Source organism: Microbacterium flavum (assembly GCF_018717645.1).
Classification (GTDB): Bacteria; Actinomycetota; Actinomycetes; order Actinomycetales; family Microbacteriaceae; genus Microbacterium; species Microbacterium flavum.
This window is the reverse complement of the sequence record NZ_JAFLHG010000006.1, coordinates 1-56190: the sequence shown is the minus strand read 5'-3', so window position 1 is coordinate 56190 and position 56190 is coordinate 1. Positions and strand designations below refer to the sequence as shown.

Below are 56190 nucleotides of genomic sequence, written 5' to 3'. Positions count from 1 at the left end.
GCGGCCCCGCGCGCACAGCGGGCCTGATCAGTCGGATGCCGAGGTCAGCACGCCCCCGTTGGCCGCGCGCGGCACCAGGCGCTCGAGCTGCGTGACGTGGCGCGGCTCCAGCTCGTCGAGCGACGAGACGCCCAGGAGCTTCATCGTGCGCTCGATCTCGGTGCGGAGGATCTCGATCGTGCGGTCCACACCCTGACGCCCCCCGGCCATGAGGCCGTAGAGGTAGGCGCGGCCGATGAGGGTGAACTTCGCGCCCAGCGCGACCGCGGCGACGATGTCCGCGCCGTTCATGATCCCGGTGTCGACCATGACCGTGGCATCCTTGCCGACCTCGCGGACGACCTCCGGCAGGAGGTGGAACGGGATCGGAGCCCGATCGAGCTGGCGGCCGCCGTGGTTCGAGAGGATGATCCCGTCGACGCCACGATCGATGAGGCGCTTGGAGTCTTCGACGTTCTGCACGCCCTTGACGACGAGCTTGCCCGGCCACATACCGCGGATGACGTCCAGGTCGTCGTAGCTGATCGTCGGGTCCATCGCGGAGTTCAGGAGCTCGCCGACCGTGCCCCCGGTCGTCGACAGCGACGCGAACTCGAGCTTGGGGGTCGTCAGGAAGTCGATCCACCACCAGGGCCGCGGGATCGCGTTGATGATCGTCCCGATCGTCAGCTGCGGCGGGATCGAGAAGCCGTTGCGCTTGTCGCGCAGGCGCGCGCCGGCGACCGGGGTGTCGACGGTGAACTGCAGGGTGTCGAACCCGGCGGCCGCGGCGCGCTTCACGAGCCCGTACGAGATCTCGCGATCGCGCATGACGTACAGCTGGAACCAGTTGCGCCCGTGCGGGTTCGCGGCCTTGACGTCCTCGATCGAGGTCGTGCCGAGCGTCGACAGCGTGAAGGGGATGCCGGCGGCGGCCGCCGCCCCCGCGCCCGCCGTCTCGCCTTCGGTCTGCATGAGACGGGTGAAGCCGGTCGGCGCGATGCCGAAGGGCAGGGCCGAGGGGCCGCCGAGGATCTCGGTGGACATGTCGACCTCGGCGGCGGGACGCAGGATGTCGGGGTGGAACTCGACATCCTGGAACGCCTGGCGGGCGCGGGCGAGCGAGAGCTCGCCCTCGGCGGCGCCGTCGGTGTAGTCGAAGGCGGCCTTCGGTGTGCGGCGCTTGGCGATGGTGCGGAGGTCGGAGATCGTGAGCGCGCCGTCCAGGCGCCGCTTGCGACCGTCGAGCTCGGGCTTCTTGAACTGCATGAGCTCGAGGAGCTCCGCAGGCTGGGGCAGCTGACGCTTCAGGGGAGACATGAGGGGCCTTTCGGGGTGGTCGGAAGGATGGTCGCGGTCGCCGGCCGGTTCAGGGAAGCATCCACGAGAGGACGGAGGACTGCAACCCGTCGCGTGGTCGAGAGGTCAGACCACTAGCGCAACCTATTCGCCGGACCCTTGGGCTGTCAATGCATCCATTGACGGCGCGGCCCCGCCGGTAGCCTCGAGCGGTGACGACCGTGACGGAGGCCTACGCGAAGCGGGCAGCTGAGTACACCGACCTCATCGGGTCCGTGGACGCCGCACACCCGAGCGACCGATCCCTCATCGAGGCGTGGGCGCGGGCACTCAGCGGCCCGGCCGTCGATGCGGGGTGCGGTCCGGGCCACTGGACGGACCATCTGACCGGCCTCGGACTCGACGCGCGCGGCATCGACCTCGTCGCTCCGTTCATCGTCGGCGCTCGGGCGCGCTATCCCGGTCGGCGCTTCGATGTCGAGAGCATCGAGGCCATCGCTGAGGAGGACGGATCCCTCGGCGGCATCCTCTCGTGGTTCTCCACGATCCATTACACGCCGTCACGGATCGCCGCTCCGCTCGCCGAGTTCGCGAGAGTCATCCGGCCGGGCGGGGGTCTCCTGCTGGGCTACTTCGACGCCGAGAGCACGGAGCCCTTCACCCACGCCGTCGCCACCGCCCAGCGGTGGGCGGCGCGTGACCTGCGAGCCGCGCTCGAGCGCGCCGGCTTCGATGTCGTCGAGGTCCATCGCCGTTCGGTGGCGGGTGCCCGCGACGTCGGGGCGATCGTGTGCGAACGGCGCCTCGCCGCCACCGACTGACCCGCCCTTCGCCGCCGCGCCGGCACCAGGCGTCGCGGACGACCGGGTCAGGCGCCGCCGCCGCCGATGAGGGCCGCCCGGTCCTTCCGCGTCTTCGCGAGGCTGGCCACGGTGGCCACCGTGATCGTCGCGGCGATGAACAGCAGCGACAGCCAGATCGGGATCTCGGGGATGAACGTCACGTGCTCGCCGCCGTTGATGAAGGGCAGCTCGTTCTTGTGCAGCGCATGGATGAGCAGCTTCACGCCGATGAACGCGAGGATGACGGCGAGACCCTGCGCGAGATAGACGAGCCGCTCGAGCAGACCGCCGATGAGGAAGTAGAGCTGGCGCAGCCCCATCAGCGCGAACGCGTTGGCGGTGAAGACGATGTAGGCCTCTTCGGTCAGACCGTAGATCGCGGGGATCGAGTCGATGGCGAAGACGAGGTCGATCATGCCGATCGCGACGATCACGAGCAGCATCGGGGTGACGAAGCGGCGGCCGCCCTTCACCACCGTCAGCCGGTCGCCGTTGTACTCGTCGCTCACGGGCAGGATGCGACGCACGAAGCGCATGAACCGACCGTTGGCGGGGTCGGACTCGCCGTGTGCGAACGCCTGTCGGTAGGCGAGGAAAAGCAGCAGCGCGCCGAACACGTAGAACACCCAGGAGAAGTTCTCGATGAGCGCGGCGCCGACCGCGATGAAGCCGCCGCGCATGATCAGCGCGATGACGATGCCGATCATCAGCACCTTCTGCTGGTAGATCTTGGGCACCGCGAAACCGGTCATCAGGATGAGGAAGACGAAGAGGTTGTCGATCGACAGCGCCTTCTCCGTCAGGTAGCCGGCGAAGTACTCACCGCCGTAGTTCCACCCGGAGACCAGGCCGATCCCGACGCCGAACAGCAGCGCGAGGCCGATGTAGAACGCCGACCAGCGGGCGGACTCGCCCACCGTCGGCTCGTGGGGCTTTCGCACGTGGACGAAGAACTCCCACACGAAGAAGAGGATCGTGACGGCGATCGTGATGATCCAGACGAGTGGCGTGATGTTCACAGGGGGCTCCAGAAGACGGGCGTGACGAGGTCGACGCCAGAGTCTCCCCCATCCCGTCTCGGGACCGGTCGGCCCGGGTCGCGATGCGACCGTACTGACGAGCCGTCCGTGTCGGAGTACTCCCCCTGGACTGCTGACACAGTAGGGCACCCCGGCGGCGCGAACCTGGGAACTCGTCGGGACGCCTCGGATCCCGACGAGCTCCGCACCGGCGTGGCGCGCGCCTCAGCCCCGACGTGCGTCGGCGTAGCTCCCCGAGCGGATGTCCTCGATGAGCGACGGACGCGTCGGCGCCCACCCGAGCGACCGCGCCTTCGCGCCGCTTCCCTGCTGGTCCAGCATGAGCGCATCGGCATATGCCGCGCCGAGGCGCGCGCGTGAGGCATCCGCACCCTCGGGAACGACGGAGCCGCCGGCGAAAGCGGCGCCGATCTCGGCGACCATCGGGTTGTCGCCGCCGAGGCCGAGGACGCGGCCCGCGGGCGAGCGCGCTTCGATCACGCGGGCGTACAGCTCCGCGAGATCGTCGACGTGCACCGTCGGCCAGTGCTGCGTTCCGTCGCCGACGACGGTGAGGCGCCCATCGGCGTCCGTCGGCGCATCGGTGAGCGAGGCGGGGATGCCGGCGCCGTGGCCGTACACGATGCCCGGCTCCACGATCGACAGGACGAGACCCGCGTCTTCGAGCCGCGACTCCACATCCGCGCGCCAGGCGACGAGCGCCGGCGGGTCGAACGGAGTCTCCTCGGTGAGGTCATCGGAAGGCCCGTGGATCCACAGCCCACCGGTGTGGATGTAGGGCTTCTCCGTCCCCGCGAACGTCGCGATCACGGCATCCGCCACGGCCCCATCGAATGCCGCGGCCGTCCCGTCGCCGGGCGCCGCGGTGTGGATCGCGGCATCCGCACTCTGCAGCAGCGGCGCGAACCACGCGGGGTCTGTGATGTCGCCGACGACGGCGCTGGCGCCTGACGCCTCCGCAGCCCGCGCCGAGTCGGCGCTGCGGACCGGGGCGATGACCTCGTGGCCGTGCGCGCGGAGGACACGGAGGACGGAGGAGCCGATGTACCCGGTGGCGCCGGTGAGAAGGATCTTCATCTCCTCATCGTAAGCAGGCTCGCGGACACGGGCGCGGGCCGGGGCCCTGGTCCGTGTCCCTGCCCCGCAGTACTCTCGTCGCCATGACACCGGACGAGCTGTTCCTCCAGGCCGACGCCGCGCTGCGCGAGGTGGTCGACCGCATCGATCCCGCCGATCTCTCCACACCTGTGCCGCCGGAGTGGAGTCAGACGGAGTCGCCCACCCTGCGCGACATCCTGTCCCGCCACGCGTACGACGAAGCGTGGATCCCGGGGGTCCTGGCCGGGCGCCCCGCCGCCGACGGCGACCCGTTCGCCGAGGCCGACCTGCTGGGGGACGACCCGATCGCCTCGTACGACGCGCTCAACGATGCCGCCACCGCGGCGGTGCGCGCGGGCGGTGCGGTTCCGACGTTCCGCTTCACCTACGGCGACTATCCCTCCGATGAAGGATTCGCGCACCTCGCGACCTACCGCGCGTTCCAGGCGTGGTCCATCGCGAAGCACCTCGGCATCCCGTTCCACCTCTCCGCCGAGCTCATCGCCGGGCTGAACGAGCACGTGACCCCGCATGCGGACGAGTGGCGGCAGTGGGGGGTGTTCCCCCCGGCCATCGATCCGCCCGAGGATGCCGATGAAGAGACGCGCCTGCTCTGCGCGGTCGGCTTCTGGGTTCCCTGAGCGTCGGGTCCGGTCTGCCCGTGCAACCTCTTCCCACCGTCATCGTCGGACATCTCGTCCGCACGACCAACGCCGCCGAGGCCGATGCGGGGAGCGCACAGCTGGGCAGTCTCTGGGGACGAGTCCTCGCCGATCAGACGCTCCTGAGCCTGCCCGCGCGCGCCGACACCCGTCTGTACGCCGCACTCTTCGACTACGACTCCGATGAAACGGGGGCCTACGCGCAGATCGTCGGCGTCGGAGTCGACGTCGAGGATGCGGTCTTCCCGCCGTACGCCTCCATCCGCCTCACCGACGGCGCGCGCACGGCCTACCCCGCCCACGGTGAGATGCCCGAGGCCCTCATCGCCGCGTGGGGTCGAGTGTGGAACGACACCGCTGAGGGCTCGCTCCGGCGCGCCTTCTCCTGCGATGTCGAGGTGCACGAGCCGGACGGCTCGGCGACGATCCTCGTCGCGGTACGCCCCTAGATCCCCCCGCCGAGGATGACGAGCTGCTGGGTTGCGCGCGTCATCGCGACGTAACGGTCGACGGCCCCGGCGAGCCCCGGCTCGAACCGGTCCGGATCGACGAGGACGACGAGGTCGAATTCGAGCCCCTTCACCCGCCACGGATCGAGCGACATCACTCGCGGGCGGGAGCCGAACTCCGGCGCCCCGACGACGACGGCCGTGCCCTCGTCGGCCGCCGCCTCCCACGCATCGACGACGGCGGAAAGGTCCGCCCGGGGGCCGTACCGGACCGGGATGCCGGTGCGTCGGATCGAGGTCGGCACGTTCGCGTCGGGGAGGGCGGCGCGGATGACGGGACCGGCGGCATCCATCACCTCCTCCGGGGTGCGGTAGTTCACGGTCAGTGTCGCCACGGCGACGCGACCCGCGCCGATGCGCGCAAGGCGCTCCTCCCACGACTCCGCGAACCCCTGTCGCGCCTGGGCGCGATCGCCGACGATCGTGAGGCTCCGCGACGGGCACCGCCGCAGGAGCATCCGCCACTGCGCATCGCTGAGCTCCTGGGCCTCGTCCACGACGAGGTGGTCGAACGGTCCCGCGTACGGGTCGCCGACATCGGTGGCCTCGTCGACGAGGGTGCGACGCAGATCCTGACCGCGCAGCATGGACATGAGGCGCAGGTCGGAATCATCCGCCGCGATGAGGTCGGAGACGACGTCCGACATGACACGACGCGCGTCCGCGGATTCGCGGCGGGCGGCACGCGCGCGGGCCTCGGCTCCCGGGTCCCCGACGAGCAGCCGCGCCGCGTCGAGCAGTGGCAGGTCGACATCCGTCCAGGGCGCCGGGGCAGGACGATCGGCGGATGCCGACCCGGATGCCGCCGCAGCCGCCGTCTCGCGTTCGGTCGTGAGAAGGTCGAGGTCGGCCGACTCGAGCCACGGGGCGCATCGCGCGAGCATCGCGCGCGAGGCGAAGAGCCCGCGCACCAGCCGGTCGGGGTCGAGCAGCGGCCACGCCCGGTCGAAGAGCGACCGCAGCTCGTCGTCGTTCTCGAGTCCGTCGCGGACCGACTCATCATCGTCCCACCCTGACCCGTAGGCGTCGAAGCCGCCTTCCTCCCACGGATCACCGGACGCGAACTCGGTCCGGTCCTCCGCCTCAGCCGACTCGATCCGCTCCTCGAGCAGGTCGAGCAGCCGGTCCCAGCCGCGGGCGTGCACCGCGTTGTGGCTCGCCGTATCGGCATCCGCGAAGATCTCCGTCCACTCCGCGGGGGTCACAGGAACCACCCCCACCGCGGTGTCGATCCCCTGCGTCCGGGTCGGCGGCCGCTGCCAGAGCCGCACGGCGGCCTCGACCGCGTCGACCATGCGGCCATCGCCCTTGAGGCGGCGGACGACGGCGTCCTGCTCCGTCCGCGGCGGCATTCCGACCGGAACGAGGTCGCCGACCGCGCAGACGAGCGCGCCATCCTCGCCGAGGCTCGGCAGGACGTCATCGACGTAGTCGACGTACGGGCGATGCGGCCCGACGAACAGCAGGCCGCCGCGGCCGTGCCGCACCCGCGCGTCGTCGTAGAGGAGGAACGCGGCGCGGTGCAGGGCGACGACCGTCTTGCCGGTCCCGGGCCCGCCGTCCACGACGAGCGCCCCGGACGACCCGGCGCGGATGATCGCGTCCTGATCGGACTGGATCGTGGCGAGCACGTCGCGCATCTGCGGCGAGCGGCTCGCGCCCAGACTCGCGATGAACGCGGACTGGTCATCGAGCGCCGCAGAATGGTCGATCCCATCCGGGGCGAACACCTCGTCCCAGTAGTCGACGACGCGGCCACCGTGCCAGCGGTAGCGGCGGCGGCTCGTCAGCCCCATCGGCCGCGCGGCGCTCGCGGCGAAGAAGGGGGCGGATGCCGGGGCCCGCCAATCCATGAGCAGACGGTCGTCCGCGGCATCCGCGAGGCCGAAGCGGCCGATGTAGGTGATCGTGCCGGCCTCGTCGACCATCCGGCCGATGCATGCGTCGAGGCCGAACCGGCCGAGCATGCGCAGCCGGGCGGTGAGGTCGCGCACCTCCGCGTCCCGCTCGACGGCGCGCTGGCCCGGTGAGACGGCCTCGCGCAGCAACGCGTCGCGCCGGGCGGTGAGGCGGCGTTCCTGCGCCGCAAGGGCCTGCTCGATCTCGGTGAACCGCGCACGATCGGCATCGACGAGCGCCGGGTCGAGCTTGCGCGTCAGCCGCGCGGGCAGCGCGAACACGTCGTCATCGGGTGCGTCGGGAGTGGTGGATTCGGGCATGACTCTCCTCACCGGCGCGTCGATTCGGCGCGCGACCTGCGATTCTGCCTCACCGAGGGGGTCTTGCCGCAAGCCCCCCTCGGCGCGCGATAATGGAGAGGGAAGAGATGCTCGCTGTTCAGCGCACCATCCGGGCATCGGTGATCGACGGAGCCTGGGGATCGGTCTGCTCCACGCCGTCGAAACGGAACCCGTTCCGCCGGTAGAAGGCCGTCGCCCTCGGATTCTCCTTCGCCACCCAGAGCATCGCCGGCTCGCCGTCGAGCGCGGCGTCGAGGAGCGCCTGCCCGACGCCGGTGCCGTAGCGATCGGCCAGCACGTAGAGCGCGTAGAGCGCCCGGACGCGGGGCGGCGCGGCATCCGCACTCGGCAGGACGTCGGCCGGGCCGGCCCATGCGAGGCCGACGATCTCACCGGCATCATCGGCGATGCGCACCGCCATGTCCGCCCGCGCCTCGCCGAGGACGTGCGCCCACATCCGGTGCCGGCGGGCGACGTAGTCCGCGGAGAAGTAGGCCTCCGGGAGCAGATGCGCGTACGCCTCGCGCCAGGTGGCGACGTGGACGTCGGCGATCGCATCGGCATCCGCGGGCACCGGCTCGCGGACCGCGATGCTCACGGCCCGACCTCCTCCGCCGCCTCGGCCTCCGCCACCTCGGGCGCGGGGCGTCCGGCGACGCGCTGCAGGCGGAGCGCACCGACGAAGCCCAGCAGGAGGAAGGCCGTCGCCACCAGCAGCGACCACCGTGTGCCGTCGGCGAAGCCGCGAGCGAGCGCATCCACCGCGGTCGCGGTCTGGTCGCCGAACGGGCCGGCTGCCCCCTGGCCGCGCAGCTGCGTGATCATCGTGCCCGCGGACTGACGGGTCGCGTCGGCCAGCTCGTCGGCGGCGGAGCCCGTGATCCCCGCCCCCGCGAGGGCGGCGGGGAGGGTGAGCGCGAGCGACACGGACAGCGCGGCGCCCGCGAACGCGGTGCCGAGCGCGGAGCCGATCTGGCGCACCGTGCTCTGGGTCGCCGACCCCTGTCCGGAGACGTCGACGGGGACGTCGCGCAGCACCGTGCCGGTCAGCTGGGCGGATGCCAGGCCGAGACCGAGTCCGTAGAGCACGAGCGGGAGGGCGACCAGCCACCCCGGGGTCGTACCGGTGACCACGAGAGCCAGGATCAGAGTGCCCACGACCTCCAGAGCGAGGCCGATGAGCACGGTGCCCGGCGACCCGAAACGCGCCGCCAGGTGCCGCGCAGCCGCGCCCGACACGAATGCGCCGACGGCCATCGCCGCGATGACGAGACCGGCGGACATGACGCTCAGGCCGAGCGCGTTGATGAGGTACAGCGGCAGGACGAAGATGATCGCGAACTCGCCGACCGCGACCATCGCCGCGGTGAGGTTGCCCCACGAGAACGTCGGGAGGAAGAACAACCGCAGGTCGAGGAGGGCGGAGCGGCGGACCTTCTCGCGATGACGCTCCCACACGACGAAGAGGAGCAGTGCCACGGCCGCGATCGCGAAGGCGACCGGCACGGCGGAGACGGCGGCATCCGTCGGCCACACCCAGCCGAAGAGCTCGAGATCCGCCGTCGGGGCCCACCACCCGAGATCCGGGCCCTCGATGACCGCGAAGACAAGGGCTCCGAACCCGATCGCCGCCAGCAGGGCTCCGTCGACGTCCGCGCCGGGTCGGTGGTGCGCGCCCCGGGTGGCGGGGACGGTGAGGATGCCGGCGACGAAGATGAGGATGCCGAGGGGGATGTTCACGAGGAAGATCCAGTGCCACGAGGCCCATTCGGTGAGGGCGCCGCCCGCGAGCGGACCGATCGCCGCGGCGCCCGAGATCACCGCGCCCCAGACGCCGAAGGCGGCCGCCCGGTAGCGGCCGCGGAAGACCGCGTTGACCGTCGAGAGCGTCGACGGCATGATCAGGGCGGCGCCGACGGCCTGCACGGCGCGCGCGGCGATGAGCGGGCCGGCCGCGTCTGCCATCGCCGCAAGGATGCTGCCGCCGACGAAGACCACGATGCCGGCGAGGAAGAGGTTCTTGCGCCCCCAGCGATCGGCGAGCTTTCCGGTGGAGAGCAGGAGCGCGGCGAGGACGACCGCGTACAGGCTGTTGACCCACTGCGCGTCGGTGAGGTCGAGGTGCAGGTCGGCGATGATGTCGGGAAGCGCGACACCGACGATCGTGCCGTCGAGGACGATGAGGCCGAGCCCGATCGACAGCACCGCCAGGGCGATCCAATCGCGGCGGGTCGGGGGTGCGTCGGTGGCGGGCGTTGTCGTCGTCATGGTGGGGCGCTCCGTGGTCGCGGGTGGTGACCCCACCCGCGCGGGATCAGAGTAGCCCGCCGGTGCGACCCATCGCCACCGGGATGGCCGGAAGAAGTCGGCCGCCCATCACGCTCAGCCGACCCCGGAATCTCCCGCCCCGCGCAGCGTGCGTGCGACGTGCCTGCGCACCCACCCCCGGTCGAAGGTCCCGTTGCGCAACAGCCAGCGGTGAAGGATGGCGCCGACGAACAGCTCGGCGACGTCATCGGGGTCATCGACCCCACCGCGGCGGAGCCGGTCGGCGATCCCCGCGAGTTGGGGGCGCAGCAGCAGGTCCCGATACTGCGCAGCGAGCGCCCGGTCCGCCTGCAGCGCCGCCGTCACCCCACGCAGGAGCGGCTCCTGCAGGGGGTCGGTCAGCTCGGCGACGGTCGCCTCGGCGAGCGCTGCGAGATCGCCGGCGAGATCACCGGTGTCGGGCACGGTGACCGCCCCGTGCTCGTCGACGCTGCGCGCGAGGAGCGCGTCGAAGAGGATCGCGCCGACCGAGGGCCACGTGCGGTAAAGGGTCTGCTTGCTCACCCCCGCGCGCGCGGCGATCCCCTCCATCGACATCGATCCGATGGGGGTGTCCCGCGCAAGTGCCAGCACGGCCTCATGAACCCTGCTGCGAGTGCGTGGACGTGCCATGCGCTCGATCCTAGACCTTGAAACGAGACGGCGCGTCCAGTTATGGCTAGGGTGGAGGGATGACGACACCGCTGATCTGGCTGATCACAGGCGCAAGCCGGGGCCTCGGGCGCGCGCTCACCCTGGCTGCGCTGCAGGCCGGTCACACGGTCGTCGCGACGGTGCGCGGCACGCACGCCCTCCCTGCGCACGAGCACCTCACCGTCCGGACTCTCGACATCCGGGACCGTGCCGCGGTTCGCGCGACCGTGGACGCGGCGGCGGCGCAGCTCGGACGGATCGATGTGGTCGTGAACAACGCGGGCTACGGCGTGATCGGCGCGATAGAGGAGGCATCCGAGGACGACGCCCGGCGGATCGTGGACACGAATCTGCTGGGCCCGCTGTGGGTGAGCCAGGCGGTCATCCCGATCATGCGCGCGCAGTCGCGCGGCCACATCGTGCAGATCTCGACCGTCGGGGCCGTGGGGACGATGCCGCTGCTCGGCCTCTACAACGCGACGAAGTGGGGGCTCGAAGGCTTCAGCGAGGCGATGGCCGCGGAGGTCCACCGCTTCGGCATCCGCGTCTCGCTCATCGAACCGGGCGCCCTCGACACCGATTGGTCCGGCGCCAGCATGCGGTTCAGCTCGCCCCTGAGCGCGTACGACGCTCTGCGGACGGAGCTGTTCGGCACCGCCGAGGTGCCTTGGCCCGAGGGCGAGCCCGCCGGCGGCATGGCGCCGCAGGATGCCGCGACCGCGATCCTCGCGCACATCGCCGACAGCGCGGACCATCGCCTCCGCGTGCTGATCGGCGATGATGCGCCCGCTCAGGTCCGCGCGGCCGGGGATGCCCGGCTCGAGGACTACGGCCGCGACCCTCGGTTCCCCGCGGGTTGACCGAAGGCGGAGGGCGCCCGCGCGACGGAACTCCACGGCCGACCGGCCGAGCAACTGCGCGGCGCCCCGGCACGGGATGCCGAGGCGATGGCCGTGTTTCCGCGGGAGGGGCGCACCGTGACATCGTTTCCGCGTCAGGGATCGGCGCGGGGTGTCACGAGCTGATCCAACCTCTTCTTCATGGCGAGATAGCCGGTGGTCGACGCCAGGACCACAGCGACGGAGCCGGAACTCGCGGCGACCATGCCCGCGCCCGACCCGTTCGCGGCTGCGACGATCGACCAGGCGATGAGAGCGACCAGCACCGCCCCCGAAGCACACACGAACCACCTCATGAGTGCGCGGAGACGCGCTTGCTCACCCTGTGCGGCTTCGGCCCCGCCCACCTCATCGCTCATGGACCGAACGTATCGCCGTCGCGCCTCGCGGAGATCCCCCGCGAGGGGGATATCGACGCTCGCCGGTGCTGGCGATCACCATTCGCCTCGGCGTCGCCGGCACGGCAGCCGGGACCGCCCGGTCACCAGGTGGGTGGGGGCCTCAGGAGTGGAGTGTCATCCGGATCCGGCAGAGGCAGCGTCACTCCTCGACCGCCCAGGGCATCGGCTTCTCCGGGTTGCGCGAGCTGTCATCCGGCAGGTCGGGCAACTGCTCTCCGCCGGCGCGGATGCAGAGCCACCGCAGCTGACCGGTGCTGTCGGGCCGCGCCCGCCACGTGCGCCAGACACCGGGCCCCACCCGGACGACGCTGCCCCCGGACACCTGGATGAGGTCGTCGTCCAGCCCCATCTCGCCGAACCCCTCGAGGAACACGTAGAGCTCCTCGATGCGCGCGTGACTGTGCCAGTACCCGGCCTCCTCCCCCGGCTCGAGAGCGTTCGCGGTGAGCCCGATGTACGTCATCGTCAGCTCGTGATCGACCACTCGTCTGCCATCGCGCGACCGGGCCGCGTCGAATCCGCCGTAGTGTTCCCGCCACGCGTCGAGACTCCCGATGGATGTGACTTCGTAGTCGCTCACTGCTCATCTCCGTTTCGGCTGTCGGCATTCTCGCGCTGACCGTCACCCCGGTCGATAGACCATCCGATGTTTGTCCGGGTGTACACCACGCGGCGGTGGCTGCGATCCAGCGCACCCTGCCAGAACTCCGCACGGACCGGGTGGATGCGCCACAGGACCCACTCATCCGGATCGATTCCGACGCGGGCTGTCGCCGAACGGGCAGCGAGATCAGCCTCACTGTCGGCGCGAGACGCCTCCGCAACGAGCCCGCGTACGCGCACGGCGCGCATGATCGGCTGCCACCAGAAGTTGAGCGCAGCAGCAGGCTGGACCGCCAGCTGTTCTCCCTTGCGCGAAGACCGCGACCCCGCCACGGCCCAACCCCGCTCGTCCAGGCCCTTCAGGATCAGCGTCCTGGCGTCCGGCATTCCGTCTCGGTCGACGGTCGCCAGTGTGGCCGCATGCGGCTCGGCAACCCCGGCCTCGATGGCGTCCTCGAGCCACCCGACGAAGAGAGCCGCGGGGTCGATGGGGAGATCGTCGAGCGCGAGGCTCCGCGGTTCTCCCGTCAACGAGGGGATCCCGCGCAGCCGCGCGGCGGTGAGGTGCTCAGTCATATCAAGATGATGCCGCCACTGCCCGCTCCGGCGCGCCCCCCGCGCGTCGCGACACGTGGGTGCGAGCAGATCGCTCACCCGGCGAACACCGTCCGCAGCTCGAATTCGACCCCGACGGGGTCGGCCATCACGGCGAAGCCGCCCGGTGGCACGTGGCCGTTGCCCTGCAGCCGCCCCCCCCGGCATCCACACAGGTCGCGATGGTTCGCCGCTGATCGCGTCGGGTTTGGCTCAGGTGGAGGTGGAGGCGATTCGGCATGTCGCCATGCGTGCCGCCATACCCGAAGCGGAGCCCGATCTGGCCGACGGCCGCGACGATATGCCACTCCCCGCCGTCCTCGGCCGCGGTCCGACCGAACACGTAGGCCCAGAACGCTGCCGCGCGCTCCGGATCCGGCGACCGGAACAGCACAGAGTCGAACTCGACGCGCATTTTGCGAGCGTACATCCGCCCCGCCCGCCCGCTCCCGCATCGGGCTCGCGGGCTCAGCGCGCGCCAGCGGCCCGAGCCTGCAACACCCTGATGGTCGAGCCGAGGAAGCCGCGATCCAGCAGCCCGCCCGCGACGAAGGGTCCCGCGGAGTCTTCGCCGACAGGAGGCAGAAGCCGCAACGCCGCGCGCACCTCCGGTGTCATCCGGCCCACCTGCCAGTCGAGCTCGGCGTCCACGGCGTCGGGCCGTGCGATGCTGACAGCCTTCGCCGCATAGGCCGCCGCACCCAGAGCGTGCGCACCCATGTGCGCGACACCGGCCGCCTGAGCGGCGGACCGAGCGGCGGCGATCGCCGCCGGCGCGAGTACCGCACCGGCGGCACGACCCGCGACGAAGCGACGACGGATCTCACCCGCAGAATCGAGGTCGCCCCGGGCGTACGCGCGGGCTCGGGCGATCGCGTCGCGGGGGCGGTCGTCGTCCGGCGCCTCCCGCTCGAAGTACGGAAGGACCCGCTCCGCGCACTCCGCCGCCCACCCGGCGACAAGACGCCGGTCTGCCTCAGCGAGCGATTGTGGTGACAGCACGCCCCATGCTCTCACCGCTCGGATGCGCTCGACAGGCGCCCCGATGGTGTTCTCGTGGTTCGGCGAGTCATGTCCCGTGGCCGGCGTCGACCGCAGCCGGCTCAGGGTTGGCGCGTATCCAATCGAGCACCTGCTGAGCATGGGTGTCCGGCGGGAAGATGGGATAGAAGACATGCTCGATCGCTCCGTCTCGGACGACGAGGGTGAGCCGTGCGTAGAGCCGGTCGTGGCCGGGAGCCGCGAAGGTCGGAAGGTCGAGCGCCTGTTGCAGCCGGAAATCCGGATCCGACATCATCGTGAACGGCAAACGCAGCCGGTCGACGACCTCAGCTTGGTATTCGGGGATCTGACTCGAGAGTCCGTAGACACGCTTCACTCCGAGACTGCGGAGGTCGTCGAAGTGGTCGCGGAAGTCGCACGCCTCGGTGGAGCATCCGCGCGCGCCGGGAATGGCATCCCACCCGTCTGGCAGATCCGTACCCGGTCTTCCGGTCAGCGGGTAGAGGTAGATCACGGTTCGACCCGAGCCGAGACCTGCGAGGTTGACGGTGCCCGCGTCGCTGGTAGCCAGCGGGATCTCCGGCATCGAAAGGCCAGGCAGGTGGTCGGCTCGCCCGTCGTCGGCGGGTTCGGGCAAGCCTTCGGGCAGCACGCTGTGGTCGATCATGATGTTCTCCTCCGGGAAAGTGCGACGCGCGCTGTCGTGCAGCCGAGTTGACAGACGGTCGCGTCGCTCGGAAAGCAACGCGATCATGCGATCGAGTTCGCTGATGGTGTCTCGGTACGTCGCGAGCGATGACACACAGTCATCGCTGTGCGCGTGGCCCGCTTCGAGGCAGTCGATGAACGGGTGCGCTCTGCTCGCGGGGATTCCCGCATCCGCGAGCTCCCGGATCTCCTGCACCACCCGCAGGTGCTCCGTGCTGTACTCCCGGTATCCGTTCGACGCGCGAGGCGACGCGATCAGGCCCAGTCGCTCGTAGTACCGGACGGCTTTGGTCGTCACACCTGCGCGCCCTGCGAGCTCACTTATGCGCACGGCTCACCTCCTACGACGACGGTAAACCTTGACCCTCGGGGCAAGGTCAAGCGCGGCCCGGGCGAGGAATGTCCGGATGGACGCAGCGTGGACACGTGGTCTGCGATGTGCACGACTCCGCGTGGAACCGGTCATCGCGCACGACACGCTGAATCCCGTCGACCTGGTACCCCGTGCGCAGCGAGACTGCGTTCGATGCGACGTTGTCCGTGAAGGCAGTTGACACCACACTGTCCGCCTTCAACGCCTCGAAGCAGAAAGTCAGCATCAACGCACGCATCCGTCGGCCGATGCCCCGCCCCTGATGAGCGTGACCCAGCCAGGACCCCGTTTCGACCTCACGAAGTACCGCCCAGTCGTCGCCCGATGCACTCTGGATGCCGACTGGCGCCACGCGAGAGCAGGAGTAGACGCATGACCACATCGTAGAACGACAACTACGTCGCGCAACCAACGCCCGCCGTCCGAGCATCGGCATCCGGATCCCGCAGGAGAGTCAGACCCGGGTGATCGTCCGATGGAGGGCTTCACCCCCGATACTGATCCCGTCTGCGGAACACGTCGAACAGCACGCGGAGGGTCAGCACGCCGGAAGCGACGACGAGGAGGTAGCCGAAGAGCTGGAACAGGCTGATCGTGTCGGTGATCGCCGGGCCGACCGTCGTCGTGAGCAGCATCGACGCCATGATCCCGAAGACACCCGCGAGGAAGGTGAGCGCGGCGAGGCTGGTGACCTCGCGCAGCAGCGAACGATCCCGACGATCGGCGAAGAGTCGAACGTTGACGCTCAGTCGACCGTCCGCGAGGTCACCCGTGATCCGGTCGACTCGGTACGGCAGGCGGCGGACGAGCGGGAGGAGCCCTGCGAGCTCGTCGGTCACGGCACCCACGATCGCTCGAGGCCGCTGCGCGCTCGCAACGCGCTCTCTCGCGTACCTCGCGGCCTCGGCAACGAAGTCGAAGTCGGGGCTCAGGACCCGCAGGGTTCCTTCGAGCGTCGCGACCGCACGGAACGCGACGGTGAGCTCGGCGGGCACGGTGAGCCGATTCTCACTGAGGACGAAGATGATCCGCGTGAACGCTGAGACGTCGATGGCGGCTCCCGGCCCGAGGTGCCGCGACATGAAATCACCGATCTGACGCCGCAGCGCAACCTCGTCGAGGTCGTCGGGCAACTCGACGAACGCCATCAGGGAATCCGCGAACGCTCGAGAGTCACTGCGAGCGAAGGCAAGCAGCACATCGGTGATGTGGGCGCGCACCTCGGAATCCAGTCGCCCGACCGATCCGAAGTCGATCAGCGCGAGCTCGTGCTCGGGCGTCAACATGACGTTGCCGGGATGAAGGTCGGAGTGGAAGACGCCGTCATCCATGATCTGGGTGAGCGACGAGCGGAACAGCCCAGAGGCGAGTGCGGTGCGCGTCGCGTCGTCGAGCGTCGAGACGGAAGCCGGGTCGCTGAGCGTCCTGCCCGGCATGAATTCCATGACGAGGACGCGCTCCGTGCAGAGGCCCGCGAAGCGATGCGGGATCCGCACCCGCTCGGCTGGGGGGTGATGACCCTGGGTGAACTCCATCGCGGCAATGTTTGACGCCTCGATGCGATAGTCGAGCTCGTCGACGAGGTTCAGCGCGAGGCTCTCGGCCAGGTCGCCGAGCCCGAATTGCCGTGCCCACGTCGTCGACTCGACGAGGCGCTTGGCAACCCGGCGCGTGATGTCGATGTCGCGCTCGACCAGCGGCACGATCCCTGGCCGCTGCACCTTGACCGCGACCCGTTCGCCGGTGACGAGCGTCGCAAGATGGAGCTGACCGATGGATGCCGCGGCGAGCGGCGTCTCGTCGATGGTCGTGAACACGGAGGTGAGCGGCCTGCCCAGCTCGGACTCGAGCTCGGCGGCGATCTGGACCCACGGCACGGGCGGGACGTTCTGCTGAAGCAGGCTCAGCTGCGTCGTGAACTCGATCGGAAGCACATCGGTGCGGGTGGACAGGATCTGCCCGAGCTTCACGAGCGCGCCGCCAGCATCTTCCAGTGCCGAACGCAGCGCCGTCGCCTGTCGTGTGCGTTCGGCGCTCCCCGCCGGAGTGGGAGCGGTATCGAGGGTGAACGGGATGAGCTTGTGCCGCATAGCGATGCGGACGAGCTCCGTGTAACGCCGAGACCGCTGCGCGCCGTGTCGCACCCCTGTCGCCCACTGGTCGGGACGTGGGATCGTGCCCTGGGGAACGATGAGTTCTGCGATCACGAGGAACGCGATCGCGACGAGGAGAATGATGCCGATCTGCACCGGGATCAGGGCGGGGCTGTAGTCGGTCACGCCCCAAACGAACCGCGACTCGAAGCCGACACCGGCGCCGAGGCCGATGATGCCGGCGAGCAAGATCCGGCCGACACCCACCCGCATGCCCAGCACGCGTCGCGCAAAGGCACCGATCAGCGCCATCGCAGCGACGGTCGCCGCCACCATGATCAGGATGTCCAGGACGATGAGTCCGATGCTCACGGGGTCTCCCTCAGGGGCGGGTCAACGGTGCTGCCTGCATCCGGCGTCGAGCAGGCAGAGCTCTTTACTCAGTGTTCTGCGGCGCGTGGGCCATACCGCGCGAGCGGCGATACTCGACGGCGGACCGAATCAGTAGCCACTCCATCCACTCATGCGCTCAGCCTACGCCGTCGCCCGCGCCATCGACCGGGGTCCCCGCACTGCGTGGTCACACAAGACTGCGTGACCACATACGGAGGAATGTCCATATGGACATCGCGTGGACGAGTCCCGCGCGAAATGGACATCTCCAGAGATTCCCTCCACCTGTAGGTACCGCCCGGAGATGTCCACGCGATTGAGCCAACGCCTACGGCGTCAGAGGCAGAGTGTCCGCGGAGACCTTCGTGGGGCGCGGGGCATGTTGTCCACGCTATGCCCACCGGCGAGTCAGCCAAGTCACGGCGGCATCCGCCTCAGCTCGCTGAAACGCACGCAGCGTGGGCATGTTGGCTGGCGCGGGTTGTCGGCAGTTGTTGTAGAACGTGCCCGCGAGGGCGGCGAGCACGGCATCCAGCTGCTCGGGCGTGAGGTCTTGGAAGAGTTGATGGCTCAGGTACTCGTCGACGTCGACAAGCTCACCGCGCATCACGACGTCGAGGAGGTAGGTGACGCCGTCAAACCATCGTGCTCCGACCGACGCCCAGGGCCAATCGATGAGCCACGCTGAACCCGACCCGTCGATCAGGATGTTGTCGGCACGGCAGTCGAGGTGAACCAGATGCTCGCCAGTCACAGCTTCCGAGGCTCCGACCGCAGCGTCGATCATCCGATCGCGGATCGTGAGCGCGAGCGGGGGCAGGGTCTCGTGGGCACCGTCCGCGACGAGGCGGGTCCAGGCGTTGAAGTCGTCGGCCAGTTCTTCATGAAGGTTCGGAAGGGCGCCGTGAAGTCCCGCTGCAGCCGGAAGCTGTGCGATCGCGTCGAGCACGGCGTGTATGTCGGCACCACGCTCCCCGCCCGGATGAACGCCTTCGATGTCGTTCAGCATGAGTGCGATCCACTCGTCATCATCGAAGACGCCGAGCAGGGCCGGTGCCCGCACCTCACTTGGGAGCATCCGCATGACTGCGGCCTCTCTTCGGTGAAGCTCCAAGGTCGCGGCGTTGCGACTGCGCGACACGGTCTTCACGAAGGCTCTGCGCCCGTTCTCGGATACCACGCGGTCGGCGGATCCGGATGAGAACCCGTTCTGCTGCGGCTTCGTGGTGACGACTCTCCCGCCGAGTTCCTCTTCGACCCACTCCACGACGGTCCGGGGCAACGAGGTCCAAGGCATGCGGGTGGGCATCCTCGACGATATCTCGGGCTCATCCGCCTCGCGGATTCCCCGCTCATCCGCCTCGCGGATCCCCGCTACTCGTCGTTCGCGCGGACCGTAGTGCCCTGGTGATAGCGCACCACCGGGATGGCGCCGCTGAGGTCCCACAACGATGCATGCCTGCTGCTGCCGGCGTCCCCGGTGATGCGGTACGTCACCAAGATCAGCGACGGCGAGACCTCGTTGAACAGCCACTCATCGGTTTCGGGTTGGATGCGCGATGTCTCTGCCTCGAGGGCGGCGATCGTTGCACTCATCGTCCAACGTCGGCCCGAGCGTCCGATCTCGACGAAATCGGGATGCAGGAGCTCGCGCACTCGATCCGGCTCGCGTCGGACGTCACTGTCGAGGAGTTCCAATTCCGCAGCCTTGACGGCATCGAACCGGTCGCCCGTTTCCCACACGGCTATCGCAGCATCCGCGCGTCGGTAATCGACGGCGCGTGAGGGTCGACGTGTTCGACGCCGTCGAAACGGAACCCGTTGCGGAGATAGAAGGCCGCCGCGCGCGGATTCTCTTTGGCCACCCACAGCATCGCCGGCCCATCCCCCAGCGCCTCGTCCAGCAGCGCCTGGCCGATCCCCGTCCCGTAGTGTGCAGCCAGAACGTAGATCGCGTAGAGGAGACGCTCACGAGGCGCCTCCTCGCCATTGACACCCTCACCCGGACCCACCCAAGCGAATCCGACGATCTCGCCATCGGCCTCAGCTACGCGAACGAGCATGTCGTCACGCGGGTGCGTCAGAACGTGCTGCCACATCCGGTGACGACCGGCGACGTACTCCTCCGAGAAGTAGTCCTCGGGGAGCAGATCGGAGTACGCCTCCCTCCACGTCGCGACATGAACATCGGCGATCGCGGACGCCTCTCCCGAGCGCGGCTGCCTGATCGTGAATGCCATCCGCCAATGCTGTCAGAGCTCGCGGCGCTCGCCCGAAATGTCCAGATGGACACACCGTGGACATTTCGTTTGCGAAATGGACAACTCCGACCGGAACCTCCACCACCTACCTACTACCTGTAGGTTCCCGGTCAAGGTGGCGGAGAACTCGGGGATTCCACGCTAATTGGCAGCAGTTTCGTCAGCAGGATTCCGCGCGAAATGGCAGATCCCTACATAAGAGTAGGAAGTCCACTTAGACTTGACGTCCGCCGCCGCCGTCCGATCGCCCGCGCGATCATCCTCCCGTGCTGGGGATGAACGCGCGGTTCATGACTGGTATCCGAGCACCGTGGTCATGCCGGTCTCGGCGTGGTAGATGTTGTGGCAGTGCGCGACCCACTGGCCGGGGTTGTCGGCGTCGAAGTCGACTGTCAGGGTCTGGCCCGGGAGGATGATGGAGGTGTCCTTCCGGGGGCCGCCGTTCGCGTGCTGGTAGGTGTGGCCGTGCAGGTGGAACGGATGCCACATCTCGGTGTCATTGCGGATCCGCAACTGCACCCGCTCCCCCATACTGACCGCGTGCGCGTCCCGCAACGGGTCGTTCATGTCGAACCGGCGCCCATTGATCCCCCAGTCGTACGCCTCCATCCCCCCGGTCAGCGCGAGGTGCACGACCCGGTCGGGGGATGCCTGGTGCAGGGTGACGGAGGCGGTCGCGCTCAGTCCGGCAGCGGTGCCGACCCTGCCGGTGCCGAGCTCGGCGACGGGGACGTCGCTGGCCGGAGCCGTGCCAGCGGCGGTGCGAACGAGCGCGAACGCGCGATCCTGCTTGCCTTCCGCGTCGGCGACGACAGGGAACACCCCATCGTCCAGGGTGACCTGCAGGTCGTAGCGTTCGCCCATCCCGATCAGGACACTGTCGACCTCGACAGGATCCACCGGGAACCCGTCGGTGTGGGTGATCGTCAGGGTGTGGCCGCCGATCGCGAACCGGAACGCGGTGTCGCTGCCGGCGCTGATGACACGGATCCGCACCCGGGCACCAGGAGTGCCGGTGAATTGGGCGGGGTCGGCTTTGGGTTTGCCGTTGATGAGGTACTGCGGGTAGTAGACGTCGCCGGCGTCGCCGCCGAGCAGCTCGGAGGTGGCGCCCATCAGCAGGTTCCCCATCCGCATGAACATGTCGCCCATCCCGCCCATGTCTCCCATGCCCTTCGAGAGGTCGGTGAGGACCTGGTCCGGGGTGGCGGTGACGCCGTCGAGCCAGTCGTCGAGGATCAGCACCCATTCGTCGTCCCACGTCACCTTCTCGTCCGGGTCGTCGATGATGAGCGCACCGTAGAGGCCGTGGTCCAGTTGCGGGCCGACGTGGGGGTGGAACCAGTAGGTGCCCGGATGCGGGGTGACGAACTCGTATGCGAACTGTCCGCCCGGGGCGATGGGGGCTTGGGTTACCGGAGGGACCCCATCCATGTCGTTGCGGAGGGCGAGTCCGTGCCAGTGCACGGAGGTGTCCGCGTCGAGCTGGTTGCGGACGGTCGCTTTCAGCGTGTCGCCTGCGGTGAGCCGGATTACCGGGGCGGGGATACCTCCGAACGCCCAGGTGGCGGCGGCGGTACCGGCCAGGTCGAGCGTGGTGGGGGCGGCGGTGAGGTCGACGGTGGTGACTCGGCCGGTGCCGCCGCGGTTCTTCTCCGTGCCGGACACCGCTGCGCCGGTGGGTGTCACCCATTGCGGCGCGGGGGTGCAGGAGGCGAGCACGGCTGCCGCGACGGCGCCCAGTCCGAGTCCGAGCACACCTCGTCGGGTCAGCAGCATCGGGGAGGACGGTGTGGGAGAGAGCGGACGGTCAGGCATGTTCGGGCTCCTTCTGCATGGTCGTCGCAGCGGGCGCCTGGGCGGGCAGGCGGAGCCGCTTGAGGAGGAGGGCGTTGACGGCGACGATCACGGAGGAACCGGACATCGACAGGGCGGCGATCTCCGGGGACAGCATGATCCCGAACGCCGGATAGAACACGCCAGCGGCGATGGGGAGGGCGGCGGCGTTGTATCCGATGGCCCAGCCCAGGTTCTGCCGCATCTTTCGCAGTGTGCCCTTGCCGATCTTGAGTGCGATCGCAACGTCGAGCGGGTCCGAGCGCATCAGGACCACGTCGGCGGTCTCGATGGCGACGTCGGTGCCGGCGCCGATCGCGATGCCGAGGTCGGCCTGGGCGAGGGCGGGGGCGTCGTTGACGCCGTCGCCGACCATCGCGACCTTCTTGCCCGCCTTCTGCAGCTCGGCGACCTTCGCGGACTTGTCCTCGGGGAGCACATCCGCGATCACGGTGTCGATGCCGAGGAGAGCGGCGATCCGGTCGGCGGTGGGCTTGTTGTCCCCGGTGAGCATTGCGACCTCGACGCCCTGCTCGTGGAGAGCGTCGATCGCGGTCTTTGCGGTGTCCCGGGGTGCGTCGGCGAGACCGATGATCCCGGCGACTTGCCCGTCCACGGCGAACAGGATCGCGGTGCGGCCGGACCCAGCCAGGTCCTGCTGAGCGGCCTGCACCCCGCTGATGTCGATCCCCTCCCCGGTGAGAAGGCGCGGGTTGCCGAGGACGACCTGTCGACCGTCGACGGTGGCGATCGCGCCCTGCCCGGTGACGTTTCGGAACGCGGTCGCGGTGCGACGGGGGATGTCGCGGGCGTCGGCGTAATTCACGATCGCTTTCGCCAGAGGATGCTCGGATTCCCGCTCCAACGCGACCGCGAGGGAGAGAGTCTCGAGCTCGTCGCCGCCGACGGGGATGTAGTCGGTGACCTCCGGCTCCCCCTTGGTGAGGGTGCCGGTCTTGTCGAACACGACCGTGTCGATGTGGGCGGCGGTTTCGATCCCGGAGGCGTTCTTGAACAACACGCCCCGTTTCGCGCCGAGCCCGGTGCCGACCATGATCGCCGTCGGGGTGGCGAGGCCGAGCGCGTCGGGGCAGGTGATGACGACGACGGTGATAGCGAACAGGATCGCCATCGGGATTGCAGCGCCGGCGAGCAGCCACACCAGGAAGGTGAGGGTGCCGCCGATCAGGGCGACCAGGACGAGCCAGAACGCTGCCCGGTCGGCGAGGCGCTGCCCGGGGGCTTTGGAGTTCTGCGCCTCCTGCACGAGCTTCACGATCTGCGCCAACGCCGTGTCCGAGCCGACTTTGGTGGCTGTGACGCGGAGGGTGCCGACGGTGTTCACGGTCGCTCCGATCACCTCCGACCCGGGCGCTTTGTCCACCGGCATGGACTCGCCGGTGACCATCGACTCGTCCACCTCGGACTCTCCGGATTCCACGACACCGTCGGTGGGGATCTTGGCCCCCGGCCGCACCAGCATCAGATCCCCCGGGACGACCTCGCTGGTGGGGATCTCGACCTCCTGCCCGTCACGGATCACGACCGCCTGCGAGGGTGCGAGCTCCAGGAGGGTGCGGATGGCGTCGTTCGCGCCGCCGCGGGCGCGCATCTCCACCCAATGCCCCAGCAGCACGAAGGTGGCAAGCACCGTGGCGGCTTCGTAGAACACTTCACCGCCGCCGGTGAGGGTGACCGCGAGGGAGTACAGCCAGCCGGCGCCGACACCGACTGCGACGAGCACCATCATGTCGAGGGTCTTCGCGCGCAGCGCCCGGTAGGCGCCGTCGAAGAAGATCCACGCCGAGTAGAAGATCACCGGCAGCGACAGGATCAGCATGAACACGTCATCGCGCAGCCCGAACGGTGCCGGCACCTCGAATCCGATCACCTCCCGCCCGATCGGAGACCACAGGGTGATCGGGATCGACAGGATCAGCGCGACCAGGAACCGGTTGCGCATGTCGCGGATCATCGCGTCCATCGACATCCCGCCGTGATGCCCACCGTGGCCCATCATCTCCTGCGCACTGTGACCCGACGCTGCACCATGATCGTGCCCACCCGCGGCCGCGGTGTGACCGGCGTGCTCGACGTGGTGACCGGCATGCTCACCGTCATCCGCCGTCGCCGACGGGGCGTGCGTGTGGTCGTGGCCAGCGGCGTGGTCGTGGACGGGGTCGTCGTGATAGCCCGCAGGACCCTTATGGCCCGCGTGGCTGGCGTGACCCGTGGCATCCGTGTGGCCCTCGTGCGCGTCGTGACTCGCGTGCGGTTCTTGTGCGCCCTCAGCTGCGGGGCCGTGGTGGGCGCTGTGGTCGTGCGCACCCTCGTCGTGCGGGTCGTGCGCGGGGTCGCAGATATGGTCGGGGACGGACTGGCCGGCGCAGTGATACCCGCAGTCGATGACCCACTGCTGCAGGTGCGCGACCGAGGTGGTCTCGGGGTCGTAGGTGACGGTCGCGGTCTGCGAGACCGGGTTCGCGTCCACGGCGATCACCCCGGGTTGTCGGCTCAGGTGGGCTTCGGTGACGTTCTTGGAGGTCGCGCGGATCATGCCGCTGACCTGCAGGGTCACGGTTCTGGTGTCACTCATTTCGGTTCCTTCCGGATGGTGGGGTCGGTGGTGTCGGGGTGGGGCCAGTGCCAGTCGGCGACGGCGGGGATGTCGGTGCCGTGCTCACGGGTGTGGGCGCGGGCATGCAGGCGGGCGTCCTGCAGCTCCTGCCGCAGCTCCGCGTGGCGGGCGGCGAGGCCCGGGACGTGGTCGAGGACGTCGATCGCCAGCCGGTACCGGTCGAGGTCGTTGAGCATGACCATGTCGAACGGGGTCGTGGTGGTGCCGCGCTCCTGGAAGCCGTGCACGTGCAGGTTCTGGTGTCCGGCGCGGTTGTAGGTGAGTCGGTGGATCAGCCACGGGTAGCCGTGGTAGGCGAAGATCACCGGCTTGTTGGGGGTGAAGATCGCATCGAACTCCCGGTCCGGGAGACCGTGCGGGTGCTGGTCCTCGGATTGCAGCCGGGTCAGGTCGACCACGTTCACCACCCGCACTCTCAGATCGGGGATGTGCTCGCGCAGCAGCGCCGCGGCGGCGAGGGTCTCGAGGGTGGGGACGTCGCCGGCGGCGGCGAGCACCACATCCGGCTCCGTGCCCTCGGTTTCCGTGCCCGCCCACGGCAGGATGCCCAGCCCGCGGGTGCAGTGCTCGATCGCCTCGTCCATCGTCAGCCACTGCGGGGCGGGCTGCTTCCCGGCGACGACGACGTTGATGTACCCGGCCGAGCGCAGGCAGTGGTCGTAGGTGGACAGCAGCGTGTTCGCGTCGAACGGCAGGTAGACGCGGACGATGTCGGGGCTCTTGTTCAGGGCGAGGTCGATGAACCCGGGGTCCTGGTGAGAGAACCCGTTGTGGTCCTGCCGCCAGACATGGCTGGAGAGCAGGTAGTTGAAGCTCGGGATCGGGTCCCGCCACGACACCTCCCGGGCCGCTTCCAGCCATTTGGCGTGCTGGTTGAACATCGAGTCGACGATGTGGGTGAACGCCTCGTAGCAGTTGAACAGCCCATGCCGGCCGGTCAGGACGTAGCCCTCGAGCCAGCCCTGGCACTGGTGCTCGCTGAGCACCTCCATCACCCGCCCAGTCGGGGCCAGGTGCTCGTCGACGGGCTCCACGGCCGCGTTCCACTGCTTGCCCGTCGCCGAGTAGACGGGTGGGGCGAGTCGGTTGGAGGCGGTCTCGTCCGGGCCGAAGATGCGGAAGTTGTCCGGATTGTCCCGGATCACCCCCGCCAGCCAATCCCCCAACGTCCGGGTCGCTTCGCCGGTCGACGCCCCGCGCGCGGCGGGGTCGACCGGGTGGGCGTGCTTGTGGAAGTCCGGGAGCCGCAGCGGGACGGTGAGTTGTCCGCCGTTGCCGGCCGGGTTCGCGCTCATCCGCCGATCCCCGTCCGGGGCGATCGCGACCGTGGCCGGGCGGGGGGCGCCGGTCACGTCGAACAGCTCGTGCGGGCGGTAGGACGCCAGCCAGTCCTCGAGGATCCGCAGGTGCTCGGGATTGTCGCGGACCTCGGCGAGCGGCACCTGGTGTGCCCGCCAGGTGCCCTCCACCGGCAGACCGTCGATGATCTTCGGGCAGGTCCACCCCTTCGGGCTGCGCAGCACGATCGCCGGCCACGCCGGCCGCCCCTCCAGCGTCCCGGCCGCCGCGGCGGCCTTGATGTCCGCGATCTCATCCAGCACCGCATCCAGCACCGCCGCGAACGTCGCGTGGGACTCACGCGGGGTTTCCCCATCGAAGCCGACAGTGACGACGTGGGGGTGATGACCGTAGCCGCGCAGCAGCGCGACAAGCTCCTCCTCGGGGATGCGCGACAGCACGGTCGGGTTGGCGATCTTGTACCCGTTCAGATGCAGGATCGGCAGCACCACCCCGTCATGGGCGGGGTTGAGGAACTTGTTGCCGTGCCACGCGGTCGCCAGCGGCCCGGTCTCCGCCTCCCCGTCACCGATCACGCAGGCGACCAGCAGGTCGGGGTTGTCGAACGCGGCCCCGTAGGCGTGCACGAGGGAGTAGCCGAGCTCGCCGCCCTCGTTGATCGACCCGGGCGTTTCCGGGGACGCGTGCGAGGGGATCCCGCCCGGGAAGGAGAACTGCCGGAACAACGCCCGCAGCCCCTCTTCGGTGCGGTCGATGCCCGGGTAGCGTTCGGTGTAGGTGCCGTCCAGGTAGGCGTTGGCGACCATGCCGGGTCCGCCGTGCCCGGGCCCGGTCACGTACAGGGTGTTCAGGTCGCGGTCGCGGATGGCACGGTTCAGGTGGGCGTAGAGGAAGTTCAGGCCCGGGGTGGTGCCCCAATGGCCCAGCAGCCGCGGCTTGATATCGTCCCGGCTGAGGCGGTGGCGCAGCAGCGGGTTACCCTGCAGGTAGATCTGGCCGATGCTCAGATAGTTCGCCGCCCGCCACCACGCATCCACCGCCGCCAACTGCTCGACGGTGGCATCAGTGGTGCGGTGCGCCCACGCGGGGGGTGCCGGTGTGGGGGTCATGGTCGGTCTCCTTCCAATCCGCGGCCGCTCGGGTCGCGCCAGGTGCGAATGACGGGGGTCATGGTGTTGCCGCCGGGATGAGAACGGTGGCGGTGGTGTCGCGGATCCAGACCACGCCGCGGTCATCGACCAGGACGATCGCACCGTCCCCGGTGACCCCGAGGGCTTGGACGGTTCCCGTGGTGGTGTCGACGTTCTCCCAGCCGGTGCCGACTAGGCGTCGCAACGTCCCGTCGGTGTCCACTCCGACCACCCCACCAGTTGGGTCGGTCTCCACCAGGTACAGCACTGGCGCGTCCGGCGCCGGGGTGAAGGTGGCGCCACCGTCGGTGCTGTGCTGCAGCCCGTCCTGGGTGGCGGCGTACAGGGTGCCGTCGGTCGCGGCGGCCAGGTCGACGGCGGGCAGCTCGGCACCGTCCGCCCAACTCTGCCCGCCGTCGCTGCTGGTGCGCAGCAGCGGGCGGGAGGATCCGATCCCGTACAGGGTGCCGTCGCCGGTGACGGTGAGGACGTGGAAGTCCTCTTCCCCGGTGAACGCGACCGGTTCCCACGAGGCGCCGGCGTCGAGGCTGCGGATGATGCCGAGGTTGGGGGCGCCGAGCTCCGCCGGGGTGGACGGGCCAGGGTGCCCGGACGCGTAGAGGGTGTCACCGGTAGCGGTCAGTCCCATCGCGTCCAGGTCGATGCCACCGACCGGGCCGGTGACGGCACCGTCACCGGCCAGCGTGTACAGGCCGGTGTGGGTGCCCAGCAGCACGGTGCCGTCACCGGCGTCGACGATGCCGTGCACATGCCCGAACCCGGCCGCGGTGCTCGCGGGGGCATCGGGCTCCGCAGGGGTGGTGCTGCAGCCCGTGAGCAGCAGCGCGACGGTGACGGTGGCCGTGATCGCCAGTCTGCGGGTGGTGGGAGAGATCATGAACGGAGAGCCTTTCCGTGCGGGTACGCCGGATACCGGTGACCGCACAGGGGTCGAGGGTGGGGCCTCGGACGGGACCGGCATCGGCGCGCGGGTCCCGTCCGAGGGGTACCGGGTCAGAGGCTGGCGAGGATGTCCTGCATCGCGGTGATCTCGGCGGTCTGCCCGTCGATGATCTGCTGCGCGAGGGCGGCCACGTCCGTGTTCTGCCCGTCGGTGAGCACCGACTGCGCCATCGTCACGGCGCCCTGGTGGTGAGCGATCATGCCGTTCAGGAACAGGCGGGTCGCCTCGACCCCGGTCGCGGCATCCAGAGCGGCCATGTCGTCCTCCGACATCATCCCGCCGCCCATGTCCATGCCGTCCATCCCGGACATGGAGTCGTCGTACGGGACGCCCCACTCCTCCAGCCAGCCCTTCATGGTCTGGATCTCCGGGTCCTGTGCGGCCTTGATCTGCTCGGCGAGGGAGACGACTCGCTCGTCGATGCCGTCTTTCGCGAGGATCTGATCGGCCATCTCGATGGCCTGCTGGTGGTGCGGGATCATCATGGTCACGAACATCTCGTCCGCGGCGTTGAACGCGGCGGCGGACTGGGAGGGGGCGGTGCTGGTCATCCCCCCGGGTCCGTGGTCCATGCCGGGCATGGTGCCGTCGGTGGGGGCGCAACCGGCGAGCACGAGCACGGTGGCCAGCGCGCCGGCGGTCAGCGTGAGAGTACGAAAACGCATCAGGGGTGTCCTTGTCTAGTCAGTCGGTGAGGGTCTGATCAGTGCCCGGGAGGGCAGGGTGCAGCATCCCCGGCAAGGGTCGCCGGGGTTCAGGCGGAATCAGGTGCGACTGATGGACAGGACAAGCAGTGAAGGCGGGCGGGGATGCGGCAATCCGGCCAGCAGAGTCCGGGTATGGGAGCGCGAGCGGTCTACGGCGTATGTGAGAAGGGCACGGAACGTCGGGGCGAGCAGGACGATCACCGCGGCCAGCAGCGCCAGCACGCACACCATCATCAGCATCGAGTGATCCGGCATCCCCGCAGGGCTGCCGCACCCGTCCTGGCAATGCCCTCCAGCGCCCTCCGCCGCAGCTGCGGTCATCGGCGTATCGTCGGCGGCGGCTGGTGCGGAGCCTACCTGGCTGTGCGTGCTCATCGCGCTGGTCTCTGATGCCAGGGCGGGCTGGTGGGAACCGGTCAGGACGTGCATGGACAGCAGCCCGGTGATGATCGCCAGGGCGATCGGAGCGGCCAGCAGGAACCGGCGCACCCCGGGGGTCAGACGCGCGTGCGAGCGAATCACGTTCACGACCGACCTCCTTCCCGTCCAGGGTAGCGGTGCCCTGCCCCCGCGACACGGTCAGAACACCACGCACGGGAGCGGGCCCTACCAGTCAGCATATACCCATCCGGGGTATCCAGGATGCGGATCGCTTCGGGGATGGCTACCCGCCCGGGGTATGCTGGGCGTGATCGAGGAAGGGGCGTCGACGGTGAACCAGGTGGTGGCGCGACGGCGGGCACTCGGGTCCCGGCGTGCCCTGTGGTTCTACCTGTCCGCGGTGACCGCGATCATCGCAGGGCTGCTCGCGATGCACTCGCTGAGTCTGGAAGAGGACCAGGCGGGCACTGTCGTGTCCGCCTCCGCAGTCGTTGCGGCCCCCGATGCCGCCGCTGATGTCCTGGTCAGCGGGGTGGTGACGCCCTCGTGCGATGAGACGGTCTGCGGGACGTCTCATGCTGTCGCTGCCGTGACGTGTCTGCTCGCGTTGCTGACCCTGCTCATCCTGGTGCTCCCGGCCCGGGACGGGTGGATGTCGCTGCTGGCATGGCTGCGATCCCTCCCCGGCAGGTCGGCCACGTTCACGTCCAGGTCGACCCTTCTGCGGCCCTCCCTGATCGTTTTGTCGATCAGCCGCACCTGATCAACACGCCGCACGCGCCCGCCCTCTGAGCCACCGCTGGCGCGTGATGTCGCCGACGGTCCACGATGTGCGGCCCGCAGGCGAGCGCGACCCGTCTGCGGCAGCGCCATGGGTGATCCGATCCCGGATTCTCGCCGTGCACTCCGGGCCGCGGCTCCCGGTTGGACCGTGTGACGGCGACCGTGCGCACCTTCATCGTCCCCCTCATCCAGGAAAGTCTTTGTATGCCCGAACCCGCCCCCTCCACCCCGACTCCCGGTACCGGGACGCGCCGTGCGGCGAGAGCCGCCCTGTCTTCCCCACCCGTCCAGACGCGACGCGATCGACGCCGTCGGCCCACCCGTGCCGCCCGGACACCTCGACACGCGCCGCGCCGCACGCTCACCCGATCCCGGATGCTCGCCGGCGCGGTGATGCTCCCGGTCGCGTCGATCGCCGGACTGCCGTTGCTGATCCCGTTGACGCCGGAGCCGGTGTTCGCCGTCGAGGCGACCCGCACCCCGGTGCGCGCCCAGTCGTTCACCACCCCCGACACCGTCACCGGGACGGTGATGGTGCGCGGGGACTACACGGTGGCGGTGACCGCCCCCGTCGGGACCGAGTCGTACGCGCACACCGCGGACACGTTCACCAACGACCCGGCATCGGCGGTGCAGTGGCCGTTCACCGAGGGAGTGCCGATCAGCAGCACGTTCGGGTACCGCACCCCGCCATGCCCGTCCTGCTCAAATTTCCATGCCGGACTGGACATGACCCCCGGGATCGGCACCCCGATCCAGGCGATCGCCGACGGGGTGGTCACCACCGCGACGGAGCAGGGCGGCGCGTACGGGGTGTACGTGGTGATCCGGCACGAGATCGACGGGCAGGTCGTGGAAAGCGCGTACGCGCACATGCGGGAAGGGTCCCTCGCCCTGACCCCGGGACAGACCGTGCGGGTGGGGCAACTGGTCGGCCGGGTCGGGGACAGTGGACGCAGCTTCGGCGCACACCTGCACTTCGAGATCCGCACCGGAGGCGAAGCGGTGGACCCGCTGGCGTGGCTCCCGGCGAGGGTGAGGCCCTGATGGACGCACTCCTCATTGTGGCTCCGGCGCTGATCCCGAGCCCGGGGATCAGCTTCGTACAGGTCGGGCCGTTCCAGATTCGGTTCTACGCGCTGGCGATCCTGGCCGGGATCGTGCTGGCGGTGCTGATCACCGGCCGTCGGTTGCGGGCGGTCGGGCATCCGGCCGGGGCCGTGGTGGATGTGGCGATGTGGGCGGTGCCGTTCGGGATCCTCGGCGCCCGGATCTACCATGTGCTCACCCATCCGGGCGACTACTTCTTCCCTGGCGCGGACCTGTGGCGGGTGCTCTACATCTGGGAGGGCGGGATCGCGATCTTCGGCGCGATCCTGGGCGGGCTGGTAGGGATCGTGATCACCACCCGTCGCGCCGGGATCCCGGTGCTGCTGTTCCTGGACGCGCTCGCCCCGGGGATGCTGGTCGCCCAGGCGGTGGGGCGGCTGGGGAACTACTTCAACCAGGAACTGTTCGGCCCACCCACCACCTTGCCGTGGGGGCTGCAGATCGACCCCTCAGCTCCCGCGATCCCGCCGGGGACCCCGGCGGGGACCCTGTTTCATCCGCTGTTCCTGTACGAGCTGCTGTGGAACCTGGCCGGTGCCGCCGTGATCGTGCTGCTCGAGCATCACCGCCGCCGGCACGGCCGGATTACGTTGGGCGCCGGGCGGAGTCTGGGCGTGTACCTGCTGTGGTACGGGGCAGGGCGGGCGGCGCTGGAGTCCATCCGGCTGGATCCCACCGAGCTGCTCGCCGGCGGGCTGAAAGCGAACGTGCTCACCGCCCTGGTGGCCGCGGCATTGGGGGTCGGGCTGCTCGCCCACGCCTCCTGGCGCGCCCGCCGCCGCGCACCCGTCCAGGGGAGGGGGGATGCGCGTGTCGATCCGCAGTGAGCAGGCCCCGCAGCTGCCCGCCGATCACGTCGACCGGCCGGTGGACGAGCCCACGAATCCGCGCCTGAGCGTGTCGGGGTGGGCGCGGTGGGCGTGGCGGCAGCTGACCAGCATGCGCACCGCCCTGGTGTTGTTGCTGCTGCTCGCGGTGGCCGCGATCCCCGGGTCGTTGATCCCGCAACGCTCCTCCGACCCGAACGGGGTGATTCAGTTCGACAAGACCAACCCGGGCTGGATGTGGGCGGTGGACCTGCTGCAGCTGCACGACGTGTTCGGGTCGGTGTGGTTCTCCGCGATCTACCTGCTGCTGTTCGCGTCGCTGATCGGCTGCGTCATCCCCCGCATCCGCCACCACCTGACCGCGCTGCTCGCCCCGCCCCCGGCCACCCCCCGCAACCTGTCCCGCCTGCCCGCCCACACCCGCCGCGTCCTCCCCGACACGCCCCCCGGTGCGGTCTTGGACGCGGCCGAGAAGGCGCTGCGCCGGCAGCGGTACCGCACCCGCCGGGTCCGCGGCGACGACGGACGGGACTCGGTCGCAGCCGAGCGCGGCTACCTGCGGGAGACCGGGAACCTGCTGTTCCACGTGGCGCTGCTGGCGGTGCTGGTCGTGGTCGGCGTCGGCGGCGGGTTCCGGTTCACCGGGCAGCGGGTGCTGGTGGAGGGGCAGACGTTCGCGTCCACCCGGATCGCGTACGACTCGTTCACCGCCGGCCGGTTCATCACTGACACGCAGATCCCGACGTTCTCCCTCACCCTGGACCGGTTCCGCGTCGACTACGTCCTGGACAACGTCAACGCGCTCGGCATGCCGAAGACGTTCGACGCGCAGGTCACGACCACCACTGGCGGCACCCGGCAGGCCTCCAGCATCCGGGTCAACGAGCCGCTGTCGGTGGCTGGCACCGACATCTATCTGCTCGGCAACGGGTACGCCCCCACCCTCACCGTCCGAAACCCGGCCGGGAAGATCGTGTTCCGTGACACGGTCCCGTTCCTGCCGCAGGACGCGAATTTGACCAGCCTGGGGATCGTGAAGGTTCCCGACGGGCTGGCCGAGCAGGTCGGCCTGGTCGGGATGCTGTACCCCACCCGCGCGACCACCGCCTCTGGGGCGTTCGCGTCCAGCTACCCGGACCTGCTGGACCCGGTCGTCACCTTCAACGTGTACGTCGGCGACCTGGGCCTGAACACCGGGGTCCCGGTGTCGGTGTACGCACTGGATACCAGCACCCTCACCCAGATCGCCGGGCGCGGCACCCCCACCCCCGCCCTGCAGCTGGTCCCCGGCACCCCGGTTCCGCTGCCGGACGGGCTGGGCACGATCGAGCTCGGCCCGATCCCCCGGTTCGCGTCGCTGGAGATCGCCGCCGACCCCACCCAGACCCCCACCCTGATCGCCGCGGTCGCCGCGATGGCCGGGCTGGCCCTGTCCCTGTTCGTGCCCCGCCGCCGCCTCTGGGTCCGCACAACCACCGGCCGCCGCGGCGGCACGGTGCTGGAGGTCGCCGGGCTCGCCCGCGGCGACGACCCCCGCCTGCAACCCACCGTCGACACCCTCGCCACCCGCCTCACCCCGACCCCCACACCCCCTCGAGGAGGCTCTGATGACCCCGTTCCTTGACGCCCTGTCCCTGCTGCTGGTGTACTCCGCGATCGCGATCTACGCCGCCGCGTTCGTCGCCTACACCCTTCACCTCGCCCGCCGCGCCAGCACCCCTGCCGTCCCGGTCACCGCCCGGGTGCCGGTCACCGCCGGCGCCACCCGCACCACCGACCCGAACCTGGCAGGCACACCCCCCACCCCCGCCCCCGACACCACACCCGCCGCCGCTGTCCCGGGTGGCGGACGGGGTGCGGGGAAGGCGGCGCGGGTCGGGTTCGCGTTGACCGTGCTGGGCTGGGTGTTCCATCTTGCCGGGGTGGTGCTGCGCGGGGTCGCCGCGGACCGGGTGCCGTGGGCGAACATGTTCGAGTTCTCCCTCACCGGCACCGCGCTGATCATCGCCACTTTCCTGGCCGTGTCGCTGCGGGTGCGGTTGGCGTACCTGGGCAGCGCCGTGCTCGGGCTGACCGTGCTGCTGCTCGGCGTCGCGACGGTCAGCTTCTACGTCCCCGTCGTCCCCCTGATGCCCGCCCTGCAATCCGGGTGGCTGGTCATCCACGTGCTGGTCGCGCTGCTGGCGACCGCGTTCTTCGGGCTCGCGTTCCTCGTCTCCCTCACCTACCTGCTCACCACCCGCCGCCGGGGTCGCCCCTCCCGGCTCACCCGGCTGCGTGACAGTCTGCCCGGGCCGGAGGATCTGGACCGGCTCGCATACCGGCTGACGATCGTCGGGTTCATCCTGTGGACCTTCACCCTGATCGCCGGGGCGATCTGGGCCGGCCGCGCCTGGGGCAGGTTCTGGGGGTGGGACGTGAAAGAGGTGTGGACGTTCATCATCTGGGTGCTTTACGCCGGATACCTGCACGCCACCGCCACCCGCGGCTGGGCCGGCACCCGCGCCGCCTGGCTGTGCATCGTCGGCTTCGCCGCCGTGCTGTTCAACTTCGGCGTCGTCAACGTCTTCTTCACCGGCCTGCACTCCTACTCCGGACTGTGACCCGCCCCCTGCGAAAGGACCCCGCTCATGACCCGCACCACCCCCCGACCCGCCCCGGCTGAGGACCCGCAACGCGCCTGGCGGCGACACCGACTGCTCGTCCGGGTCGGCCAGGCCCTGATGGCCGCCGGCGCGATCGTCGCGATCATCCACTGGCTCGCGCACCTGGAAGTGTTCGGCCCCGGCCAGCCCCCCGGCTGGCTCGACCTGGTCGCCGGGTACCCGACCGGGGCGCTGCTGCTGATCACCGGCGCGATCCTCGCCGGCCGCCGCCGCCCCACCAGCAAGAGCACGAACACCTGACCGACCGGAGTGATCCCCGCATGCGCACCCCCACCGCCCTGACACGCCCACCCCGCCGCGCCGTCACCGCCGCCGCGGTCGCCGTGCTCGGCGTGCTCGCCCTGCTCCTGGCCGGGTGCATCGCCCAGACGCCCGGCCTGTTGTCTTCCTCCCCGTCCCCGGGGTATCTGTCCGCGGACGAGACCGTGCGGGAGATCCCCGCCGACCGGCGCGACGACCCGGTCGCCTTCACCGGCACCACCGACACCGGGGAGCAGGCGGATTCCACCGCGTGGGCGGGCTCGGTCGTCGTGGTGAACTTCTGGTACGCCGCCTGCCCGCCCTGCCGTGCCGAAGCGCCCGACCTGGAAGCCCTCGCCCAGACCTACCAGCCCGACGGTGTCGTGTTCATCGGCGTCAACGTGCGCGACAGCGCCGACACCGCCGCCGCGTTCGAGAACCAGTTCGGCATCACCTACCCGTCGATCCTGGACGCCACCACCGGCACGGTGCAAGCCGCGTTCGCCGGGAAAGCCGCCCCCGGCGCCGTGCCCACCACAATCGTCCTGGACCGCACCGGCCGGATGGCCGCCCGCATCATCGGGCAACTGCCTACCCGCACCACCCTCGCCGCCCTCATCGACACCGTCCTCGCCGAGACGAGCCCCTGATGGGGGAGATCATCACCGCCGGCAGCATCTGGGCCGCCCTCCCCCTAGCCCTCCTCGCCGGGCTGGTGTCCTTCGCCTCCCCCTGCGTGCTCCCCCTCGTGCCCGGCTACCTCGGCTACCTCACCGGCACCACCACCACCGCGGGGGTCTCCCGGTGGCGGGCGCTGGCCGGGACCGGACTGTTCACCCTCGGCTTCTCCGTCCTGTTCATCGGCTACGGGGCCGCGTTCGGCGCCCTGGGGGCCTGGCTCATCCGCTGGCAAGATCTCCTCACCCGCATCCTCGGGATCGTGGTCCTGCTGATGGGGCTCGTGTTCCTCGGCGTGTTCCGGCTCTTCCAACGCACCGCGAAACCCGCCATCCACCCACCCAGCGGGCTGGCCGGAGCTCCCCTGCTCGGCATCGCGTTCGGGCTCGGCTGGACCCCGTGCCTGGGCCCCACCCTCGCCGCGATCTCCGCCCTCAGCCTCACCACCGGCAACCCCGCCCGCGGCGCCCTCCTCGCCGTCACCTACTGCCTGGGCCTGGGGTTGCCCTTCATCGCCGCCGCCGCCGGCCTGAACTGGGCCACCGGAAGCATCACGTTCCTGCGCCGCCACATCCGCACCATCAACATCACCGGCGGGGTCCTCATGATCGCCACCGGCATCGCGATGATCAGCGGAGCCTGGACACTCCTCACCTCCAGCATCCAGAACCTCATCGGAGCCACCGTGCTCCCCCTCTAACACACCTCTAACACCCCGCTGCCGCCGGGAGCGGGGCCATGGCGTTAGCCGCCAGGGCCGGACCGGCTCCCTGCCGCATCACAGAAAGGACAGACCATGCGACCACACGGCAGCCGTGACCGCGCCCCCATCCCGTCCGAGCCGGACCCGGCCCGCGGTTCCCCGGCGCTGGGGGCAGGGGGCGTCTGGGTCGCCGCGGCGGCCGCGGCCGCCGGGGTTGGGTCGGCGTATTGGGACGACTCCTGGCACACCACCCTCGGCCGGGACAGCACCTTCATCCCTCCGCACCTGCTGCTGTATGCGTCGATCCTCACCGTCGGGGTCGTGATCGCCGGCTGGGGGTGGCGGCGGCTGGCCGCGACACGATCCGTGGCCGCCGTGTTCCGCACTCCCGGGTTCGCCCTCGCGGTCGCTGCGGCGGTCGCGACCGCGGCGGCCGCGCCCGCCGACGCGTTCTGGCACACCGCGTTCGGGCGTGACGCGGTGCTCTGGTCGCCCCCGCACCTGCTGTCGGTGATCGGCACCCTGTGCGTGCTGATCGGCCTGCTCACCGGCACCGACCGGCACGTGCCCGCCCCGCCGCGGATCGCCCTGGCCGCAGGCGTGCTGGGGGCGGCGCTGATCATCGTGATGGAATACGACACCGACGTGCCCCAGTTCACCGAGACCCTGTACCTGCCGCTGCTGCTGGCGACCACGCTCGGCGCGGCATGGGTGATCACCACCCTGGTCCCCGGCCGCACCCGCCTTGTCCTCGTCGTCGCCGTGTACCTGGTGTTCCGGGTGGTGCTGTGGGTGCTGCTCACCACCTCTGGGTGGCTCGCCCCCGACCTGCCGGTCGCGGTGGCCGGGCTCTTCCTGCTGGCCCTGCCCGTCCCCCGGTGGCGGTGGCCGGTGGCCGCCCTCGCCGTGACCACCCTGCAACTGCTGGCCTCCGGGACCGGGATCAGCAGCGTCCCACCCACCCCCGTCGCCTGGTCCGCCGTCGGCACCACCACGGTGATCATCGTCAGCATGATCGCCCTCACCGTGCGGCCGGGGACTCGCCTCCGATCCGGCGGCGCGGCCGCGGCCCTCACCCTTCTGCTGGTCGCCCTCGCCCCGCCCCCACCCGCGCAGGCGCACGACCCCGGCCAGGGCACCGCCTACGGCACCGCACAGATGACCGTCACCATCACCGGCATCCGCCTCACCGACGACACCGACCTCACCCCGTCCCGTCTGGTCGCCCGCCGCACCGGAGAGGACCTCACCGCGCCGCTGCGCGCACAACCCGGCACCCCGCCTCCCGGTACCTTCACCGGGGAACTGGCACTGCCGTCACCGGGGCTGTGGTTCGTGTACGCCCAGTTCGCCACCGGCGAACGCACCCTCGAAGTGTGGGTGCCCGTCGATCAGCAGCTCACCGGCCCGCAGAGCCAGCAGCGCAACCTCTACCAGCCCGTCACCGCCGCCGCCCCGCCACCGGGGCAGATCCTCCTCGGTGCCGTGCTCCTCGCCGTCTCGGCGGCGCTCACGGTCGCCGCGGCCGTCACCGTCGCCCGCCGCCGACGCGTCCTCCCTCCCGCGACCACCTGACCACGGCGAGGTCACCGCGCCCCGTTGCGGGCGGGCGGGCGATCTCGGCCCCCGGCAACCGAAACGGTCGGGCACGATCAGCTGGGCACCCCTGGCCTCGGCATGCTGTGCTGCCGGAGGGCGCGGACGTGACTCGACGCGGCAACGGCGATGACGGCGGGCTTCTTCGGCCCGTAGGGGTTATTCGGTGACGTTGATGATCATGGTCAGGCCGCCGGCGCCGTCGGTTTCGACGTTGTTGTTGGTGGTGTGGTGGTTGATGTGGCAGTGGATGAGCCACTGGCCGGGCTCGAGCGCGTTCCAGAGCACGTCGTAGCGTTGTCCAGGCCCGACGTTGATCGTGTCGGCCTGGAACTGCTGCGCCGTGGTGAGGGCCGCCCCGTCGCGGGCGACGACGGTGAACGGGCCGCCGTGGATGTGCATCGGATGGATGTCGATGGTGTTCGAGCCGATGAACCGCACCCGGAGGGTCTCGCCCACCTTCATGTCGATGGTCTCGGTGGCCGGGTATGCCTTCCCGTTGATGGTGAAGTAGTTCGGCATGCCCCCTTCCATCGGCATCGCCGGATAGGTCAGTCCCTCCCGGGACAGCCACTCCTGCAGCTGGATCGTGTACTCGCGATCGGCGGGCGGCTGCAGGCCAGGGTCGGCGGGGTCGATGATCAGCGCCCCGTACAGGCCGAGGGCCTGCTGCCGGTCGGCGTGATCGTGGGAGTGGTAGAAGAACGTGCCCCACTGCTTCACCGTGTACTCGTACCGGTAGGTGTCGCCGGGCTGGATGGGATCCTGGGTGATCCCGGCGGGCCCGTCCATCTCGTTGGGCACGTCCAGGCCGTGCCAGTGCACGGTTGTGGACTCGTCGAGCTCGTTGGTGACGTCGATGCGGATCCGGTCGCCCTGGGTGACCTGCAGCCGAGGCCCCGGGATCTGCCCGTTGTACGCGTACGCGTCGACGGTGACGCCGGGGAGGATCTCCCAGCGGATCTGCGACACGGTCAGCTCGAACACCCTCACCCCGTCCTCGACGCGGGCAGGTTCCAGCACCTCATCACCGCGGGTGTCCACGTCGTACGCGGCGGTCGCGGCCCGCGGGTCGACGGCGGCCATGTCCCGCATCGCCTCGGCGGGGGTGTCACGGGTCATGATCATCCCGGGCGGCATGATCAGCCCACCGACGTCGTGCGCGCTGAGAGTCATGTTGACGGCGTTCGCGGGGGCGACCATCCCGACCACGAGCGCGATCGCGGAGAACGCGCCGACCACGGTCAGCTGCGGCACGGTCACCGCTCCGGCGCCAGAAGGCTGGTGCGCCTCATGCCCCGACCCCGGCGACGACGCACAGCCCGCCGCCTGGTCGTGGCCGGCGTGCGCCTCCGGCCGCGGGCTGTGCTGCGCGTGCGCGTCATGCTCCTGGGGGTGGGTGGCGGGCTGGGGGCGGACGGTCATCAGACCGTGCTTGAGGCCCTTCTTCACCATCCACACGTTCACGGGGTAAGCGAGCACGAACCCGACCGCGATCCCGAAACTCATCACCGCCCAGAACAGCAACTCGGTGGGCAGCATGGCCCGCATGTCGCGGCCCATCATCAGCAGCGACATCACCGGCGCCATGCCCGCCATCATCAAGTTCATGCTGATGAACTCGGGCAGGAACGAGCGGCGCACGTTCTGCCAGTAGCTGCCGCCCATCATGTTCTTCATGAACAGGGCCTGGAACACGAACAACCCGAACGCGAACCCGGCGGCGTACTCGATGATCAGATCCAGCCACATCGGCAGGCCCAGCGACGCGACGACGACGGCGGCGACGATGATGCCGGTGGCATCGCCCGCGACGCAGTGGATGGTCGAGCCGATGCCCTGCTTCCACAGCGGCCGGGTGAACTCCTCATGCTCTCCCGGCCGTGGCTCCTTGTCCGCGAGCACATACAGCAGCGCCCCGATCGGCCCCAGGTAGAGGGTGACCAGGATGAAGCCCCACTTCATCACCGCCGGCTCCGGGTTGTGACGGAACTGGTCCACCCCGACCCAGATCGTGCTGATCGCGACCAGCACGAACCAGGCGACCAGGAAATAGTCGATCGGTTGAATCAACCTCGCCCGCCTCTCCCTCGCACACGACTCCCCCACACCTTATACCCCCTATAGGTATTCTTTCAATCGGCGCCGCCTCGGGTGCCGACGGGTGCACGTGCCCGGTGGGGCGAACCTGACGCAGCCGAGACGATCGCGGCGGAGTTCAGCGACCCGTGCCGTCCTCAACGGCGCCGCCGAAGAAGTCCGCACCGGCAGACTCGACCCCGACGGCGTCACGGCGATCCTGCTGCCCGCCTTGACCGACACCACGGCACCCCGAGGGCACTGATCCTTCCGCTCAGGAGACGGACGTCGTTCGCCGATAATCGAGAACGACGTGCCGGTGGACGCGATGTGGCTGCTCTGTCGGCGAAGGCGTGGAAGGCCTGCGGCCGGGCGAGATCCGGGAGACGCAAAGGTCGGATTGGTACAGTGAGGGACTATGCCCCGCGACCCCCGATCCCGGCCCGACCGGGTCATCGCGGCGGGGTGGTGGTCGGGGCGGCTGCTGACCATCCTGGGCCTGGCACTTGTGCTCATCATCGGCGGCTGGACCACCTCCCACACCACGGCTGACGCGCACGCCGACACCAGTGCGGGCTCCCCCGTCGCGACCGGCTCTACCCCAGACTCGGGGGCACCGGTGGAGGGCCGGACGGCGTCGTCCTCTGCGGGGGTGTCCGTCGATGCGTCCGGGGCGTGGGGGTGCCTGATCGGGGTGGTGTGCACGCTGCTGGTACTGGCGGCCGTGACGGCTTCCCGGCTCCAGGGCCGGCTGCGGATACTGCGGGTATCCCGTCCGGTGCGCGCGCCGCTGCTGGTGCCGGTGCCCGTGTCGCGGCGTCCGGCCGCGCCCTCACTGCTGCTGTTGTCGATTTCCCGAACCTGAGATCCGGCATGCCGCCCACCCATGGGCGGCGTCTTCCCGCCCGCCCGTGTGCGGGCGCTGTGTGATGCCGATTTCTAGGTTTGGAGAATGTCTTGACGACCCGTATCACGGCGGCCCCCTTCGCCGGTCCGGTGCCGACGGCTGCGGCCGGTCACCGCCGCCCACCCGGCCCCGCTCGGCCCCGTCCGGCCCCGTCCCGCCGCGGCGCCGGCGCGATCATCCTCCGTCCATTCCCGCCCCGGCCCTCTTCTGCGGGGAGGGGGTGGTGATGCGGTCGGGGTTGACGCATCGGCGGGCGATCATCGTCGGGGCCGGGCAGGCCGGGCTCGCGGTGGCCGCCGCGCTGATCGGGTTGGGGTTCCGGCCGCAGCAGGAGTTCGTGGTCGTCGACGCCGCCACGGACCGGCAACGCAGTTGGGCGTCCCGGTGGCATTCGATGCGGCTGCTATCCGACGCCCGCCACAGCACGCTGCCAGTCCGGCCTCTACCGGTGGACCCGCACGAGCACCCGCGGGCGGATGAGATCGCGAACTACCTGGACCAGGTGCAGCACACCCTGGGGGTGGACCCGTTCTGGGGGTTGCGTGTGGTCGGGGTGGAACGCGTCGGTCACGGGTCGGTGCTGCAGCTGCAGACCGCAGAGGGCGACGTGCAGACCCGCAACGTGGTGTGCGCGACCGGCGCCGCCACCCACCCCCGCATCCCTGCGTGGGCGCAGCAGCTGCGGGTGCCCGGGGTGGTGCTGCACAGCGCCCACTACCAATTCCCCCGGCAGGTGCCCACCGGGCGGGTGCTGATCGTCGGCGGCGGAAACAGCGGCGTGCAGCTGGCGCGAGAGCTATCCACCTCCCACGAGGTCACCCTCGCGGTCCGCACCCGGCGCCCGCACCGACCCGCCCGTACCTTCCCCGTCCACGCCCGGGCAGGCTCGTCCTGGCTGGGTCGCCCACCCGCCGTGCAGCCGGTGTTCGGCGACAGCTACCATGCGCTGCGTCACGCGGGTGTGGCGGTCGCCCCGGCGGTGACCGGCGCGGACGGCGGGCAGGTCACGTTCGCCGATGGCAGCACCCTCGCCCCGGACTCGGTAATCCTCGCCACCGGGTACGACCCCGGCGAGGACTGGCTCCCCGCCGAGGCGACCGCAGCCCGGTCCCGCCCGGCGATGACCGGGCTGCCGGGCTTGTTCGTCGCCGGGATCCCCGCCCACAGCCGCCCCGGAGCGGACACCCTCGCCGGGGTGTCCCGGGACGCCGCCGTAATCGCCCGCACCATCGCGGACCGGCCATGACCGCCACCCCGACGACCCTCCAGGACCCGCACGGACGCCCCCAACCCACCCCGCCGAACCGCCGCGCCCGGGCGGTGATGCCATTGGCGATGGCGTTGCCGGTCGCGGCAGCCGCGGCGGTGCTGATGGATCTCGCCTACCCGGAGGTGGGATTCTGGCCGGCCGCGTTCGCCGCGACCGGGCTGCTGCTTCTCGCCCTGATCGGCCGGAGCGTGTGGGGGGCGGTGGCGGTCGGGGCGGTGTTCGGGTTGCTGTTCTTCGGGCTGCTGGTGTCCTGGACGACCCGGTATCTCGGGCCGGTGCCGTGGGCGGCACTGACCGTGGTGGAAGGGACCCTGACCGCGGTCGGGATCATCCCGCTGGCACTCGCCTACCGGTGGGTGCCGCGCGCCGCCCCCGGCCCGGTCGGACGCCTGCTCCTGCTGCCGGGCCTGGTGGCCGCGTTGTGGACGGGCCGGGAGGTGCTGCTGGGCGCCTGGCCGTACGGGGGGCTGCCGTGGGCGCGGCTCGGGATCACCCAAGCCGACAGCCCCCTCGTTCAGACGGTGTCCTGGGTCGGGGTGAGCGGGCTCACCTTCCTGATGGTCTTCACCGTCGCCGCCGCGATCGAAGCCATCCGGACCGGCCGGTGGCGTCGCCCGTTCCCCGCCGCCGTACCCGCCGTCACCACCCTGATGCTGGTCCTGGTCCCGGCGTTTCCCACCACACCGGCCGGGACGATGCGGGTCGGGGCGGTGCAAGGCAACGGCCCGTCCGGGTACTTCGACCAGCGCACCGTGGGGGCGATCGCCCGGGCGCAGGGGGACGCGACCGGCCCGGTGCTCGACGCGGATGTGGATCTGGTGGTGTGGCCGGAAGGGCTGGATGCTGACCCGTTCCAGACCCCGTGGCTGGCCGAGTATCTCACCGGCATCAGCACCCGGGCAGGTGCCCCGCTGCTGGCGAACGCGGCCACCACGGCGGGCGGCAACATCTACAACACGTCGTTCCTGTGGGACCCGGCCACCACCGGTGCCACGCCGCAGCGGGAGCAGGTGCAGACGCACGCGAAACGCCACCCGGTGCCGTTCGGCGAGTACGTGCCCGACCGGGCGTTCTACACCCTGCTCGCCCCCGACCTGGTCGGGCTGCTGCAACGCGACTACGCGCACGGCACGGACGTGCCGCTGGTCACCGTCGGCGGTGTGCCGGTGGGGTTGGCGATCTGCTTCGACGTGATCTACGACGAGGTCATCGCCGAGAGCATCACCGCCGGTGCGGAGCTGCTGGTGTTCCAGACCAACAACGCCGACTTCCGCGGCACGGACGAGAACCTGCAGCAGCTCGCGGTCGCCCGGATCCGCGCGGTAGAGACCGGCCGTACCGTGGTGAACGTCTCCACCGTCGGCACCAGCCAGATCATCCGCCCCGACGGCAGCACCCTCACCGGTCTGCCCGCCGGACAGGCCGGGGCGCTGATCGCCGACACCGACCTGCGCACCGGCATCACCCCCGCCGTCCTCATCGGGCAAGGCGTCTCCGCTGTCACCTTGTGGGGTGGGCTGGGTGGTCTCGCCCTCACCGGCGCGATCGCCTGGCGGCGGCGCACCCCTGCTGTGGCCTGACTAGGCATGCCCGCCAGACAACCCGGGGTTATCCTGCGGGTGGGAGGACGAGGCGGCGGATCTCCGCAGCGATCAGATCTGGTTCTGTGGCGGGGATGTAGTGGCCGGAGCGGGCAGCGACCACGTGCCGGCCCTGCCGGGACTGTGCGGCCCGATACCGCCCGGCGGCGGTCGCGGCATCCCGGACCCGTCGCGGCATACCGTCCGCGAGACTGCCGGAGATGACGGTGACCGGGACATCGGGCAGCGCCGGCGGGTCGCCCTGCCAGGCGTGCAGCTCGGTGAGGAAGGTGCGCGCTTGCCGACCCTGGGTGACCACCACCGCGGGCCGGAACGCCTCCCGGTGAAGATCGGCCCGCACATCCTCGGGCATCCCCTCCCCGAGGAACCGGAAGAACCGCTCCAGCATCCCCACCCGGGCCAGCACCCACTCCACGGCGATCACGATCTTCTCCCCGACCCGGAACCGCATACCGAACAGGAGGTCCGCTGCCTCATCGGTCGGATCCACCAGCACCAGCCCGGCCACCCGGTCCGGGCGGCGGGACGCGGCCAGCCGCACCATCGGGCCGCCCGCGGAATGCCCCACCTGCACGAACCCGCTGCTCGGCTCGAGGCCGTCCAGCAGATCGTTCAGGTCGTCGGCCATCCGGTCCAGGGTGCGCCCTGCACTATCCGGGACGGACCGACCCAGCCCCGCCCGGTCATACACCACGGCCCGCGTGAACGCGGCGACCCGGGTCTGCACCGACGCCCAGGTGGAGCGGGTCGCCGCCGATCCCGCCTCGAACACCACCGTCGGCACCCGGGGCCCCGGCGGGGCCCGGCAGCACCATCGCATAAGGGGCGCGCCCGCCACGGGTGCGCACCCACACCGGCTCCCCCTGCGTGTGCACACGCTCCCCCGCCATGACCCGCCCTACCGGTCCGTGCCCTGGCGGGAGGCGCCGGTCGCGGCGCGGTGGGCCTTCTCCCGCAGGGCCAGCAGGGCGAGGGTGTCGTCCTTGATCTGGGTGCGGCCGAGGATGCCCCAGTGCGCGCTCAGGTGGTCTTCGAGGTAGCGCAGCACCCGGGCGAACGGGACGGTGTGCCACGGCGCCCCCGCCCCGGGCGGGGAGGTGGGGTTGCCGAACACGACCGTGCGGATCGTGCGCCCTTCCGGCGCCACCGTCCGTCCCGTTTCCAGCAGTTCGGCGACCAGCCGGGCGGCATCGGTCGGGGCGCAGCACCCGAACCGGGTGAACGCGGCTTCCAGCACGGCCGGGTCCCGCATCGCCGGGTTGGGGTGCGGGCGGCCTTCCTTGACCTCGCCGACGATCATGTCCGCTCCGCCCCCGGCACCCAGGGCCGGGTCCAGCGGTGCGTCGACGGTCCCGGACGCTCCCGGTGCGCGGTGCAGCCGTACGGCGAGGATGTCCAGGTCGGTGATGGTGCGGGGACCGCCGGGACCGGTGGCGTCCAGCACGGGGTATTCGGCGACGGTGAAGTAGCCGTTGACCCGCAGGTACGCCTGCACCAGCCCGACCGCCGTGTCCACCCTCTATCTCCGACCGGGTTATCTGGCCGGTCAGGCGGCGTGCGCGTAGCGGGCCGGGTCGGCGTCGAACAGCGGCCCGCACTCGGCGCAGCAGAACCAGTACCGGCTGCCCTGGTAGTCGCGGAACAGGCCGCGCTGCTCGGCCCAGGCCGGGTCGACCTGGTTGCCGGGCATCACCGGACAGGTCACCAGGTTCGTCGCCCCCGCCGGCGGCTCGTGATGGTGATGCTCGTGCGCACCATGCTCGTGTCCTCCATGGTCGTGCCCGTGCGTGTGGTCGTGCCCGGAGTGGTCGTGGTCGTGGGACATGGTGTGTCTCCTTCTCGAGCGATGGTTAGGCCTGGACGGGCGCGGGCTCTCGGGTGGCGGGGGCGCCGGCACGGGTCGGGGTGGGCAGGGGGCGGAAGCGGCGCAGGCGGAGGCTGTTGGTGACGACGAACACGCTGCTGAACGCCATTGCCGCGGCGGCGAGGATGGGGTTGAGCAGGGCGAGCATCGCGACCGGGATCGCGGCGACGTTGTACGCGAACGCCCAGAACAGGTTCCCCTTGATCGTGCCCAGGGTGCGGCGGGCCAGCCGGATCGCGTCCGGGACCAGCATCAGGTCGCCGGAGACGATGGTCAGGTCCGCGGCGGTGATGGCCGCGTCGGTGCCGGTGCCCATCGCGATCCCGAGGTCGGCGGCGGCGAGGGCTGCGGCGTCGTTGACGCCGTCGCCGACCATCGCGACCACCCGGCCCGCGGCCTGCAGGTCGCGGATGGTGTCGAGCTTGCCCTGCGGGGTGACCCCGGCGCGGACGTCCTCGATCCCGGCCTGGTTGGCGATCGCGCGGGCGGCGCCGGGGTTGTCGCCGGTGAGCAGGATCGGGGTCAACCCGAGCTCCCGGAGCCGTGCGACCGCCTCACGGCTGGTGGGTTTGATGGTGTCGGCGACGCTGATCGCCCCGCGCACCTGCCCGTCCCACGCCACCACCGTCACCGTCGCCCCCGCCGCCTCGTCCGCCGCGATGGTCGCGGCGAGCTCGGCGGGGATGGGGAGCGCCCATTGGGTGGTGATCCAGGAGGCGCGGCCGGCGGCGACCAGGCGGCCGTCGACGATGCCCTGCACGCCTTGACCGGCCTCGGCGGCGAATGACTCCACGGCATCCGTCGGGCCGTCGGCTGCGGCGGTGATGGCGCGGCCGATGGGGTGCTCGGAGCCGTGCTCGAGCGCCGCGGCGAACCGGATCAGCTCCGCCTCATCGGTGCCGGGAGCGGGGTGGATGCCGGTGACGGTCATGGTGCCGGCGGTGATGGTGCCGGTCTTGTCGAGCACGACGGTGTCGATGCGGCGGGTCTGCTCGAGCACCTGGGGTCCGCGGATGAGGATGCCCAGCTGGGCGCCGCGGCCGGTGCCGACCAGCAGAGCGGTCGGCGTCGCCAGCCCCAGCGCGCACGGGCAGGCGATGATCAGGGTGGTCACCGCGGCGGTGAAGGCGACCTCCAAGGGCGCCCCCGCGATCAGCCACCCGGCGAACGCGGCCAGGGCGAGGACGATGACGATGGGGACGAAGACGGCCGACACCCGGTCGGCGAGGCGCTGCACCTGGGCCTTGCCGGTCTGCGCCTCCTCGACCAGCCGCGCCATCCGGGCCAGCTCGGTGTCGGCGCCGACGCGGGTGATCTGCACGAGCAGGCGCCCGCCGGTGTTCACAGTCGCGCCGACCACGCGGGAGCCGGGGGCGACTTCGACCGGCACGGACTCGCCGGTCAGCATCGACTCGTCCACCGCGGACATTCCCTCGGTGACGAGGCCGTCGGCGGGGATCTTCTCACCCGGCCGCACCACCACGACATCACCCGGAACGAGCTGTGCGACGGGGACGCGCTGCTCAGTGCCTTCGCGGAGGATCACTGCGTCCTTGGCGCCGAGCTCCAGCAGGGCGCGCAGGGCCTCGCCGGACTGCCGCTTGGCACGAACCTCGAGGTAGCGGCCGAGGAGGATGAACACGGTCACCAGCGCGGCGACCTCCAGGTACACCTCGTGGCCACCGGCCTGCGGGGTGCCGACGAAGGTGACGCTCATCCGCATTCCCGGCATCCCCGCACCGCCGAAGAACAGCGCGTACAGCGACCAGCCGAACGCGGCCAGCACCCCGACGCTGATCAGAGTGTCCATCGTCGCCGCCCCGTGCCGGGCATTGATCGCCGCGGCGCGGTGGAACGGCCACGCCCCCCACACCACCACCGGCGCGGCCAGGGTGAGCGTGAGCCACTGCCAGTAGGTGAACTGCAGGGCGGGGATCATCGACAGCACCGCGACCGGCACCGCCAGCACCGCCGAGACGATCAGCCGCTGCCGCAGCGACGCCAGCTCATCGTCCCGCGGGATGGTCTGCTCAGCCGTGTCGGGCACAGGCGGGGCTGGGAGGCTCGCTCCGTACCCCGCCTGCTCGACCGCCGCGATCAGCTCCTCCACCGGCACCGGGGCCTCCGAGTGCACGCGGGCCTTCTCGGTGGCGAAGTTGACCGTCGCCTCCACCCCGGGCAGCTTGTTCAGCTTCCGCTCGACCCGCGTCGCGCACGACGCGCAGGTCATCCCGGTGATGTCGAGATCGACGTCCAGCGTGCTCATGAGGCTGCGGCGAGGCTGTACCCGGCCTCCTCCACCGCCGCCCGCACCCGCTCCGCATCCACCGGCGTCGCGCTGGACACCGTCACCGTGGACACGCCACCGGCGTGCAGATCGACCGCGACGTCGGAGACACCGTCGATCGCGGAGACCTCCTCGGTGACGCTACGCACGCAGTGCGCGCAGGTCATCCCCTCCACCAGGAACTGCGCCGACACGGTCTCACCCGCCGCCGTCTGCTGCGCCGGCGCGCCGGTGTCGGTGGCTGCCGTGGCGTGGGAGGTGGGGCTGCAACAGGCGCAGCCACCGCCGGTGCTGGTCGCCTGCAGGCCGAGGTCCTGGAATCCCTGTCCGGTCATGATGTGCTCCCTTCAAGAGCGTTGAACGATGTGAGTGGGGACGACGTTAGGAGCGCACGAGGCGCGCGATCGCGGCGTTCGCCTCGCGGAGCTTCTCCTCCGCGAGCGGGCCGCCTTCGGCGGTCGCCTGCGCGACGCAATGCGCGAGGTGGTCTTCCAGCAGCGACAGCGCGACGGACTCCAGCGCCTTCGTCGCCGCCGACACCTGGGTCAGCACGTCGATGCAGTACACGTCCTCGTCGATCATCCGCGCGATCCCGCGCACCTGACCCTCCGCGCGGCTCAGCCGCGCCAGCAGCGCCGGCTTGTTGTCCACATACCCGTGTGCCATCTCGCACCTCCACCCACAATCTACCATACCCTGTAGGGGTACAGGGTGTAGGGTGAGGTCATGACCGGCATCCAGGAGCCGCGGCCCGCACAGACCACCCGTTGGCACGTCGTGACGGGCGGTCCCAGCTCGGGCAAGACCACCACGGTCAACCTGCTGCGGGGCCGCGGGTACACGACCACAATCGAGCACGCCCGCCACTACATCGACCTGCAACGGATCACCGGGCGCAGCACCGCGGAGGTGCGGGCACGGCAGAGCGAGTTCCAGCGCGCCGTCGTCGACATGCAGATCGAGCAGGAACGCTCCCTCGACCCGCAACAGACCGTGTTCCTGGACCGTGCTCTGCCGGACTCGCTCGCCTACTACCGCTTCCTCGGCCTCGCCCCCGGCACCGCCCTGCTGGGCGCGCTGGCCGGCGCCCGGTACGCGACGGTGTTCCTGCTTGACCTGCTCCCGCTGGCGTCCGACTACGCGCGCACCGAGGACCCCGCCGCGCAGCGGCGCATCCACGACCTGCTCGGGCTGGTGTACCAGGAGCTGGGCTTTCCCGTCGTCACCGTCCCCGCACTCGCCCCCGACGCGCGCGTCGACTTCATCCTCGAACGAGCATCGGCCGGCACTCCAGCCGAGAGGGGCGTGAGCTGATGGGCGCGGGGAGTAGCCGGTACCGGCAGATCGGGGCCGTGCTGCGCCGGCACGGACTCGGCGTCCTGGCCGGCGTGCTGGGCCTGGGCGGCTTGGTGCCGTTCCACCGCGGCGCCCTCGGACACGCCCGGCAGGAGGACCCCTACACGAACCCCGAGCATGTGCGGGTCGCGTTGGAGGAGCTCGGGCCGACGTTCGTGAAACTGGGCCAGATCCTCTCCACCCGGCACGATCTGCTCCCCGCGGCATGGGTCGCCGAGTTCGCCAAACTGCAGGACGACGTCGCCGCGGCACCGTGGGAGGGCATTCGGGACGTGCTCCGTGAAGAGCTCGGCGCCGACCCAGAGCACGTGTTCGCCCAGTTCGACCCGGTGCCGCTGGCGGCGGCGTCCATCGGGCAGGCGTACGTGGCAACTCTTCACGACGGCACCGAGGTCGTCGTGAAGGTGCGCCGGCCCGGCGTGGTCGCGCAGGTGCATGAAGACCTGGACATTCTCCGCAACCTCGCCGACCGCGCCGACCGGCGCTGGGATGCCATCCGGCAGTACGACCTGCCCGGGCTGGTGGAGGAGTTCTCCCGCACGCTGCGTGCCGAGCTGGACTACCTGCAGGAGGCCCGCAACGCCGAACGGTTCGCGCAGGAGTTCGCCCACGCGGCGCGGGTGCGGATTCCCCGCGTGCACGGGGAGACCACGACCTCGCGCGTGCTGACCCTGGAGCGGATGAGCGGGGTGCGGATCGACGACCTGGAGGGCCTGGACGCCGCCGGCATCGACCGGGTCGCACTCGCGCGGCTGGGTGCCGACATCGTGCTCACGATGGTGTTCGACAACCGGTTCTTCCATGCCGACCCCCATCCCGGGAACATGTTCGTGCAGCCCGACGGCGCGCTCGCGCTGATCGACTTCGGGATGGTCGGGGAGCTCACCGAACAGACCACGGACGGCCTCGCCGGCATCGTGCTCGCCTTCACCCGCGACGACCCGGACACCCTCACCACCGCCCTGATAGAACTCTCCCGGACCGCCGACGTCGTCGACCGGGCAGGGCTGCGGCAGGCGATCACCGCGTTAACGGCCCGCTACCGGGGCCGTTCGCTGTCGGAGATCAGCCTCGCAATCATGCTCCAGCAGCTGCTCGGCATCCTGCAGCAGCACCAGCTGCACCTTCCGCAGGAGACGGCGCTGCTGTTCAAAGTGCTGATGATGGCCGAAGGGACCGCGGCGCGGCTGGATCCGGACTTCCAGATGCTCGACGCCCTGCAGCCCTACGCTGAGCAGCTCACCCGCGCCCAGCTGTCCCTGCCGGCTCTGGCCCGGCGATGGGCGCGCGCGGGAGCCGACACCGGGGCACTGCTCACCGAGCTGCCCGCCACCCTGAGCCGGCTCCGGCATCTCCTCGAAGACGGCGGGTTCGAGGTGCACCTGCGCGCGACGGAGCTGGAACCTCTCGTCGGGCGCGCCGAACGCGTCGGCAACCGTGTCGTCGCGGGAATGATCGCCGCCGCGCTGATCAGCGGGATCGGCACCCTCGTCGGCGGGAACACGAAATGGCGCTCCCGGGAAGGCGTCCTGATCGGCGCCGGGACCGGCACGATCGGCGCCCTCGGCAGCTATCTGCTGTGGACGCTGCGGCGCCGCCGACCCCGCCCCTGACCCGCGCACGGCTCAAGAACACCACGAAAGGAGACGAAGATGGACAGGATCAGAGTCGGCGTCAACGGGTACGGAGTGATCGGCAAGAGGGTCGCCGACGCCGTCCACGCCCAACCCGACATGCACCTGGTGGGCGTCGCGGACATCGTCACCGACTGGCGAATACAATCCGCCGTCCCGCGGCTGCCCGTATTCGCCGCCACCCCCGACGCGCACAGCGGCATGGTGGACACCGGCATCCGCCCCGAGGGAACCCTCGACGATCTCCTCGCGCAGAGCGACGTGATCGTCGATACGACCCCCAAGCACGTCGCCGCCGGAAACCTGCCCCGCTACCAGGCGGCGGGAATAAAGGTGATCGTGCAGGGCGGGGAAGCGCACTCGACCACCGGGCACTCCTTCGTCGCCCAGGCCAACTACGCCACCGCGCTCGGCCGGGACCTGACCCGGGTGGTGTCCTGCAACACCACCAGCATCGTCCGCGTCCTCGGCGCGCTCGAAAACGCCGGGCTGCTGCTGCGCGCCCGCGGGGTTACTGGTAGGGCCGAATGTCGCAGGGTGCACTATTCATCCTGGGATTAGTTCAGTCAACACTGTATGATCAGTGCATGCTGACCATTGCTCCACGTCTCGACGTCATGAACCGGCTCGGCCGGGCCATGGCGGACCCGACGCGCTCCCGGATACTGATGACCCTGCTCGACGGCCCCAGCTACCCGGCGGTGCTCTCGCGTGAGCTGGAGCTGACCCGCTCGAACGTCTCGAACCACCTGACCTGCCTGCGCGACTGCGGCATCGTGGTCGCCGAGCCGGAAGGGCGGCAGACGCGCTACGAGATCGCGGACCCGCACCTCGCGGCGGCGCTGACCGCGCTGGTGGACGTGACGCTCGCGGTGGACGAGCACGCGCCCTGCATGGACGCTTCGTGCACGGTGCCGGGCTGCTGCGGGACGGGAGCGGGCGCGTGAGCGCGGCGTGCGGCTGCGAGCACGACGAGCCTGAGACCGCAGTCGGCGAAGAGGCCGAGGAGGCGGAGCGCCCCTGGTGGCGGGACCGCGGGATCATGGTCCCGGTCTTCTCCGGTGTGGCGTTCCTCACCGGTCTGGCGCTGGAGTGGTCCGGGATGGAGATCCCTGCGCTGGTGCTGTTCTGGATCGGCCTGCTGCTGGGCGCGTCGACGTTCACGCCGGGCGCGATCCGGAACCTCTTCAAGGGCAAGCTCGGCATCGGGCTGCTGATGACCATCAGCGCGGTCGGCGCGGTGATCCTCGGCTACGTCGAGGAGGCCGCAGCGCTGGCATTCCTGTACTCGATCGCCGAGGCGCTGGAGGACAAGGCGATGGACCGTGCCCGCGGCGGGCTGCGGGCACTGCTCAAGCTCGTCCCGGAGACCGCCACCATCCGCCGCGACGGCGTCTCGGTCGAGGTCGCCGCGAAGGATCTGGCTGTCGGGCAGCTGATGTTGGTGCGGCCGGGTGAGCGGATCGCGACCGACGGCGTCGTCCGCACGGGACGTTCCAGCCTGGACACGTCCGCGATCACCGGGGAGTCGATCCCGGTCGAGGTCGAACCCGGCGATGCCGTCTCCGCCGGCGCAATCAACACCGCCGGGGCACTGGAGGTCGAAACGACCGCGGCAGGCACCGACAACTCACTGACCACGATCGTCGACCTCGTGGAGAAGGCTCAGGCGGAGAAGGGCGACCGCGCCCGCCTCGCCGACCGCATCGCCCGCCCTCTCGTCCCGGGCGTGCTGATCCTCGCCGCCCTGGTCGCGATCATCGGCTCGCTGCTCGGCGACCCGGAGCTGTGGATCACCCGCGCCCTGGTCGTGCTGGTCGCGGCATCGCCCTGCGCACTGGCGATCTCCGTGCCGCTGACCGTGGTCGCGGCGATCGGCTCGGCGAGCAAGTTCGGCGTGATCATCAAGTCCGGTGCCGCGTTCGAGCGGTTCGGCGTGATCCGCCACGTCGCCGTCGACAAGACCGGCACCCTCACCCGCAACGAGCCCGCCGTCACCGCCGTCCTCACCGTGGACGGTGTGAGCGAGGCGGAGGCGCTGGCGTGGGCGGCCGCTCTGGAGCAGCACAGCACCCACCCCCTCGCCGCCGCGATCACCGCCGCAGCGCCGGATGCCCCTGCGGCGGAGGGCGTGACCGAGCAGGCCGGGCACGGCATCGAGGGCGAGCTCGCCGGCGCGCGGATCACCGTCGGCAGCCCGCGCTGGCTCGACGCCGGGACCCTCGGCGACCGGGTCGCGGGGCTGGAGGAGCAGGGCATGACAGTCGTGATCGTCCACCGCGGCGGCGTCCCGGTCGCCGCGATCGGCGTCCGCGACGAGCTGCGCCCCGAGGTCCCTGAAGTGGTCCGCACCCTCGCGACCCAGGGCATCGGGGTGACCATGCTCACCGGCGACAACGCCCGCACCGCCCGCGCCCTCGCTGCGCATGCAGGGATCGATGACGTCCGCGCCGAGCTGCGCCCCGAAGACAAGGCCGCCGCGATCGCAGAGCTCGGTGCGAAACGGCTTCGCGTGTGGCGTCGTGGGTGATGTGCGAGGGGAGCTCGGTGTCGACGACGCCCGGTTCAATGAGGGTCACGCGCACGTTGGGGAGAAGTTCCTGACGGAGGGACTCTGACCAGCCGTTGAGCCCCCACTTCGTCGCCGCGTAGACGCCGTCGCCTGCGCGGGCGGTGTGCCCGGCGACGGACGACAGGTTGATGACGTCGCCGGGCGCTTCGCGCAGCTGGTCGAGGAACACTTCGGTCGCGGTGATCGCGCCGAGGAGGTTGATGTCGATCATGTTGCGGTAGTCGTCGCGCTGCGCGGACGCGAATGGGCCGAGGAGCATGATGCCGGCGTTGTTGACCAGTACGTTCGCTCCGCCGAGTTCCTGCTGCACGCGGTCGGCGGCTGCGACGAGCTGCTTACGGTCGGTGACATCGGCCTGGATCGGGAGTGCGCCGGCCCCAGCTCAGCGGCGAGAGCCGAGATCCGGTCAGCACGTCGTGCGAGCAATGCGACCCGGTACCCGGCGGAGTGGAGAGCGCGGGCGGTTGCGGCGCCGATGCCGGAGGAGGCGCCGGTGATGACGGCAACCCGAGGGGTGGTGTTCTCGTTCATGGGTTGGAAGGCCTTTCGTTGTGGGTGAGAGCGGAGGCGTATTCCTCCGCGGTGATGTGTTCGGCCCACTCGACAGCGGAGTCCTTCTCAGATGGGGCGAGGGTGCTGACGGCGAGGTGTTCCATGAAACTGTCGTCCGCGGCGCCGTGCCAGTGCCACTCTCCCGGCGGAGTGTGAACGCTCTGGCCTGCGCCCGCGATGATTGTCCGACCATCGCGGGTGTGCACTACGGCGGTTCCCTGCGTGATGTGGAGGGTCTGCCCATGGCGGTGGACGTGCCAGGCGGTGCGCGCGCCGGGGGCGAATCGGACCAGAGCAACTGTCGCGTATCCAGGCGGTTGGGGGCGGGCGATGGTGTCGACCCACACGTCGCCGGTGAATCGATCCGATGGTCCCCGCACCGTCGCGCCCCGAGGATCGATGTGCATCAGTCCGCCGGCTCTGCGAACACACGCTTCGCGACATGCACGGCCGACATCGCCCGAGGCCACCCCGCGTAGGACGCGAGGTGCACGATCGCTTCGACGAGCTCGGCGTCGGTGAGGCCGTTCTGTCGGGCAAGACGCAGGTGGCTTTCCAGCTGTTCCGTGCTGCCGGTGCTGATCAGGCTGGCGACGGTGACGAGGCTGCGATCGCGCGGAGACAGCTCCGGTCGCCTCCACACGTCACCGAACAGCACCTCGTCGGTGAGGTCAGCGAGCTTCGGTGCGATGTCCGCGACGAGCTGCTGTGCTCGCGTCTTCTCGGCCATGACGATTCCCCTTTCCGCAACGTTCATCCATGGTCACCCCCGCGCGAACCACGAGCCAGGTAACGCTGTCACCCCTCGCGAAGATCGCGGATGTTCGTATGCTCGGCTCATGGACAACCGGTCGGAGGTCCGCGACTTCCTGACGACGCGGCGGGGACGTTTGACACCCGAGCAGGCTGGCATCACCCCGTTCGGAGGCGCTCGACGCGTTCCCGGGCTGCGTCGGGAGGAGCTCGCGGTGCTCGCGGGCGTCAGCGTGGACTACTACGTACGCCTCGAACGCGGAAACCTGACCGGCGTATCCGAGAGCGTGCTGCACTCCCTGGCAGGCGCACTGCGACTCGACGACACCGAGCGTGCGCACCTGTTCGATCTGGCTCGAAACGCAAACAGCGTGGGGCTACGGCCCCGCGCCTCGGTCACCAGCCGGGTGAGGCCTGGCCTGCAGCGTCTTCTCGACTCGATGTCAGGCCCTGCGTACCTCCGCAACGGTCGGCTCGACCTGCTCTGTCTGTGACAGGTTGAAGTGGCCCCGTTGTGACGGCTTGGTTTGGCCCCGCTTGCGACTTGCCGGGGTGGTTGTGACGGTTTGATTTGGCCCCACCTCATCGTGGTCTCGTCTGGCAGGTTGTCGACGGAGAGGGCCGGGATGGTGTCCAGGGTGGATTTGTTCGCGAGTATCCGGAGGGATGCGCGTGTTGAGGGGTTGTCGGTTCGGGAGCTTGCTCGCCGACATAGCGTGCACCGGCGAACGGTGCGAGCTGGACTTGAGTCCGCGGTCCCTCCTCCGCGGAAAACGCCCGTCCGAACAGCTGGCCGCCTGGAGCCGTTCAAGCCGCACATCGAGCGCATGCTAATCGAGGATCTGGATGCGCCGCGGAAGCAGCGCCACACCGCACGACGCATCCTCGCTCGGCTGATCGACGAGCACGGCGCCGCCGACCTGTCGTACTCCACCGTCCGTGATTACGTCCGGGTGCGGCGGGCGGCGGTGGAGATCGCGGCGGGCCGGCGGGTGGAAGCGTTCGTCCCGCAGGAGCATGTCCCCGGGTATGAGGCGGAGGTCGATTTCGGTGAGGTCTGGGTGGTGCTGGCGGGGGTGAAAACGAAGTGTCACCTCTTCGCGTTCCGGCTCTGCTTCTCGGGCAGGGCGGTGCACCGCATCTATCCGACCCAGGCGCAGGAAGCATTCCTGGAGGGTCATATCGCCGCGTTCCACACCATCGGCGGGATCCCGACCGGGCAGATCAAATACGACAACCTGACCGCCGCGGTCCAGTCGGTGCTTTATGGGCAGGGTCGGGCTCGGGTGGAGAACGACCGGTGGGTGCTGTTCCGTTCCCACTACGGGTTTGACTCCTTCTATTGTCAGCCGGGGATAATGGGCGCGCATGAGAAGGGCGGCATCGAGGGCGACGTTGGACGGTTTCGCCGGACCTGGCTCTCCCCGATGCCAGTGGTCGATTCCCTCGCGGAACTCAACGAGAAGGTCATCGCCTGGGATCAGGTCGACGAGGACCGTCGGATCGGGTCCCGGATCCGCACCGTCAAAGCGGACTACGCCCTGGACCGTGACGCTCTCGCTGCGTTGCCGGTCGATGATTTCGATCCCGGCTTACCGCTGACGCCGCGGGTTGACCGTTCCTCGCTGATCACAGTGCGGATGGCGAAATACTCCGTCCCGTCCCGGTTCATCTGAAGCGCCCTGGGTCTGATGGAGACTCGCGCTATTTGATTCCCACCAGCTGATCGGTGGTGGTTTGGCCAGCATAGAACGTCTCCTCGAACTCGGCCGGCGGGACGTCGCCGAGGTAGCCGTGGAG

53 protein-coding genes and 4 pseudogenes are annotated in these 56190 nt (G+C 70.3%); 23 read left to right on the top strand and 34 right to left on the bottom strand.

Annotated elements, in window-relative coordinates; translation table 11 throughout:
* Positions 1 to 27: 27 nt before the first annotated feature.
* Positions 28 to 1299: an alpha-hydroxy acid oxidase gene (locus J0P97_RS07760; RefSeq protein WP_215487211.1), complete on the bottom strand. Its 1272-nt coding sequence runs from the start codon at positions 1297 to 1299 to the stop codon at positions 28 to 30.
* Between the two features lie 191 nt (positions 1300 to 1490).
* On the opposite strand from J0P97_RS07760, the gene J0P97_RS07755 reads away from it, so the two are divergent.
* Positions 1491 to 2099: a class I SAM-dependent methyltransferase gene (locus J0P97_RS07755; protein WP_215487210.1), complete on the top strand. Its 609-nt coding sequence runs from the start codon at positions 1491 to 1493 to the stop codon at positions 2097 to 2099.
* Between the two features lie 47 nt (positions 2100 to 2146).
* On the opposite strand, the gene J0P97_RS07750 is transcribed toward J0P97_RS07755, so the two are convergent.
* Complete coding sequence (locus tag J0P97_RS07750) at positions 2147 to 3139, bottom strand: TerC family protein (protein ID WP_215487209.1); 993 nt, start codon at positions 3137 to 3139, stop codon at positions 2147 to 2149.
* A 225-nt stretch (positions 3140 to 3364) separates the two neighbouring features.
* Positions 3365 to 4237, bottom strand: coding sequence for an NAD-dependent epimerase/dehydratase family protein (locus tag J0P97_RS07745; protein WP_215487208.1), 873 nt, complete (start codon positions 4235 to 4237; stop codon positions 3365 to 3367).
* 83 nt (positions 4238 to 4320) lie between these two features.
* Here J0P97_RS07745 and J0P97_RS07740 point away from each other — a divergent pair, with 83 nt between their 5' ends.
* Together J0P97_RS07740 and J0P97_RS07735 are read left to right on the top strand one after the other, a co-directional pair.
* Positions 4321 to 4899: a DinB family protein gene (locus tag J0P97_RS07740; protein WP_215487207.1), complete on the top strand. Its 579-nt coding sequence runs from the start codon at positions 4321 to 4323 to the stop codon at positions 4897 to 4899.
* Positions 4900 to 4919: 20 nt separating this feature from the next.
* The gene (locus J0P97_RS07735; protein ID WP_215487205.1) at positions 4920 to 5369 is read left to right on the top strand and encodes a GyrI-like domain-containing protein; all 450 of its coding nucleotides are present in this window, start codon (positions 4920 to 4922) and stop codon (positions 5367 to 5369) included.
* On the opposite strand, the gene helR is transcribed toward J0P97_RS07735, so the two are convergent.
* From helR to J0P97_RS07715, 4 genes are all read right to left on the bottom strand, one after another.
* Positions 5366 to 7648: an RNA polymerase recycling motor ATPase HelR gene (gene helR / locus J0P97_RS07730; RefSeq protein ID WP_215487203.1), complete on the bottom strand. Its 2283-nt coding sequence runs from the start codon at positions 7646 to 7648 to the stop codon at positions 5366 to 5368. The genes J0P97_RS07735 and helR overlap by 4 nt on opposite strands.
* 118 nt (positions 7649 to 7766) lie before the next feature.
* A complete protein-coding gene (locus J0P97_RS07725) occupies positions 7767 to 8267 on the bottom strand; it encodes a GNAT family N-acetyltransferase (RefSeq protein WP_215487201.1) in 501 nt (166 codons plus the stop codon).
* The gene (locus J0P97_RS07720; protein WP_215487200.1) at positions 8264 to 9937 is read right to left on the bottom strand and encodes an MFS transporter; all 1674 of its coding nucleotides are present in this window, start codon (positions 9935 to 9937) and stop codon (positions 8264 to 8266) included. The genes J0P97_RS07725 and J0P97_RS07720 overlap by 4 nt, the downstream gene beginning before the upstream one ends.
* 114 nt (positions 9938 to 10051) lie before the next feature.
* Positions 10052 to 10609, bottom strand: a complete 558-nt coding sequence (locus J0P97_RS07715) for a TetR/AcrR family transcriptional regulator (protein WP_215487199.1) — start codon at positions 10607 to 10609, stop codon at positions 10052 to 10054.
* A 59-nt stretch (positions 10610 to 10668) separates the two neighbouring features.
* Between J0P97_RS07715 and J0P97_RS07710 the strand changes: the two genes are divergently transcribed.
* Positions 10669 to 11490 (top strand): SDR family NAD(P)-dependent oxidoreductase, encoded by an 822-nt coding sequence (locus J0P97_RS07710; protein ID WP_246540029.1) that lies wholly within the window; start codon positions 10669 to 10671, stop codon positions 11488 to 11490.
* Positions 11491 to 11624: 134 nt separating this feature from the next.
* Here J0P97_RS07710 and J0P97_RS07705 read toward each other — a convergent pair whose 3' ends face one another.
* The 17 genes from J0P97_RS07705 to J0P97_RS07625 form a co-directional block, all read right to left on the bottom strand.
* Positions 11625 to 11888 (bottom strand): hypothetical protein, encoded by a 264-nt coding sequence (locus tag J0P97_RS07705; protein ID WP_215487197.1) that lies wholly within the window; start codon positions 11886 to 11888, stop codon positions 11625 to 11627.
* Positions 11889 to 12069: 181 nt separating this feature from the next.
* Positions 12070 to 12510, bottom strand: coding sequence for a cupin domain-containing protein (locus J0P97_RS07700; RefSeq protein ID WP_215487196.1), 441 nt, complete (start codon positions 12508 to 12510; stop codon positions 12070 to 12072).
* Positions 12507 to 13109, bottom strand: coding sequence for a pyridoxine/pyridoxamine 5'-phosphate oxidase (locus J0P97_RS07695; RefSeq protein ID WP_215487194.1), 603 nt, complete (start codon positions 13107 to 13109; stop codon positions 12507 to 12509). The genes J0P97_RS07700 and J0P97_RS07695 overlap by 4 nt, the downstream gene beginning before the upstream one ends.
* A gap of 127 nt (positions 13110 to 13236) precedes the next feature.
* Entirely contained in the window at positions 13237 to 13542 is a 306-nt protein-coding gene (locus J0P97_RS07690; RefSeq protein WP_215487193.1) for a VOC family protein, read from the bottom strand.
* 53 nt (positions 13543 to 13595) lie between these two features.
* Positions 13596 to 14129, bottom strand: coding sequence for a putative immunity protein (locus J0P97_RS07685; RefSeq protein WP_215487191.1), 534 nt, complete (start codon positions 14127 to 14129; stop codon positions 13596 to 13598).
* Between the two features lie 67 nt (positions 14130 to 14196).
* Positions 14197 to 15168 (bottom strand): MerR family transcriptional regulator, encoded by a 972-nt coding sequence (locus J0P97_RS15905; protein WP_215487189.1) that lies wholly within the window; start codon positions 15166 to 15168, stop codon positions 14197 to 14199.
* A 46-nt stretch (positions 15169 to 15214) separates the two neighbouring features.
* Positions 15215 to 15592 carry a GNAT family N-acetyltransferase gene (locus J0P97_RS16015; RefSeq protein ID WP_372449681.1) on the bottom strand — a complete coding sequence of 126 codons (378 nt, stop codon included), beginning with the start codon at positions 15590 to 15592 and terminating at the stop codon, positions 15215 to 15217.
* A gap of 103 nt (positions 15593 to 15695) precedes the next feature.
* A complete protein-coding gene (locus J0P97_RS07670) occupies positions 15696 to 17675 on the bottom strand; it encodes an ABC1 kinase family protein (protein WP_215487187.1) in 1980 nt (659 codons plus the stop codon).
* 412 nt (positions 17676 to 18087) lie between these two features.
* Positions 18088 to 18993: a phosphotransferase family protein gene (locus J0P97_RS07665; RefSeq protein WP_246540028.1), complete on the bottom strand. Its 906-nt coding sequence runs from the start codon at positions 18991 to 18993 to the stop codon at positions 18088 to 18090.
* 77 nt (positions 18994 to 19070) lie between these two features.
* Positions 19071 to 19439: a nuclear transport factor 2 family protein gene (locus J0P97_RS07660; protein ID WP_282838253.1), complete on the bottom strand. Its 369-nt coding sequence runs from the start codon at positions 19437 to 19439 to the stop codon at positions 19071 to 19073.
* A gap of 2 nt (positions 19440 to 19441) precedes the next feature.
* On the bottom strand, positions 19442 to 19936 hold the full coding sequence (locus J0P97_RS07655) for a GNAT family N-acetyltransferase (RefSeq protein ID WP_215487183.1): 495 nt from the start codon (positions 19934 to 19936) through the stop codon (positions 19442 to 19444).
* Positions 19937 to 20245: 309 nt separating this feature from the next.
* Entirely contained in the window at positions 20246 to 21775 is a 1530-nt protein-coding gene (locus J0P97_RS07650; RefSeq protein WP_215487182.1) for a multicopper oxidase family protein, read from the bottom strand.
* Entirely contained in the window at positions 21768 to 24389 is a 2622-nt protein-coding gene (locus tag J0P97_RS07645) for a heavy metal translocating P-type ATPase (protein ID WP_215487181.1), read from the bottom strand. The genes J0P97_RS07650 and J0P97_RS07645 overlap by 8 nt, the downstream gene beginning before the upstream one ends.
* Positions 24386 to 26839, bottom strand: a complete 2454-nt coding sequence (locus tag J0P97_RS07640) for a phosphoketolase family protein (protein ID WP_215487180.1) — start codon at positions 26837 to 26839, stop codon at positions 24386 to 24388. The genes J0P97_RS07645 and J0P97_RS07640 overlap by 4 nt, the downstream gene beginning before the upstream one ends.
* Before the next feature lie 58 nt (positions 26840 to 26897).
* Positions 26898 to 27758 (bottom strand): F510_1955 family glycosylhydrolase, encoded by an 861-nt coding sequence (locus tag J0P97_RS07635; RefSeq protein WP_215487179.1) that lies wholly within the window; start codon positions 27756 to 27758, stop codon positions 26898 to 26900.
* A gap of 116 nt (positions 27759 to 27874) precedes the next feature.
* Positions 27875 to 28489: a DUF305 domain-containing protein gene (locus J0P97_RS07630; RefSeq protein WP_215487178.1), complete on the bottom strand. Its 615-nt coding sequence runs from the start codon at positions 28487 to 28489 to the stop codon at positions 27875 to 27877.
* 99 nt (positions 28490 to 28588) lie between these two features.
* The gene (locus J0P97_RS07625) at positions 28589 to 29059 is read right to left on the bottom strand and encodes a DUF6153 family protein (protein ID WP_045247082.1); all 471 of its coding nucleotides are present in this window, start codon (positions 29057 to 29059) and stop codon (positions 28589 to 28591) included.
* 160 nt (positions 29060 to 29219) lie between these two features.
* Here J0P97_RS07625 and J0P97_RS07620 point away from each other — a divergent pair, with 160 nt between their 5' ends.
* From J0P97_RS07620 to J0P97_RS07580, 9 genes are all read left to right on the top strand, one after another.
* Positions 29220 to 29675, top strand: a complete 456-nt coding sequence (locus J0P97_RS07620; RefSeq protein WP_169815886.1) for a DUF6153 family protein — start codon at positions 29220 to 29222, stop codon at positions 29673 to 29675.
* 395 nt (positions 29676 to 30070) lie between these two features.
* The gene (locus J0P97_RS07615) at positions 30071 to 30742 is read left to right on the top strand and encodes a M23 family metallopeptidase (protein ID WP_215487177.1); all 672 of its coding nucleotides are present in this window, start codon (positions 30071 to 30073) and stop codon (positions 30740 to 30742) included.
* The gene (gene lgt, locus J0P97_RS07610; protein WP_215487175.1) at positions 30742 to 31632 is read left to right on the top strand and encodes a prolipoprotein diacylglyceryl transferase; all 891 of its coding nucleotides are present in this window, start codon (positions 30742 to 30744) and stop codon (positions 31630 to 31632) included. The genes J0P97_RS07615 and lgt overlap by 1 nt, the downstream gene beginning before the upstream one ends.
* The gene (gene resB / locus J0P97_RS07605; RefSeq protein ID WP_215487174.1) at positions 31610 to 33256 is read left to right on the top strand and encodes a cytochrome c biogenesis protein ResB; all 1647 of its coding nucleotides are present in this window, start codon (positions 31610 to 31612) and stop codon (positions 33254 to 33256) included. The genes lgt and resB overlap by 23 nt, the downstream gene beginning before the upstream one ends.
* A complete protein-coding gene (gene ccsB / locus J0P97_RS07600; RefSeq protein ID WP_215487173.1) occupies positions 33240 to 34235 on the top strand; it encodes a c-type cytochrome biogenesis protein CcsB in 996 nt (331 codons plus the stop codon). Before resB ends, ccsB begins: the two co-directional genes overlap by 17 nt.
* Positions 34236 to 34262: 27 nt before the next feature.
* The gene (locus tag J0P97_RS07595) at positions 34263 to 34538 is read left to right on the top strand and encodes a hypothetical protein (RefSeq protein ID WP_215487172.1); all 276 of its coding nucleotides are present in this window, start codon (positions 34263 to 34265) and stop codon (positions 34536 to 34538) included.
* Positions 34539 to 34558: 20 nt separating this feature from the next.
* Positions 34559 to 35188, top strand: a complete 630-nt coding sequence (locus J0P97_RS07590) for a TlpA family protein disulfide reductase (protein ID WP_215487171.1) — start codon at positions 34559 to 34561, stop codon at positions 35186 to 35188.
* Positions 35188 to 35916: a cytochrome c biogenesis CcdA family protein gene (locus J0P97_RS07585; RefSeq protein ID WP_005049586.1), complete on the top strand. Its 729-nt coding sequence runs from the start codon at positions 35188 to 35190 to the stop codon at positions 35914 to 35916. Before J0P97_RS07590 ends, J0P97_RS07585 begins: the two co-directional genes overlap by 1 nt.
* Before the next feature lie 96 nt (positions 35917 to 36012).
* On the top strand, positions 36013 to 37494 hold the full coding sequence (locus J0P97_RS07580) for a hypothetical protein (RefSeq protein ID WP_215487170.1): 1482 nt from the start codon (positions 36013 to 36015) through the stop codon (positions 37492 to 37494).
* 180 nt (positions 37495 to 37674) lie between these two features.
* Here J0P97_RS07580 and J0P97_RS07575 read toward each other — a convergent pair whose 3' ends face one another.
* Complete coding sequence (locus J0P97_RS07575; protein ID WP_215487169.1) at positions 37675 to 39588, bottom strand: multicopper oxidase domain-containing protein; 1914 nt, start codon at positions 39586 to 39588, stop codon at positions 37675 to 37677.
* A gap of 424 nt (positions 39589 to 40012) precedes the next feature.
* Here J0P97_RS07575 and J0P97_RS07570 point away from each other — a divergent pair, with 424 nt between their 5' ends.
* The 3 genes from J0P97_RS07570 (at position 40013) to lnt (ending at position 43351) form a co-directional block, all read left to right on the top strand.
* Entirely contained in the window at positions 40013 to 40459 is a 447-nt protein-coding gene (locus J0P97_RS07570; protein WP_036286063.1) for a hypothetical protein, read from the top strand.
* Between the two features lie 268 nt (positions 40460 to 40727).
* Positions 40728 to 41747 carry a flavin-containing monooxygenase gene (locus J0P97_RS07565; RefSeq protein WP_060960843.1) on the top strand — a complete coding sequence of 340 codons (1020 nt, stop codon included), beginning with the start codon at positions 40728 to 40730 and terminating at the stop codon, positions 41745 to 41747.
* Positions 41744 to 43351: an apolipoprotein N-acyltransferase gene (gene lnt / locus J0P97_RS07560; RefSeq protein ID WP_157532490.1), complete on the top strand. Its 1608-nt coding sequence runs from the start codon at positions 41744 to 41746 to the stop codon at positions 43349 to 43351. The genes J0P97_RS07565 and lnt overlap by 4 nt, the downstream gene beginning before the upstream one ends.
* Positions 43352 to 43379: 28 nt before the next feature.
* Here lnt and J0P97_RS07555 read toward each other — a convergent pair whose 3' ends face one another.
* From J0P97_RS07555 to J0P97_RS07530, 6 genes are all read right to left on the bottom strand, one after another.
* Entirely contained in the window at positions 43380 to 44192 is an 813-nt protein-coding gene (locus tag J0P97_RS07555) for an alpha/beta fold hydrolase (protein WP_223849008.1), read from the bottom strand.
* Between the two features lie 78 nt (positions 44193 to 44270).
* Entirely contained in the window at positions 44271 to 44888 is a 618-nt protein-coding gene (locus tag J0P97_RS07550; RefSeq protein WP_135948657.1) for a hypothetical protein, read from the bottom strand.
* 30 nt (positions 44889 to 44918) lie between these two features.
* Positions 44919 to 45197: a YHS domain-containing protein gene (locus tag J0P97_RS07545; protein ID WP_005049577.1), complete on the bottom strand. Its 279-nt coding sequence runs from the start codon at positions 45195 to 45197 to the stop codon at positions 44919 to 44921.
* A 25-nt stretch (positions 45198 to 45222) separates the two neighbouring features.
* Complete coding sequence (locus J0P97_RS07540; RefSeq protein WP_060960785.1) at positions 45223 to 47502, bottom strand: heavy metal translocating P-type ATPase; 2280 nt, start codon at positions 47500 to 47502, stop codon at positions 45223 to 45225.
* Positions 47499 to 47858, bottom strand: a complete 360-nt coding sequence (locus J0P97_RS07535) for a heavy-metal-associated domain-containing protein (protein ID WP_051498747.1) — start codon at positions 47856 to 47858, stop codon at positions 47499 to 47501. Before J0P97_RS07535 ends, J0P97_RS07540 begins: the two co-directional genes overlap by 4 nt.
* Before the next feature lie 46 nt (positions 47859 to 47904).
* Positions 47905 to 48189, bottom strand: coding sequence for a metal-sensitive transcriptional regulator (locus J0P97_RS07530; RefSeq protein ID WP_005049572.1), 285 nt, complete (start codon positions 48187 to 48189; stop codon positions 47905 to 47907).
* A 60-nt stretch (positions 48190 to 48249) separates the two neighbouring features.
* Between J0P97_RS07530 and J0P97_RS07525 the strand changes: the two genes are divergently transcribed.
* The 5 genes and pseudogenes from J0P97_RS07525 to J0P97_RS07505 all read left to right on the top strand — a co-directional run.
* Entirely contained in the window at positions 48250 to 48837 is a 588-nt protein-coding gene (locus J0P97_RS07525; protein WP_036286077.1) for an AAA family ATPase, read from the top strand.
* On the top strand, positions 48837 to 50492 hold the full coding sequence (locus tag J0P97_RS07520) for an ABC1 kinase family protein (RefSeq protein ID WP_215487168.1): 1656 nt from the start codon (positions 48837 to 48839) through the stop codon (positions 50490 to 50492). The genes J0P97_RS07525 and J0P97_RS07520 overlap by 1 nt, the downstream gene beginning before the upstream one ends.
* 39 nt (positions 50493 to 50531) lie before the next feature.
* Entirely contained in the window at positions 50532 to 51074 is a 543-nt protein-coding gene (locus J0P97_RS07515) for a type II glyceraldehyde-3-phosphate dehydrogenase (protein WP_246540026.1), read from the top strand.
* A 26-nt stretch (positions 51075 to 51100) separates the two neighbouring features.
* Entirely contained in the window at positions 51101 to 51460 is a 360-nt protein-coding gene (gene cmtR / locus J0P97_RS07510; protein WP_060960787.1) for a Cd(II)/Pb(II)-sensing metalloregulatory transcriptional regulator CmtR, read from the top strand.
* Positions 51457 to 53010: pseudogene (locus J0P97_RS07505) on the top strand (heavy metal translocating P-type ATPase); the annotation flags it as partial. The gene cmtR and the pseudogene J0P97_RS07505, both read left to right, overlap by 4 nt.
* Here the strand turns inward: J0P97_RS07505 and J0P97_RS07500 are convergent.
* From J0P97_RS07500 to J0P97_RS07490, 3 genes and pseudogenes are all read right to left on the bottom strand, one after another.
* Positions 52898 to 53616, bottom strand: a pseudogene (locus tag J0P97_RS07500) (SDR family oxidoreductase). The pseudogenes J0P97_RS07505 and J0P97_RS07500 sit on opposite strands and share 113 nt — an antisense overlap.
* Complete coding sequence (locus tag J0P97_RS07495; protein ID WP_215487167.1) at positions 53613 to 54044, bottom strand: cupin domain-containing protein; 432 nt, start codon at positions 54042 to 54044, stop codon at positions 53613 to 53615. Before J0P97_RS07495 ends, J0P97_RS07500 begins: the two are co-directional and overlap by 4 nt.
* Positions 54044 to 54367, bottom strand: a complete 324-nt coding sequence (locus J0P97_RS07490) for a carboxymuconolactone decarboxylase family protein (protein WP_215487166.1) — start codon at positions 54365 to 54367, stop codon at positions 54044 to 54046. The genes J0P97_RS07495 and J0P97_RS07490 overlap by 1 nt, the downstream gene beginning before the upstream one ends.
* A gap of 109 nt (positions 54368 to 54476) precedes the next feature.
* On the opposite strand from J0P97_RS07490, the pseudogene J0P97_RS07485 reads away from it, so the two are divergent.
* Positions 54477 to 54875 (top strand): annotated as a pseudogene (locus J0P97_RS07485) (helix-turn-helix domain-containing protein); the annotation flags it as partial.
* Positions 54876 to 55016: 141 nt separating this feature from the next.
* Positions 55017 to 56063 (top strand): annotated as a pseudogene (istA, locus tag J0P97_RS07480) (IS21 family transposase); the annotation flags it as partial.
* Between the last annotated feature and the right edge of the window lie 127 nt (positions 56064 to 56190).

Bases quoted from the DNA above. Each gene is read 5' to 3' on its own strand.
- J0P97_RS07495 (WP_215487167.1), bottom strand. From the start codon at position 54,044: ATGCACATCGATCCTCGGGGCGCGACGGTGCGGGGACCATCGGATCGA.
- J0P97_RS07555 (WP_223849008.1), bottom strand. From the start codon at position 44,192: ATGCGATGGTGCTGCCGGGCCCCGCCGGGGCCCCGGGTGCCGACGGTG.
- J0P97_RS07760 (WP_215487211.1), bottom strand. From the start codon at position 1,299: ATGTCTCCCCTGAAGCGTCAGCTGCCCCAGCCTGCGGAGCTCCTCGAG.
- J0P97_RS07665 (WP_246540028.1), bottom strand. From the start codon at position 18,993: ATGCCTTGGACCTCGTTGCCCCGGACCGTCGTGGAGTGGGTCGAAGAG.
- lnt (WP_157532490.1), top strand. From the start codon at position 41,744: ATGACCGCCACCCCGACGACCCTCCAGGACCCGCACGGACGCCCCCAA.
- ccsB (WP_215487173.1), top strand. From the start codon at position 33,240: ATGACCCCGTTCCTTGACGCCCTGTCCCTGCTGCTGGTGTACTCCGCG.
- J0P97_RS07545 (WP_005049577.1), bottom strand. From the start codon at position 45,197: ATGTCCCACGACCACGACCACTCCGGGCACGACCACACGCACGGGCAC.
- J0P97_RS07630 (WP_215487178.1), bottom strand. From the start codon at position 28,489: ATGCGTTTTCGTACTCTCACGCTGACCGCCGGCGCGCTGGCCACCGTG.
- J0P97_RS07640 (WP_215487180.1), bottom strand. From the start codon at position 26,839: ATGACCCCCACACCGGCACCCCCCGCGTGGGCGCACCGCACCACTGAT.
- J0P97_RS07530 (WP_005049572.1), bottom strand. From the start codon at position 48,189: ATGGCACACGGGTATGTGGACAACAAGCCGGCGCTGCTGGCGCGGCTG.
- J0P97_RS07740 (WP_215487207.1), top strand. From the start codon at position 4,321: ATGACACCGGACGAGCTGTTCCTCCAGGCCGACGCCGCGCTGCGCGAG.
- J0P97_RS07595 (WP_215487172.1), top strand. From the start codon at position 34,263: ATGACCCGCACCACCCCCCGACCCGCCCCGGCTGAGGACCCGCAACGC.
- J0P97_RS07525 (WP_036286077.1), top strand. From the start codon at position 48,250: ATGACCGGCATCCAGGAGCCGCGGCCCGCACAGACCACCCGTTGGCAC.
- J0P97_RS07635 (WP_215487179.1), bottom strand. From the start codon at position 27,758: ATGATCTCTCCCACCACCCGCAGACTGGCGATCACGGCCACCGTCACC.
- J0P97_RS07705 (WP_215487197.1), bottom strand. From the start codon at position 11,888: ATGAGCGATGAGGTGGGCGGGGCCGAAGCCGCACAGGGTGAGCAAGCG.
- J0P97_RS07580 (WP_215487170.1), top strand. From the start codon at position 36,013: ATGCGACCACACGGCAGCCGTGACCGCGCCCCCATCCCGTCCGAGCCG.
- J0P97_RS07720 (WP_215487200.1), bottom strand. From the start codon at position 9,937: ATGACGACGACAACGCCCGCCACCGACGCACCCCCGACCCGCCGCGAT.
- J0P97_RS07655 (WP_215487183.1), bottom strand. From the start codon at position 19,936: ATGGCATTCACGATCAGGCAGCCGCGCTCGGGAGAGGCGTCCGCGATC.
- J0P97_RS07535 (WP_051498747.1), bottom strand. From the start codon at position 47,858: ATGACCGGACAGGGATTCCAGGACCTCGGCCTGCAGGCGACCAGCACC.
- J0P97_RS07745 (WP_215487208.1), bottom strand. From the start codon at position 4,237: ATGAAGATCCTTCTCACCGGCGCCACCGGGTACATCGGCTCCTCCGTC.
- J0P97_RS07650 (WP_215487182.1), bottom strand. From the start codon at position 21,775: ATGCCTGACCGTCCGCTCTCTCCCACACCGTCCTCCCCGATGCTGCTG.
- J0P97_RS16015 (WP_372449681.1), bottom strand. From the start codon at position 15,592: ATGTGGTCATGCGTCTACTCCTGCTCTCGCGTGGCGCCAGTCGGCATC.
- J0P97_RS07645 (WP_215487181.1), bottom strand. From the start codon at position 24,389: ATGAGTGACACCAGAACCGTGACCCTGCAGGTCAGCGGCATGATCCGC.
- J0P97_RS07585 (WP_005049586.1), top strand. From the start codon at position 35,188: ATGGGGGAGATCATCACCGCCGGCAGCATCTGGGCCGCCCTCCCCCTA.
- J0P97_RS07710 (WP_246540029.1), top strand. From the start codon at position 10,669: ATGACGACACCGCTGATCTGGCTGATCACAGGCGCAAGCCGGGGCCTC.
- J0P97_RS07690 (WP_215487193.1), bottom strand. From the start codon at position 13,542: ATGCGCGTCGAGTTCGACTCTGTGCTGTTCCGGTCGCCGGATCCGGAG.
- J0P97_RS07590 (WP_215487171.1), top strand. From the start codon at position 34,559: ATGCGCACCCCCACCGCCCTGACACGCCCACCCCGCCGCGCCGTCACC.
- J0P97_RS07615 (WP_215487177.1), top strand. From the start codon at position 30,071: ATGCTCGCCGGCGCGGTGATGCTCCCGGTCGCGTCGATCGCCGGACTG.
- J0P97_RS07715 (WP_215487199.1), bottom strand. From the start codon at position 10,609: ATGGCACGTCCACGCACTCGCAGCAGGGTTCATGAGGCCGTGCTGGCA.
- J0P97_RS07695 (WP_215487194.1), bottom strand. From the start codon at position 13,109: ATGACTGAGCACCTCACCGCCGCGCGGCTGCGCGGGATCCCCTCGTTG.
- cmtR (WP_060960787.1), top strand. From the start codon at position 51,101: ATGCTGACCATTGCTCCACGTCTCGACGTCATGAACCGGCTCGGCCGG.
- J0P97_RS07570 (WP_036286063.1), top strand. From the start codon at position 40,013: ATGCCCCGCGACCCCCGATCCCGGCCCGACCGGGTCATCGCGGCGGGG.
- lgt (WP_215487175.1), top strand. From the start codon at position 30,742: ATGGACGCACTCCTCATTGTGGCTCCGGCGCTGATCCCGAGCCCGGGG.
- J0P97_RS07490 (WP_215487166.1), bottom strand. From the start codon at position 54,367: ATGGCCGAGAAGACGCGAGCACAGCAGCTCGTCGCGGACATCGCACCG.
- J0P97_RS07540 (WP_060960785.1), bottom strand. From the start codon at position 47,502: ATGAGCACGCTGGACGTCGATCTCGACATCACCGGGATGACCTGCGCG.
- helR (WP_215487203.1), bottom strand. From the start codon at position 7,648: ATGCCCGAATCCACCACTCCCGACGCACCCGATGACGACGTGTTCGCG.
- J0P97_RS07515 (WP_246540026.1), top strand. From the start codon at position 50,532: ATGGACAGGATCAGAGTCGGCGTCAACGGGTACGGAGTGATCGGCAAG.
- J0P97_RS07520 (WP_215487168.1), top strand. From the start codon at position 48,837: ATGGGCGCGGGGAGTAGCCGGTACCGGCAGATCGGGGCCGTGCTGCGC.
- resB (WP_215487174.1), top strand. From the start codon at position 31,610: ATGCGCGTGTCGATCCGCAGTGAGCAGGCCCCGCAGCTGCCCGCCGAT.
- J0P97_RS07565 (WP_060960843.1), top strand. From the start codon at position 40,728: ATGCGGTCGGGGTTGACGCATCGGCGGGCGATCATCGTCGGGGCCGGG.